The 57,671-nt window shown below is 72.3% G+C and carries 40 protein-coding genes (1 of these 40 only partly in view); 20 read left to right on the top strand and 20 right to left on the bottom strand.

Annotation, left to right across the window (positions count from 1 at the left end):
* A protein-coding gene (locus AC5R91_RS04890; RefSeq protein WP_495395917.1) for a hemerythrin domain-containing protein crosses the window boundary here: on the top strand, nt 1-275 show its end. The gene continues 307 nt to the left of window position 1, outside the view; the window shows 275 of its 582 coding nt (coding positions 308-582); its start codon lies off the left edge, out of view; the stop codon is at nt 273-275.
* A gap of 24 nt (nt 276-299) precedes the next feature.
* On the opposite strand, the gene AC5R91_RS04885 is transcribed toward AC5R91_RS04890, so the two are convergent.
* Nucleotides 300-1,424 (bottom strand): NAD-dependent epimerase/dehydratase family protein, encoded by a 1,125-nt coding sequence (locus AC5R91_RS04885; RefSeq protein WP_495395916.1) that lies wholly within the window; start codon nt 1,422-1,424, stop codon nt 300-302.
* A gap of 63 nt (nt 1,425-1,487) precedes the next feature.
* On the opposite strand from AC5R91_RS04885, the gene AC5R91_RS04880 reads away from it, so the two are divergent.
* The 4 genes from AC5R91_RS04880 (at nt 1,488) to AC5R91_RS04865 (ending at nt 6,968) form a co-directional block, all read left to right on the top strand.
* Nucleotides 1,488-2,864 (top strand): M20/M25/M40 family metallo-hydrolase, encoded by a 1,377-nt coding sequence (locus AC5R91_RS04880; RefSeq protein WP_495395915.1) that lies wholly within the window; start codon nt 1,488-1,490, stop codon nt 2,862-2,864.
* 221 nt (nt 2,865-3,085) lie between these two features.
* The gene (locus AC5R91_RS04875) at nt 3,086-3,850 is read left to right on the top strand and encodes an SDR family NAD(P)-dependent oxidoreductase (RefSeq protein WP_495395914.1); all 765 of its coding nucleotides are present in this window, start codon (nt 3,086-3,088) and stop codon (nt 3,848-3,850) included.
* A gap of 356 nt (nt 3,851-4,206) precedes the next feature.
* Complete coding sequence (locus AC5R91_RS04870) at nt 4,207-5,790, top strand: diguanylate cyclase domain-containing protein (RefSeq protein WP_495397893.1); 1,584 nt, start codon at nt 4,207-4,209, stop codon at nt 5,788-5,790.
* A gap of 539 nt (nt 5,791-6,329) precedes the next feature.
* Nucleotides 6,330-6,968, top strand: a complete 639-nt coding sequence (locus tag AC5R91_RS04865; RefSeq protein ID WP_495395913.1) for a DUF4232 domain-containing protein — start codon at nt 6,330-6,332, stop codon at nt 6,966-6,968.
* Nucleotides 6,969-7,028: 60 nt separating this feature from the next.
* On the opposite strand, the gene AC5R91_RS04860 is transcribed toward AC5R91_RS04865, so the two are convergent.
* Nucleotides 7,029-8,516, bottom strand: coding sequence for a DEAD/DEAH box helicase (locus AC5R91_RS04860; protein ID WP_495395912.1), 1,488 nt, complete (start codon nt 8,514-8,516; stop codon nt 7,029-7,031).
* The gene (locus tag AC5R91_RS04855; protein ID WP_495395911.1) at nt 8,465-9,460 is read right to left on the bottom strand and encodes a hypothetical protein; all 996 of its coding nucleotides are present in this window, start codon (nt 9,458-9,460) and stop codon (nt 8,465-8,467) included. The genes AC5R91_RS04860 and AC5R91_RS04855 overlap by 52 nt, the downstream gene beginning before the upstream one ends.
* 169 nt (nt 9,461-9,629) lie before the next feature.
* Between AC5R91_RS04855 and AC5R91_RS04850 the strand changes: the two genes are divergently transcribed.
* Nucleotides 9,630-10,520, top strand: a complete 891-nt coding sequence (locus AC5R91_RS04850) for a M48 family metalloprotease (protein ID WP_495395910.1) — start codon at nt 9,630-9,632, stop codon at nt 10,518-10,520.
* Here AC5R91_RS04850 and AC5R91_RS04845 read toward each other — a convergent pair.
* Entirely contained in the window at nt 10,445-10,726 is a 282-nt protein-coding gene (locus AC5R91_RS04845; RefSeq protein ID WP_495395909.1) for a hypothetical protein, read from the bottom strand. The genes AC5R91_RS04850 and AC5R91_RS04845 overlap by 76 nt on opposite strands.
* A gap of 144 nt (nt 10,727-10,870) precedes the next feature.
* Between AC5R91_RS04845 and AC5R91_RS04840 the strand changes: the two genes are divergently transcribed.
* Entirely contained in the window at nt 10,871-13,240 is a 2,370-nt protein-coding gene (locus AC5R91_RS04840; protein ID WP_495395908.1) for a DUF4062 domain-containing protein, read from the top strand.
* 165 nt (nt 13,241-13,405) lie between these two features.
* The gene (locus AC5R91_RS04835) at nt 13,406-14,971 is read left to right on the top strand and encodes an MFS transporter (protein WP_495395907.1); all 1,566 of its coding nucleotides are present in this window, start codon (nt 13,406-13,408) and stop codon (nt 14,969-14,971) included.
* A 160-nt stretch (nt 14,972-15,131) separates the two neighbouring features.
* Here AC5R91_RS04835 and AC5R91_RS04830 read toward each other — a convergent pair whose 3' ends face one another.
* Nucleotides 15,132-17,249: an NAD(+) synthase gene (locus AC5R91_RS04830; RefSeq protein WP_495395906.1), complete on the bottom strand. Its 2,118-nt coding sequence runs from the start codon at nt 17,247-17,249 to the stop codon at nt 15,132-15,134.
* A 419-nt stretch (nt 17,250-17,668) separates the two neighbouring features.
* Here AC5R91_RS04830 and nifJ point away from each other — a divergent pair, with 419 nt between their 5' ends.
* From nifJ to AC5R91_RS04815, 3 genes are all read left to right on the top strand, one after another.
* Nucleotides 17,669-21,196 carry a pyruvate:ferredoxin (flavodoxin) oxidoreductase gene (nifJ, locus tag AC5R91_RS04825; protein WP_495395905.1) on the top strand — a complete coding sequence of 1,176 codons (3,528 nt, stop codon included), beginning with the start codon at nt 17,669-17,671 and terminating at the stop codon, nt 21,194-21,196.
* Nucleotides 21,197-21,353: 157 nt separating this feature from the next.
* On the top strand, nt 21,354-21,923 hold the full coding sequence (locus AC5R91_RS04820; RefSeq protein ID WP_495395904.1) for a heme-binding beta-barrel domain-containing protein: 570 nt from the start codon (nt 21,354-21,356) through the stop codon (nt 21,921-21,923).
* Between the two features lie 242 nt (nt 21,924-22,165).
* Nucleotides 22,166-22,867, top strand: coding sequence for a hypothetical protein (locus AC5R91_RS04815; protein WP_495395903.1), 702 nt, complete (start codon nt 22,166-22,168; stop codon nt 22,865-22,867).
* Here the strand turns inward: AC5R91_RS04815 and AC5R91_RS04810 are convergent.
* The gene (locus tag AC5R91_RS04810; protein WP_495395902.1) at nt 22,830-23,276 is read right to left on the bottom strand and encodes a transposase; all 447 of its coding nucleotides are present in this window, start codon (nt 23,274-23,276) and stop codon (nt 22,830-22,832) included. The genes AC5R91_RS04815 and AC5R91_RS04810 overlap by 38 nt on opposite strands.
* Before the next feature lie 64 nt (nt 23,277-23,340).
* Nucleotides 23,341-24,615 (bottom strand): lytic transglycosylase domain-containing protein, encoded by a 1,275-nt coding sequence (locus AC5R91_RS04805; protein WP_495395901.1) that lies wholly within the window; start codon nt 24,613-24,615, stop codon nt 23,341-23,343.
* Nucleotides 24,616-25,956: 1,341 nt separating this feature from the next.
* Here AC5R91_RS04805 and AC5R91_RS04800 point away from each other — a divergent pair.
* The 4 genes from AC5R91_RS04800 to AC5R91_RS04785 all read left to right on the top strand — a co-directional run bounded on the left by AC5R91_RS04800 (nt 25,957) and on the right by AC5R91_RS04785 (nt 34,361).
* Nucleotides 25,957-32,073, top strand: a complete 6,117-nt coding sequence (locus AC5R91_RS04800) for a DNRLRE domain-containing protein (protein WP_495395899.1) — start codon at nt 25,957-25,959, stop codon at nt 32,071-32,073.
* Nucleotides 32,074-32,308: 235 nt separating this feature from the next.
* Entirely contained in the window at nt 32,309-32,899 is a 591-nt protein-coding gene (locus AC5R91_RS04795; RefSeq protein WP_495395898.1) for a hypothetical protein, read from the top strand.
* A gap of 403 nt (nt 32,900-33,302) precedes the next feature.
* Nucleotides 33,303-33,662, top strand: coding sequence for a DUF6980 family protein (locus AC5R91_RS04790; protein ID WP_495395897.1), 360 nt, complete (start codon nt 33,303-33,305; stop codon nt 33,660-33,662).
* On the top strand, nt 33,663-34,361 hold the full coding sequence (locus tag AC5R91_RS04785; RefSeq protein ID WP_495395896.1) for a HEAT repeat domain-containing protein: 699 nt from the start codon (nt 33,663-33,665) through the stop codon (nt 34,359-34,361). It begins immediately after the preceding gene.
* A 325-nt stretch (nt 34,362-34,686) separates the two neighbouring features.
* Here AC5R91_RS04785 and AC5R91_RS04780 read toward each other — a convergent pair whose 3' ends face one another.
* The 4 genes from AC5R91_RS04780 to AC5R91_RS04765 all read right to left on the bottom strand — a co-directional run bounded on the left by AC5R91_RS04780 (nt 34,687) and on the right by AC5R91_RS04765 (nt 39,161).
* Nucleotides 34,687-36,237 carry an FAD/NAD(P)-binding protein gene (locus AC5R91_RS04780; RefSeq protein WP_495395895.1) on the bottom strand — a complete coding sequence of 517 codons (1,551 nt, stop codon included), beginning with the start codon at nt 36,235-36,237 and terminating at the stop codon, nt 34,687-34,689.
* Nucleotides 36,238-36,469: 232 nt separating this feature from the next.
* Nucleotides 36,470-36,943: an NUDIX domain-containing protein gene (locus AC5R91_RS04775; RefSeq protein WP_495395894.1), complete on the bottom strand. Its 474-nt coding sequence runs from the start codon at nt 36,941-36,943 to the stop codon at nt 36,470-36,472.
* A 337-nt stretch (nt 36,944-37,280) separates the two neighbouring features.
* Nucleotides 37,281-38,174 (bottom strand): SIR2 family NAD-dependent protein deacylase, encoded by an 894-nt coding sequence (locus AC5R91_RS04770; protein WP_495395893.1) that lies wholly within the window; start codon nt 38,172-38,174, stop codon nt 37,281-37,283.
* A gap of 375 nt (nt 38,175-38,549) precedes the next feature.
* Nucleotides 38,550-39,161: a TetR/AcrR family transcriptional regulator gene (locus tag AC5R91_RS04765; RefSeq protein ID WP_495395892.1), complete on the bottom strand. Its 612-nt coding sequence runs from the start codon at nt 39,159-39,161 to the stop codon at nt 38,550-38,552.
* Between the two features lie 153 nt (nt 39,162-39,314).
* Between AC5R91_RS04765 and AC5R91_RS04760 the strand changes: the two genes are divergently transcribed.
* The 3 genes from AC5R91_RS04760 to AC5R91_RS04750 all read left to right on the top strand — a co-directional run bounded on the left by AC5R91_RS04760 (nt 39,315) and on the right by AC5R91_RS04750 (nt 44,966).
* Nucleotides 39,315-40,463: a cation diffusion facilitator family transporter gene (locus AC5R91_RS04760; RefSeq protein ID WP_495395891.1), complete on the top strand. Its 1,149-nt coding sequence runs from the start codon at nt 39,315-39,317 to the stop codon at nt 40,461-40,463.
* A 513-nt stretch (nt 40,464-40,976) separates the two neighbouring features.
* On the top strand, nt 40,977-43,820 hold the full coding sequence (locus AC5R91_RS04755; RefSeq protein WP_495395890.1) for an AAA family ATPase: 2,844 nt from the start codon (nt 40,977-40,979) through the stop codon (nt 43,818-43,820).
* A gap of 351 nt (nt 43,821-44,171) precedes the next feature.
* Nucleotides 44,172-44,966, top strand: a complete 795-nt coding sequence (locus tag AC5R91_RS04750; RefSeq protein WP_495395889.1) for an AfsR/SARP family transcriptional regulator — start codon at nt 44,172-44,174, stop codon at nt 44,964-44,966.
* On the opposite strand, the gene AC5R91_RS04745 is transcribed toward AC5R91_RS04750, so the two are convergent.
* From AC5R91_RS04745 to AC5R91_RS04705, 9 genes are all read right to left on the bottom strand, one after another.
* Complete coding sequence (locus AC5R91_RS04745) at nt 44,911-46,425, bottom strand: aldehyde dehydrogenase family protein (RefSeq protein WP_495395888.1); 1,515 nt, start codon at nt 46,423-46,425, stop codon at nt 44,911-44,913. The genes AC5R91_RS04750 and AC5R91_RS04745 overlap by 56 nt on opposite strands.
* Before the next feature lie 64 nt (nt 46,426-46,489).
* Nucleotides 46,490-47,584, bottom strand: coding sequence for an NAD(P)-dependent alcohol dehydrogenase (locus tag AC5R91_RS04740; protein WP_495395887.1), 1,095 nt, complete (start codon nt 47,582-47,584; stop codon nt 46,490-46,492).
* Between the two features lie 81 nt (nt 47,585-47,665).
* A complete protein-coding gene (locus AC5R91_RS04735) occupies nt 47,666-48,754 on the bottom strand; it encodes an alpha/beta hydrolase (RefSeq protein ID WP_495395886.1) in 1,089 nt (362 codons plus the stop codon).
* Nucleotides 48,755-48,887: 133 nt separating this feature from the next.
* On the bottom strand, nt 48,888-49,538 hold the full coding sequence (locus AC5R91_RS04730) for a TetR/AcrR family transcriptional regulator (RefSeq protein ID WP_495395885.1): 651 nt from the start codon (nt 49,536-49,538) through the stop codon (nt 48,888-48,890).
* 103 nt (nt 49,539-49,641) lie between these two features.
* Nucleotides 49,642-50,628: a TIGR03564 family F420-dependent LLM class oxidoreductase gene (locus tag AC5R91_RS04725; protein ID WP_495395884.1), complete on the bottom strand. Its 987-nt coding sequence runs from the start codon at nt 50,626-50,628 to the stop codon at nt 49,642-49,644.
* 73 nt (nt 50,629-50,701) lie between these two features.
* Nucleotides 50,702-51,538 (bottom strand): 2-oxo acid dehydrogenase subunit E2, encoded by an 837-nt coding sequence (locus tag AC5R91_RS04720; RefSeq protein ID WP_495395883.1) that lies wholly within the window; start codon nt 51,536-51,538, stop codon nt 50,702-50,704.
* Between the two features lie 130 nt (nt 51,539-51,668).
* Nucleotides 51,669-52,772 (bottom strand): ferritin-like domain-containing protein, encoded by a 1,104-nt coding sequence (locus AC5R91_RS04715; protein ID WP_495395882.1) that lies wholly within the window; start codon nt 52,770-52,772, stop codon nt 51,669-51,671.
* Between the two features lie 42 nt (nt 52,773-52,814).
* Nucleotides 52,815-53,687, bottom strand: coding sequence for an alpha/beta fold hydrolase (locus AC5R91_RS04710; protein WP_495395881.1), 873 nt, complete (start codon nt 53,685-53,687; stop codon nt 52,815-52,817).
* 94 nt (nt 53,688-53,781) lie between these two features.
* A complete protein-coding gene (locus tag AC5R91_RS04705; RefSeq protein ID WP_495395880.1) occupies nt 53,782-54,510 on the bottom strand; it encodes an AfsR/SARP family transcriptional regulator in 729 nt (242 codons plus the stop codon).
* A gap of 620 nt (nt 54,511-55,130) precedes the next feature.
* Between AC5R91_RS04705 and AC5R91_RS04700 the strand changes: the two genes are divergently transcribed.
* A complete protein-coding gene (locus AC5R91_RS04700; protein WP_495395879.1) occupies nt 55,131-55,898 on the top strand; it encodes an AfsR/SARP family transcriptional regulator in 768 nt (255 codons plus the stop codon).
* A 98-nt stretch (nt 55,899-55,996) separates the two neighbouring features.
* The gene (locus AC5R91_RS04695) at nt 55,997-57,580 is read left to right on the top strand and encodes an MFS transporter (RefSeq protein WP_495395878.1); all 1,584 of its coding nucleotides are present in this window, start codon (nt 55,997-55,999) and stop codon (nt 57,578-57,580) included.
* The last annotated feature ends 91 nt before the right edge of the window (nt 57,581-57,671 follow it).

Genomic DNA, 57,671 nt, shown 5'->3' with positions numbered 1-57,671 from the left:
ACGTCACCGGCCCGGACTTCGACCGGCAGATCGCGGCGCTCGAACAGGCGGTGTCCGATCACGCCGAGCGCGAGGAGCTCGAGGAGTTCCCGGCGGTGCGGGCGGCCACCAGCCAGGACGAACGGCGCAAACTCGGTCGGCAACTGCGCGCGGTCGAGAGCCTGGCGCCGACCCACCCCCACCCGAGCACGGTGGGCTTCCCCCTCGCCCAGTGGGGCGTAGGCCCGTTCGCGTCGCTGGTCGACCGGGCCCGCGACGCGGTGCGCCACAGGTAGGCCCTGCACCACAGGTAGACGGTCTCAGATGCGCCCGCCGCCGCGGCCGGACAGCGCGCGGCGGGCGCCGCGGGCGTGATCGAGCCAGCCGGCGGCGCCGCGCAGGACCGGGGTCTCGTCGCCCCGGCCCGTGCTGGCGCCGACGAGCCATTCGCGCAGGACCGTGCTCGTGGCCACGGCGGGGACCCAGCCGAGCTCCCGGCGGGCCCGCGCCGTGTCCATGATCGGAACGCCGCGGGCGAGGTCGATCCAGCCGGGGCTCACGGGTGCCAGCCGGGCCCGGTAGGCGGCGCCGACCGCGGCGCGCAGCAGCGCCGGTGGCAGCGGGACCCCGCGCCCGCCGAGCATGTCGGGCAGCGTCTCCGGCGTGGTCGGCGGGTCCACGGCGATGTTGTAGGCGCCGCGGGCCACCGGGCTGGTGGCGGCGGCCGCGAAGGCGGCGGCGGCGTCGCGGGAGTGCACCACCTGGAACGTCAGCCCGCGCACGACCGGGACGACCGGCAGCCGACCCTCGCCGGCGCCGAGGAGGCGCAGCAGGCCGGGCGGCGCCAGCGGGCCGAGGAAGTACCGGGCCTGCGACTGCGCCGCGGCGGCGGACAGCACGATCGCCGGGCGCAGCCGGGACACCCGGATCCCCGGATGATCGGCTTCGAGGCTGTCCAGCAGGTGCTCCACGGCGACCTTCTGGACGCTGTACGGCGACGTCTCGATCCCCGTGGTCGGCCAGTTCTCGTCGACCGGTCGGTGGGACTCCCGGGGGCGGTAGGCGCCGACCGACGACGCGTACACCAGCGCCGGCACCCCGGTGGCCAGCGCCGCCGCGAACACCCGTTCGCTGCCCGCGACGTTCGTGGCCGCCGTGAGGACCGTCGCCCGCTCGGGCTGGATCAGCCAGGCCAGGTGCACGACCGACGCGCAGCCGCGGAACGCCTTCTCCAGCTCGCCGAAGGCCCCGGGGCGCGCCACGTCGAGTGCCAGCCAGCGGACCTTGCCCCGCCGGGGACCGGAGGAGGGAGAACCGGGGGACGGGGGACCGGGCGGTGGGCGGCGGGCGATCGCGACGACCTCCTCGACCCGCCGGTCGGCCGCCAGTTCGCGGACCAGGTGAAAACCGATGTTGCCGGACGCTCCGACGATGGCGACTCGCATCCTGTTCCCGTGCCCCGCCCGTGGCCATCAACCCGTGCCGGAACCTGTCCGTACGATCGCGTCGTGGCCGACGCTCTCGCTCAGCTCGATGACTACCTCGCCGCCCGCCGTCCCGAGTTCACCGACCGGCTCACCCGCCTCGTCGGGATTGCCGGCGTCAGCGCCGATCCCGCCCACCAGCCCGACATCGGGCGCACGGCCGACCTCGCCGCGACGCTGCTGACGGACGCCGGCCTCGCCGCCCGGATCGTGCCCACGCCCGGCAATCCCGTCGTTCACGGCGAGTACCGCGCCGGCTCCGACTGCCCCACCGTCACGATCTACAACCACCTCGACGTCCAGCCCGCCGACCCGGCGCAGTGGGACACCGAGCCGTTCCGCCTGACCATCTCCGGGGACCGTTACGTCGGTCGCGGCAGCACCGACGACAAGGGCCCCGCACTCACCGCGCTGCAGGCCGCCCAGTATGCCATCGCCCACGAGCTGCCGGTCAACATCGCCTTCGTCTGGGAGCTGGAGGAGGAGATCGGCAGCCCCAACTTCGAGGCCTTCGTCCGCCAGGAGCTGCCGCGGCTGGCCACCGACTCCGTGCTCGTCTCCGACACGGTCTGGATCGCCGCCGGCCGGCCCGCCATCGACTACGGCCTGCGCGGCCTGGTCACGTTCGAGGTGAGCATCGAGACCGGTACCAACGACACCCACTCCGGCCTCACCGGCGGGCCGGCCCGCAACCCGCTGGCCGAACTCGCCCAGATCGTGGCGGAGTGCCTCGACCCGGCGACCGGGCGTGTGCTCATCCCCGGCTTCGCCGACGCCGCCGCGCCGGTGACCGACGAGGAGATCGACAGCTTCGTCGCGTCCGGCTTCGACGTCGCCACCTTCATGGCGATGCACGGCCTGACCTCGATGCGCACCACCGACGTCCGCTCCGTCCTCGCGCGGATCATGGGCGAACCGACGTTCGAGGTGCACGGCTTCACCGGCGGCTACACCGGCCCGGGCGTGAAGACCGTCATCCCGCCGCGCGCCGGCGTCAAGCTCAGCTCCCGCATCGTTCCCCATCAGGACCCGCATGCCGTGTTCGAGCTGGTCCGCGACTTCATCCAGCGTCGCCACCCGGACGCCCACGTCGAGCTCGAGGCTGCCCTGCCCGCCTACCTCGGCCCCCGCACCGGCCCGCACGCCGACGCCGCCCGCGCCGCCGTCGAGTACGCCTTCGGCGTGACCCCGGCGTTCGTCCGCGAGGGCGGCTCGATCGGTGCCGTGCTCACCATGGACCGCTACCTGAAGGCGCCCGTGATCCTGCTCGGCCTCAGCCTGCCCAGCCACGGCTACCACGCGCCGAACGAGCACTACGACTGGACCCAGGCCGCCGGCGGCACCAAGATGTTTGCCCACTACTTCGCCCACCTGGCCGCAGGCGGGGGCGCGGGCCGCTGATCCACCTGAACTGCTGACCCGCTGACCCGCTGACCCGCTGATCGGCCGCGTCCGGAAGGCGGTCCTCACGTGTTCCGGGAGTGTCCGACGCGTGCGGGCGTAACGGTGCGCGGAGTAGCGTCCAGGGGAAACGTCCGGGATGTGTCGCTGGCTGGCCGTGCGTCGGACCAGGCGGCCGCGTGACCGGACTACCGGTGTGGACGGACGCGGGAGGCGGCTTCATGGCAGCGGTCAGGCTTGACGCACGGCGCATCGTGATCACGGGCGGAGCCAGCGGCATGGGCGCGGGGCTCGTGCAGGCGCTGCCCGGTCTCGGCGCGGACGTCGTCTCCCTCGACATCACCGTCGATCCCGGCGAGCGGATCGCCGCGCAGGCCGGTGCCCGCTTCGTCCCCTGCGACGTCACGGACACCGACTCGGTCGACACCGCCTTCGCGAAGGCGGTCGCTCACCTCGGCGGCCTGGACGTCCTCATCCACGCCGCCGGCATCGCGCCCGCCGCGCCGGCCGCCGAGCTCACCGTCGACCACTGGAACAAGATCCTCACCGTCAACGCCACCGGCACGCTGCTCACCAACCAGGCCGCGTTCGCCCACCTGCGCGAGCACGGCGGCCAGATCATCAACTTCGCCTCCGCCGCCGGCGTGCTCGGCTACCCGAACAAGGCCGCCTACGCCGCCAGCAAGGGCGCCGTCGTCGCCTGGACCCGCACCGTCGCCGTCGAATGGGCCGGCCACGGCATCACCGTGAACGCGGTCGCCCCCGCGATCGTGACGCCGATGTACGAGCGGACCCGCGCCTCGATGACCGCCGAGCAGCTCGCCGCGCACGACGCCGACCTGGCGCGCAGCATCCCGATCGGCGGGAAGCTCGGCGACGTCCAGCGCGACTTCGTCCCCGTCCTCGCCTTCCTCGCCAGCGACGGCGCCCGCTTCATGACCGGCCAGATCTTCCCCGTCGACGGCGGCACCCTGATGATGCGCTGACGTCCCGACCCGTCGCCGACGCCGGCCGGCGGCCCGTACTCCCCGGCGTGGGCCGGCCCCTTCGGATTCGGGCGGGGTTTGCCGCCGCGGGCGACGGCAATATCGGGGAGAGCGCGGGCGATCGGGACAGGAACGTCGCCGGTGACAGGTCAGGCCCGCCCGACGGTGACGCGGTCGAGGCCTGCCCGCAGGGTCGGCCGTGGACCGCCGAGTGACCGGGACCGGTCGGCGAGGGGAGTGGTCGGACGGCGACAAGGTCGAGGACGCGAGCGGGTGCGGCAAGAAGTCCGCACCCCGACGGCGCTGTCACGGGGCGTGACGGCGGGTTGGGTGCCGCGTTCGCGTCCGGCGGGGAGATGGGCCGGCTGATGGCGGCCAAGGACTGGGAGGCCACGTCCCTCGGCCCGCCCGGGACGTGGAGCATCAGCCTGCGCACCTGTGTCGGGCTGTGCCTGGAGTCCCGCTTCTCGATGGTGATCACCTGGGGGCCGGAGCTGGCCTACCTCTACAACGACGCCACCATCCCGATCCTCGGCCGCAAGCATCCCGACGCCCTTGGCCGGCCGTTCCGCGAGGTCTGGCCCGAGATCTGGGACTTCATGCGGCCGCTGCTCGACCAGGTGATGTCCGGCGGCGGCGCCACCTGGTCGCAGGACCAGCGGCTGCTGATGTTCCGGCACGGCTACCTGGAGGAGACCTACTTCACGTTCTCCTTCGGCCCGGTGCGCGACGCCGAACGCGGCGGGCAGATCGTCGGCGCGCTGACGACCTCGCAGGAGACGACCCGGCAGATGATCGACACCCGCCGTCTCGCCTGCCTGCGCGATCTCGCCGCCGTCGCCTCCGGCAGCGACCAGCGCTCGGTGTGCACCCGCGCCGCCGCGGTCGCGGGGCGCTGGCGCGACGACCTGCCCTACTGCCTCATCGTGCTGCGCGACCAGCGGCGCCCCCGCTCGCCGCCGCGGCTGATGGGCTGGTCGGGCCTGGCCGGCGAGGGCGCGGCCGCGGACCTGTTCGCCGCGCTCGCGCCGGGCGGTCCCGTCCCCGAGGCGACCGAGGCACTGGCGTCGGGGCAGGCGCGGGTCGTGGACCGGCTGGTGTCGCGGTGTCGGGTGGTGCCCGCGGACGCCTCGCCGCCGTCGAGTTCGGCGCTGGCGGTGCCGTTCGCCAACGGCCGGGACGGCCATCCGATCGGCCTGCTGCTGTCCGGCGTGAGCGACCAGCTCGCGCTCGACGGCGACTACCGCGACTTCGTCGCCCTGGTCGCCGGTCAGATTTCGAGCGCCGTCGTGTCGGCGCGCGGCCACGAGGCGGCGCGGGCGCGGGCGACACGTGCCCGCCGCCGCGCGCTGCGCGACGGGCTCACCGGGCTGCCGAACCGGGTGTCGTTCCTCGACCGGCTCGGGCGGGCCCTCGCCCGGGCCGAGGAGGACGGGTGGCAGGAGCGGGTGGGCCTGCTCTTCGTCGATCTCGACGGCTTCAAGGCGGTCAACGACTCTGTGGGCCACCAGGCGGGCGACTGGGTGCTGCGCGACATGGCGGCGCGGTTGCGGCGGGCGGTCCGTCCCGGCGACACCGTCGCCCGCCTCGCCGGCGACGAGTTCGCCGTGCTCTGCGCGGGGATCACCTCGTCGGCGGCCGTCGTGGGCATCGCCGACCGCATCGTCGAGACCGCCGCCGTGCGCTCGCCCGACGGCGGCCCGCAGGTCACCTCCAGCGTCGGCGTCGCCGTCTCCGGCCCCGGGCTGACCGACCCCCGCGAGATCCTGCACGCCGCCGACATCGCCATGTACGCCGCCAAGCGCCAGGGCCGCCACCGCCGCGTCCTGTTCGACGAGTCCCTGCGTACCCAGCCGACCCGCCGCCGCCAAGCCGGGCCTGGCAGGCGAGCTCGCCCGGGGACCATCGCCGCGGTCCCGGTTCGGACCTCGGCAGGATGACCGGTCAGACCAGGGGAAGGTCAGGCGCAGCGGCCCGCGGCGGCCAGTGTGCAGCACCGACAGCGTCGAGAAGGCGAGCCGGCGGACCGTCGGGAGCCGGATAAAGATCGAGTTGAAGTCCTCGATCGCGGTGGTCAGCTCGTCCAGGTTCAGCGGGCCGGCCGTGCGCGAGGGGTTCACGGGCGAACCGTATCGATCTTCGATGCAAATTGGGGATCTTCACCGTCGGGTGGCCGGCGGGGTCGCTGGACATCCGGGCCGCCCCCCACGCCGGGTTTCAGCCTCTGGCTGGTGCTGACCCGGGACCAGATCGCGCCAGACCGCCGGCTGGAGGTCCTGCGCGACGACCGGTCGTCCTGTCCCGAGCCGTGATCGGGCGGGTGGCTGGCGTGTGTCGGTGGGATACGTTCGGTCCGGTGGGCGGGCTGCCGCGCCATCGTCAAGGTAGCGGCGGGCACGAGCCGGCCGGCCGGCGTCCACGGTGCTTATCACCTGGCCGTCGTCGACGAAGTTCGGACTGGCGAGTGCGGAGGTACGACATGCGTGGCGAATCCGGTGGGCGTCCGGGCCTGGTGGCCATCTCGCTGGCCGCCCTGCTGACCGCCGCCGGCTGTGGTGGCTCCACCGTCGCCACCGGCACGAGCCCGCTCCCGACGTCCGCGTCGGCGGTACCGGCGGCGGCGTCGGCGGCGGCGAAGGTGCGGCTGTCCTCGGCAACACCCTCATCGCCGGCGGTGGCCGCCGGGAGCGGCACGTCGCCGGTCCCGCGGTGCGAGGCGGGGGACCTGACCGTCGCGCTCGGTGCGGTGGACGCCGCGGCCGGCGGGCAGCATCAGCGTCCGCTGGTCGTGACGAACCGGTCGCCGCGGCGCTGCGCCGTGACCGGCTACCCCGGGGTGCGGTTCGTCGCCCGCGACGGATCGGCCTACGACGTCGTGCGATCGCCGCTCGTCCGACCCGGCCGGATCGACCTGCCGCCCGGCGCCAACGCCCGGGCCAACCTGACCTACCTGGCCACCGAGCCCGGCGACAGCGGCGCGTTCCTCCCCGCGCGCGTCCTCGTCACCCCGCCGGACACGTTCACCGCGGTCCCGCTGAGCTGGGACGGCGGTCCGGTCCTCGACCAGTCGGGCGCCACGCATCCGGGCACCTACATCACGGCCTTCACCGCCGGGTAGCCGCCGTCGGGAGCGCTGCGACCTGAGCTGAGACCTGAGCTGAGACCTGAGCGGAGCCGGCTAGCGCGGCGGGTGGTGGGGAAGCCGGGCGGCGAGGGTGTCGAAGTAGCGGTGGGCGGCCCAGGCCTGGCGGTCGCCGACGATGTAGATCCGGCGCTTGGCCCGGCTGACCGCGACGTTGAACAGGTTCGGTCTGCTCGCCGCCCACTGCTTCGCTCCGGGGCGGCCGGGGGCACCGCCGAGGATCATGATCACGATGTCGGCCTGCTTGCCCTGGGCGGTGTGGACGGTCCCCGCGACAAGACCACGGTGGCGTCGGACGTACGGCTGCAGGTGCCGGGCGATGTCGCGGAACGGCGCGATCACCATCACCTCGGACATGTCGAAGTGCAGATCGGCGAGAACCGCGAGGATCCGCTCGAGCTGCCTCCCCTCCGCGGGAATCCAGTGTCCCTGCGCCTCGTCCGCGCGGACGTCGATCCACTTGGATTCGGGCAGCGTGGGATGCTCGGCGGCGAAGGCGGCGGCGCTGCTCGTGGGCGTGCCGTCGATCATCAGCCGGTCATAGACGAGGTCGTTCACCAGGCCGAACATGGGGTCGTCGCAGCGGCGGTGCACGACGAGGGGGGAGCCCACCCAGACCCTGCCCTCGTCGTCCGGCAGCCACGTTCCCAGCGGGTTGAGCCGATCGGCCAGCCGCTGCGCGGAGGTGCGACTCGGTAGCCATTGTTCGTCGACGCCGTGGTCGACGCGCAGCACCTGCTCCACCCGGAACGGCAGCGTCGACACCGGTTCGAGCTGCAGCGGGTCACCGACGACGACCGCGCGCCGAGAGCGCCACAGGGCACCGGCGGCGATCTGCGGGCCGGCCTGCCCCGCCTCGTCGATGAGCAGCCAGCCGAGCGAATCCCGGCCCAGGTGCGAGAAGGTCCGGCCGAACGACGCGAACGTGGTCGACACGACCGGCACCACGAAGAACAGGCTGCGCCAGGCCTCGAGCGCCGCGGCGGCCGGGACGTCGCGCGCCGCCGCCCCGCCGACGACGTCCATCGCGGCCTGCAGGTTCTGGCGGAGCTGGCGGGGCACGTGGCGCAGGAACGCCTTGTGCAGGCGCAGCGCGGCGAAGAAGAGCTCGGTGCGCGCCCGGTTCCAGTCCGGATCGGTCCACGGCGCCGCGCGCTCGCGGCGGGGACGGTCCCGCCACCAGTCCGCCTCCGGCAGCGACGAGCCGAGGACGGCGCGGGCCCGGTCCAGACCCGCCGTGATCGGCTGTAGCTCCTGGTCGTGATGGCGGACCTGGCCGTCGAGGAAGGCTGCCGTGGCTTCGACTCGCTCGACCTCGCCGGCCAGGGAGTGCGACGCCGACTCGGCCTCGGCGACAGCTCGTTCCGCTCCGAGGATCTCCTCGGCCAGCTCCGCGTCGCGGCCGCGCCAGGTTCGGGCTGACGCGCGGGAGAACAGCGACTCGACGAGTCCGGGCCGGAAGCGGCGGTGGTTCAGGCGCAGCGCTGGCTGAGGGCCAGCGCATGCTCGGGCGGGCTTGGCCACCGGCCCGCGGGGACCCGGGTCGGCCGGGTGGCGTCGAGGACCACGTCGAGGCGGTCCCGGACGTCGAGGCGGCGGTCGACGGCGATGTCGGCGCTGGGCCGCAGGTAGTCGCGTAGTGCGGCCCCGAGCGGAGCCCGGGTGGCCTCGGTCGCCACCCGGCGCAGATCGTTCATGACGAAGCTGTTGAGGAAGTCGTGGGTCTCGGGCGCATTCGCCGCCTCGGCGGCGCGGGCGGTCGTGATCACGCTGGCGACCCGGATCTGCGCATGCGGGAACACCGCGTCCGCGGCGGCCTCCGCGCCGGCCTCCGCGGTGCCTTCGCCGGCCTCCACGGCGCTCACGCCGGTCGCCTCCGCGGCCGCGTCCCGACACTTCTCCAGGGTCGCGCGGTCGAGCGGCGCCCGCCGTGGGCGGCCCTGGTCGTCGCGCGGGTCGCCCATCTGGACCACGAACGGCGCCACCAGCCGGTTGAACGTGCGGCGGTGGTCGGCCTCGGCGTCGTCGAACTCCGCCAGCCAGCCACGCGCCGGCGAACCGGACCGCACCGCCTGGCCGGTGGCCCAGGCGCAGCAGGACAGGGTCAGGGTGTCCGGCAGCGGATGTCCCGTTCCGGAGACGGTGAAGGCCGCCAGCGCGCTGCTCGCCCCCGGACGTTCGTCGACGCTGTCCTCGTCCGAGCCGAACCGCCGAGCGAGCACCTCGTAGACCGCGTCGAGCCCGTAGACGCCGAGGTAGACGGTGTGCCGCCACGTCTGCCCGCGCCGCAGCCGCACACCCGCCAGCTCATGGCCGGGCTCCCAGGGCAACGGCTCGTCGGGCGAGAGCTCGTACACCCGCCGTTGCCGGTTGACGTTCTCGACGCCGGGCGGGCTGAACATCTCCACCGTGTGCCAGAACCGGAGGATCTCCGCGGGATCTTCGCGCCTGCCCGCAACGCCTGCCACCACCGGCTCCGCTCACTACTGAGGACGCACCAGACGCCATGACCAGGACGAGGGCTCACTGTACTGATATCAGTACATAACGCATCCGCGGGATTGTGCCGTCAAACCAGTCGATACGATCCTTTCCCGGCTGGATTCGGACGCCGGCGAGCTCGAGAAGGGAACCCCGGTGGCGATCCCCGGCGTGGAACCGGACCTGCCCGGACCGCTGACCCCGGTGCCCCGACGCCGGCAGAACCAGGACGGGTCGGGCGGCAACCAGGCCGCCAAGGCGAAGAACGGCATACCGAACTCGACCCGGAGAGCGTCCGCCGTGCTGACGTACGCCGCGCTCCCGGTGGCGACCGTCGGGTGGCTGCTCGCCGACGCCCACGGGATCCCCCCGCAGCTCGGCGTCGTGCTCGGGTACACCGTGTACCGCCTGGTCCTGGCCCTGCTGATCGTGCCCCTACTCGTCCGGGTGCGTTCGCGGCCGTGCCCCGAAGATCGCCGCGACCGGCTCGTCGCCGTCGGCGCCGCGATGGCGGTGCCCGTCCGCGACGTGCGGATGCTGCCCGCGCGGCGGGGCGATTTCCTCGGCGTCGGCGCCTTCAGCGTCGTGCCGAACCGGATCCACCTGGTGCTCGCCGAGAGCGTCACGGCGCTGAGCCCGGCGGAGCTCGACGCGGTCGTCGCCCATCAGCTCGGGCGCGCCAAGTCCCGCGCCTGCCACGCCGCGTTCCCGGTCGCCGTCGTGGTCTGGGCCGGCCTCGCCCTCATGTTCGAACAGCTCGCCGCGAACTGGCTGGCGTCCGCGCTGCTCACCGGGGTGGCGTTCCTGAACGGATCCAGCGCAGGGGGCTACTTCCGGATCATCGGCGACCGGCAGGCCGATCGGCACGCGGCGGCGGTGATCGGTGCCGGGCCCCTGGCCGACGCCCTGGAACGGCGCCAGGGCCTCAGCGGCATCCTCCCGCCGGGGTTCAGCCTCTGGCTGCTACTCACCTACCCGCAGCTCCTGCTGGACCGCCGGTTGGCGGCGCTGCGTGACGCGACCCCTTCGTCGGCGAGCAGCGCGTAATCGATCTCGTCGGTCCATTCACCGCGCAGCAGCACGTCGTCGACGAGCGTGCCGGAGGCTGCCTCGACGACGGTGAGACCGAGGTTCTGCCCCTCGCCGTCGAGCTCGGCGCGGGCCCGTCGGATGCGGTCGAGCACGCCGGAGCGGTCGAGCACGCCGTGCGGCACCCAGCGCACCACGTCGGGCCGCGACGTGTACGCCAGCATCGCGTCGGCATCGTCCGGTGTGCGGCCGGGTTGCGGACGGGATGCTGACGGAATTTCAGTACAGTCCGGTCAGGTACTTTCCAGGACGTGCGGGGGAGCGTGGTGCGCGCCGGGCTTCGGGTCTTTGTCAGCCATACGTCGGACATGAATACATACCCGGCCGACCGGGCCTTCGTGCGGGCGGCGGTGGACGCCGTGCGCCGCAGTGGGCACATCGCCATCTCCATGGAGGACTTCCCCGCGGTCAGCAGCCTGCCGGCGTCCTTCTGCCAGGAACAGGTCCGCGAATGCGACGTGTACATCGGGGTCATCGGCTTTCGGTACGGCTCGCTGGTGGCCGGCGGCCTGCACGCCGATGGCACCGCGGCGGCCGCCGCGTCCGCAACCGGTCAGCCGCAGGGAGATCCGTCCGGGAGATCCGGCCCGCCGGCGGGCCCGCCGCGTCGGACGGCCGTCTCCTACACGGAACTGGAGTTCCTCACGGCGGTCGAGAGCGGGATTCCCCGACTGTTGTTCCTGCTGCACGAGGACACCCCGATTCCGCGCAGTCTCACCGACCGCAATCCCGACCTGGTCGACGCTTTCCGGGCACGGCTTCGTTCCGCCGGTGTGACCGTCGGTACTTTCCGCACCGCCGACAGCCTGGAAGCGCAGGTCACGCGCGCGCTGACCCATCTTCGGCGCGGCAGTGAGGACGATCACCTGCGTTTCGTCGAGCCGATCGAGGCCGACGAGCCGGACGAAATGGTCGAACCGGAGCCCGTCGTCGACGTCAGCGAGGTTAAGCGGACTACGCTCGTCCCGCCGACAGTCCCGGTCTGGTGGCGGCGCCGCCCTCGTCAGGTGATCGGCGCGGCGGTGCTCGCCGTCGCCGTCGCCGCCGGGGCGGTCCTCGGCGCCGGGGTGGGGCGGTCGGGCTCGTCGCGCGCCTGCCAGCCGGCCGACCCCCTGACTGCGCTGCCGGCCGCGGAGACGTGGGTGGGATCCCACGACGGGCAGTGCATCGGGTTCAGCGACGGCGCATACACCTTCGACTCCACCTCACCCGACCTCGTCGCGCTGCTGACCACGATCGGTCACCAGAACGCCGCCGTCGCCGGCAAGGGCGGGGTGTACACGGTGGTGGTCGCCGCCCCGCTGACCGGGCTGCACTCCCGACCCGGCGGCGTGCAGGCCGACTCGCCGACGACCGTCGGCCAGGGGGGTCTCAACGAGCTGCGCGGGGCGCAGCTCGCGCAGGCGGCGATCAACGCCGCCGCGGACGCTCCCGGCTCCCGGGCCCGGATCCGGCTGCTGGTCGCCAACGTCGGCTGGCACTCGGGCGGCGCGCTCACCGTCGCCAGGCGCATCGACGCGGTGGCCCGCGCCGATGCGGGCCTCGCCGGGGTCCTGGGCCTGTTCCAGAGCACCGCGGCCGCCCGGCAGGCGGTGGCGACGCTCAGCGGCACCACCCACATCCCCATCGTGTCGTCCACCGCCTCCGACGACGGCTTCACCAGACCCGTCGGGCCGCCCGGGCACACCCGCCGCGCGTTCGACTGGTACTTCCGGGTCGGGCCGACCAACCGCCGGGAGGCGGCCGTCATCGCCCGGGCGATCCCGGAGATCATGAAGCGGGAGGGGCGCGGCGACGAGCCGATCCGGCCGTTGATCGTCTCCGCGGGCGTGGTCACCGACCCCAAGGCCCCCAACGCCGACCACTACAGCGACAACCTCGCCCAGGATGTCAGCGCCGAGCTGCGCCGGCTGCCCCACGCGGCCCCGGCCGTCCTCGTGCCCTTCCCCGACTCCGAGCAGGCGGCGGCGGCCAGCGCCGCGGACGGCGGCCCCACCGTGCCGGGCGTCCTCGGCCACACGCTGAGCGCGCGCTGCACCGGGCCGCAGCCGCCGAACCTGCTCGTCTACACCGGCCGGACCACGAGCGTGAGCACCCTGCTGGAGGCACTGACCGGCTCCGCCTGCGGCAAGGTGGACCCGCACCTGCCGATCATCTCCGGGGACGACGCGATGGAGCTGGAGACCGACCCGGGGGAGATCGCGTGGAGCGACCAGGACGGCCACACCTTCTACTTCGCCGACTTCGGCCTCGCTCAGCCCCGCGACGTCCCGCCGTCCTACCTGGAGCAGACCGGCACGGGCAGCGCGGTGCCCGGGCAGTGGGCGGAGCAGGTGCGCGGCACGCCGCAGCGGCTCGTCTCCGGGCACACGATCGTCGCCTTCGACGCGATGTCGGTCCTCGCCCGGGCCATCGGCGTCGCCGAGCGCACCACCCCGCCGCCGGGCCAGCTCCGCGCGAACATCAAGGCCGTCCTGGACGGCACCTGCGGCGACCGCGCCCTCGCCGGCGCGAACGGCTACGTCAGCTTCGACCGGTACGGCGACTCGACCAGCGCACCGGTGCTCATCCGCCGGTTCGACCCGACCGATGCCACGGTGACGACCGTCGCGTCCGGCACGACCGAGGAGAGCCTGCACCGCCCCGCCGCCGCGACCGCCGACTGCAGCGTCTTCTGAGCCGGCAGCGTCTTCTGCGCCGGCTCCGCCTTCTGCGCCGGGCCCGGTGCGCTGTCGCCTTGGGCGGCCGTCCCGGCGACGGCCGGTCGGGCAACTGGTTGCGTCCGGGCACAACCGCGGTTGACGATCGGAGGGTTTGGCCCGCGGGCCTGGAGGGGGAGCAGCGTGGTTGCGCAGGACCAGGGCCCGGGGCGGGCCTCACCGTCGCCCCCGTCGTTCGTGCCGGCCGAACCGGCCGCGGACCTCACCGACGACGCGCCCTTAGCCGGCCGGACGCACGCCGCCGGCGGCGTCGCCCGCGAGGGGGCGCAGTCGGCCGGCGCGCGCCGGGACCGGCAGCTCATCCTGCTGACGTGCCTCGCGGGGATGTTCGCGACGACGTTCACGGCGACCGTGCTGTCCGTGTCGATCCGCACGGTGGCCGGCGACCTGCACAGCAGCGTCGACGTCATCTCCTGGGCGGTGACCGGCTCGCTGCTCGCGCAGGCGGTCGCGATGCCGATCCTCGGCCGGGTCGGCGACATCCGCGGGCACCGGCGCACGTTCCTCGTCGGCTCCGTGCTGGCCGTGGTGTTCTCCGTGGCGACCGCGGTGGCCTGGGACCCGGTGTCGCTGATCGCCTTCCGCGCGCTGGCGCAGGTGGCCGGTGCCGCGACGATCCCCGCGTCGTTCGCGATGCTGTTCCACGCCTTCCCGCCGCACGAGCGGGTGCGGCCGTCGGCCTGGGCGTCGGGGGTGCTGTCGGGGGCGTCGGTCAGCGGGCTCGCGATCGGCGGGCTGGTCATCGACTCGATCGGGTGGCGGCCGCTGTTCCTCATGCAGGCCGGGATCGCCCTGATCCCGCTGGTCGCGGCGGTGAAGGTGCTGCCGGTCGACGCCGGCGACCGCAGCCTGACGCTGGACAAGACCGGCGCGCTGGTGCTCGGCGCGGCGACGTTCGCGCTGACCTTCGGGGTCAACCGGGCCGCGGGCTGGGGGCTGCGACCGATCGTGATCGGCCTGCTCGTGGCCGTCCCGCTGCTGCTGTGGCTGCTGGTCGTGGTCGAACGGCGCACCGCCATGCCGGTCATCCCGACCGTGCTGCTCGTCGAGCGGGACATCCGGGCCGCGGGGGCGAGCTCGTTCCTGCTCGGCGCCGCCCACATGGGCAACTTCCTGGTCACGCCCTTGCTGCTGGAGGGCGTGTTCGGGCTGTCGGTCGCGGCCACCTCCCTGGTGACGATGACCCGCACCCTGTCGATCGCGCTGGCCGCGCCGTCGGCGAGCCGGCTGGGGGCCTGGATCTCGCCGCGGGTGCTCGCGGGCGTGGCCGGCGGGGTCTACACGATCGCCCTGGCCGTGCTCGCCCTCGGCACGCAGTACGACCAGCTCCCCGTGGTCATCGCCGGTCTGATCGTCAGCGGCCTGGCGTTCGGGCACGCCCAGCCGCCGCTGCTGGTGATCACCGGCAACGCCGCCTCCGCGGACAGTTTCGGCCTGGCCACCTCGCTGCAGCAGACCGCCAACCAGATCGGCGCGGTGATCGGGATGAGCCTGCTGTCGGCGATCGTCGGCGACGCGCTGCGCGCCGTCCCGTTCACCGTCGCCTACCTGGCCGCCGCCGGCCTGTCCGCCGCCGCCGGCCTCGCCATCCTCTTCGCCCGCCGCGCACCCGGCGGCGTTGCCGATCTGCAGGGACCGGACCCGGAGGTCAGGCCGGAGCGAAGATCGGCGGAATCCTCGGCAGGTTGACCTCGACGTCGACGGCCCCGCCAGCGGACCGCTGCTGTTGCGCGGAACCGCGCCATGCCTGGGAGAGCGCCTCCCTGGTTCTTCCACAGGGTTCGGCGTCCGATTTATCCCTGTGGAGGAGACAGGGGGCGCCGTTCCCACGCACACTGCCTCGGGTGCGCTAGAGCCGCGGGCCGTGGCGGTCGAGTTCGGCGAGCCAGGCCGCGGCGCTCGCGTCCGACGGCGCCCGCCAGTCACCCCGCGGTGACAGCGTGCCGCCGAAGGAGACCTTGGGGCCGTTGGGCAGCGCCGAGCGCTTGAACTGCGAGGCCATGAAGCGGTGCAGGAACTCCCGCAGCCAGCGCACGATCGTCGCTGTGTCGTAGGCATGCCGTTCGCCGTCGGGGAAGCCGGCCGGCCAGCCGTCGGCCAGCGCGTCGCGCCAGGCGTGCCAGGCGAGGAAGGCGATCTTCGACGGCGCCAGCCCGTGGCGCAGGAGGTGGTACAGGAAGAAGTCGTGCAGCTCGTAGGGGCCGATGCGGTCCTGGGTGCTCTGCATCGCGCCGGTCTCGGCGTCGGCGGGGACCAGCTCGGGGGAGATCTCGGTGTCGAGGACCGCGGTCAGCAGCTTGCCGGTGTCCTCGTCGAACTGGTCGTGGCTCACCGCCCACCGGATGAGGTACTGGATCAGGGTCTTGGGCACGCCGGCGTTGACGGCGTAGTGGCTCATCTGGTCGCCGACGCCGTACGTGCACCAGCCGAGCGCCAGCTCGCTGAGGTCCCCGGTGCCGACGACGAACCCGCCGTGATGGTTGGCCAGCCGGAACAGGTAGTCGGTGCGCAGCCCGGCCTGCACGTTCTCGTACGTCACGTCGTAGTCGGCGGCGCCCTCGGCGGCGGGATGGCCCAGGTCGGCGAGCAACTGGCGGGCGGCGGGGCGGATGTCGATCTCCGCCGCCTCGACGCCGAGCGCGCGCATCAGCGCCCACGCGTTCGCCTTCGTCTCCGCCGAGGTCGCGAACCCCGGCAGGGTGTAGCCGAGGATCGTCGTGCGCGGCACCCCGAGCCGGTCGCAGGCCTTCGCCGCGACGATCAGCGCGTGCGTCGAGTCGAGGCCGCCGGAGATGCCGATGACCATCCGGCCCCCGCCGGTCGCCCGGAACCGCCGGGCCAGGCCGTGGACCTGGATGTTGAACGCCTCGTAGCAGTCGAGGTCGAGCCGTTCGCGGGTGTCGGGGACGAACGGGAAGCGCCGCTGGTGGCGGCGCAGGCCGACGTCGCGGCGGTGCGGGCGGTGGTCGAAGCGGACCGTGCGGAACCGCTGCTCCGGCCGGCCGGCCAGCGCGGCGCTGTCGTTGAACGTCCCCGTGCGCATCCGCTCCTGGCGCACCCGGGCGAGGTCGACGTCGGCGACGAGGAGCTGCGGGGTGTCGGCGAACCGTTCGGACTCGGCGAGCAGATCCCCGAGCTCGTGGATCGTGCCCTGCCCGTCCCAGGCCAGGTCGGTGGTGCTCTCGCCGGTCCCCGCCGCCGAGTAGACGTAGGCGGCGAGCGCGCGCGCCGACTGGGCGGCGGACAGGTGCGCGCGGTCGGCGGCCTTCCCGACGACGATGTTCGACGCCGACAGGTTCGCCAGCAGCGTCGCGCCGGCCATCGCCGCGTACGACGACGGCGGGACGGGCGCCCAGTAGTCCTCGCAGATCTCGACGCCGACGACGAGATCCGGCAGGTCCGTCGCCTCGAAGATCAGGTCCGTGCCGAACGGGACGGTCCGCCCCGCGACGGTGATCTCCTCGCCGGTGACGCCGGCGCCCGAGGCGAACCAGCGCTTCTCGTAGTACTCGCGGTAGTTCGGCAGGAACGTCTTGGGGACCACGCCGAGGATCCGTCCGCGCGAGATCGCCAGCGCGGTGTTGTAGAGCCGCCCGCGCCTGCGCAGCGGCGCCCCGACCAGCAGCAGCGGCCCGAGCTCGCGGCTGGCCCGGCACACCGTGTCCACCGCCTGCTCGACCGCGTCGAGCAGCGCGTCCTGCAGGTGCAGGTCGTCGATCGCGTACGACGACAGCCCGAGTTCGGGGAAGACGACGACGTCGACGCCGTCCGCGTCCGCCCGGCGCGCCAACGCGACCGTCGCCTCGGCGTTGCGCGCCGGGTCCGCGGTCACCACCAGCGGTGTGGCCGCCGCGACCCGTACCAGGCCGTGGCTGTGGATCGCGGCGAACTCCCGCCGCGGCTCGCCGGGCCGGGCCGGGCCGCCGAATCCCGCCTGGGCCGCCTCGCCGAACTCTGGCTCGGTCACGTCGCCTCGCATCCTTTCGTCGCAACCTGGTCGTCGCAACCTGGTCGTCGCGTCCTGGTCGTCGCGTCCTGGTCGTCGTCGGTGCACCCCGTCCGCATTGTCGCCCTCCCGCCAACGGGTGAGCACCTTCGATCCGCCCGTACCGCCGGTGGTGCCATCGGCGGTGCGGTTCGAGGCGGCCCGCGGCCGTGGGGCGGGCCCGCAGGCCGGCCCGCGCCCGGGCTCCCACCGCCGCTGGTCGCCGACCGCCCGGGTGGCGCCGCGTCCTGCGCAGCACCGATGCCGACGCCTGCCGACGCCTACCGGACGACAGGGCCCCTCGAAGGCGCTCAAACAGGGACTTCTACCGGTAACTTCCGTCTTCCGGGAAGGGAAGGAAGTCCCTCGCCGCTGCGTCATCCCGCGTCGACTCTGGGTGTATGGGTCAGAAGACGATCGATGGTAACGAGGCCGCCACCTCGGTGGCCTACCGGGCAAGTGAGGTGATCGCCATCTACCCGATCACCCCGGCGTCGGCGATGGGAGAGCTCGCCGACGCCTGGGCGACGAAGGGCCGGGCGAACATCTGGGGAGCGGTCCCCGAGGTGGTCCAGTTGCAGAGCGAGGGCGGCGCCGCCGGCGCCGTGCACGGGGCGTTGCAGGCCGGCGCCCTGTCGACCACGTTCACGGCCTCCCAGGGCCTGCTGCTGATGCTGCCCAACATGTTCAAGATCGCCGGCGAGCTCACGCCGATGGTCCTCCACGTCGCCGCCCGCACCATCGCCACGCACGCGCTGTCCATCTTCGGTGATCACAGTGACGTGATGGCCGCGCGCTCGACCGGCTTCGCCATGCTCGCCTCCTCCTCCCCCCAGGAGGCCCACGACCTGGCCGCGGTCGCGCACGCGGCCACGTTGGAATCCCGCATTCCGTTCCTGCACTTCTTCGACGGTTTCCGCACCTCGCACGAGCTCAACGAGGTCACCGAGATCGACGACGCCACGCTCGGCGCGCTGCTGTCCGCCGAGCGCATCGAGGCGCACCGGCTGCGCGCGCTGTCCCCGGACAGCCCGGTGATCCGCGGCACCACCCAGGACCCCGACACCTTCTTCCAGGCCCGGGAGGCGGCCAACGCCTACTACGCCGCCGTCCCCGGGATCGTGCAGCGGGCGATGGACCGGGTGTCCGCCGCCACCGGGCGGGCGTACCGGATCTTCGAGTACTCCGGTCACCCCGAGGCCGAGCGGGTCGTCGTCGTCATGGGCTCGGGCCGCTCGGCGGTGCGCGACGCCGTCATCCGACTGGTCGAGCGCGGCGAGCGGGTCGGGTTCGTCCAGGTCCGGCTCTACCGGCCCTTCGACGGCGCGGCGTTCCTCGCCTGCCTGCCGGCGACGGTCCGCTCGATCGCGGTCCTCGACCGGACGAAGGAGCCGGGTGCGCTCGGTGAGCCGCTGCGCCTGGACGTGCTCGCCGCGCTCGCCGAGCGGTCGCAGACCATGCCGCGGGTCATCGGCGCCCGCTACGGGCTGGCGTCGAAGGAGTTCACCCCGGCGATGGCGGCGGCCGTGTTCGACGAGCTGGCCCGCTCCCAGCCGCGCCGCGAGGTCACCGTCGGCATCCACGACGACGTCACGAACCTCTCCCTCGACGTCGACGACCATGGCCATCCGGAGCCCGACGACGTGCGGCGCGCGGTGTTCTACGGGCTCGGCAGCGACGGCACCGTCGGCGCCACCCGCGCCACCGCCGGCATCGCCGCCGACCACACCCCGCTGCACGCGCAGGCGTACTTCGTGTTCGACTCCAAGAAGTCGGGCTCGATGACGGTGTCGCACCTGCGCCTGTCGCCGCGCCCGGTCGACGCCCCCTGGCTCATCGACGACGCCCAGTACGTCGGCTGCCACCAGTTCTCGCTGCTCGAACGGGTCGACGTCCTCGCCGTCGCCGCCACCGGCGCCACCGTGCTGATCAACAGCCCGTACCCGGCGGACCAGGTGTGGGAGCACCTGCCGGCCAACGCGCAGCGCCACCTGCTCGACCGCGACGCGCGCCTGTTCGTCGTCGACGCCGACCGGGTGGCCCGCGACGCCGGCCTGCCCGGGATCGTCAGCCCCGTGCTGCAGACCTGCTTCCTGACCCTGTCCGGGCTGCTGGCGGCCGACACGGCGCTCGCGGCGGTCAAGAACGCCATCCGCATCGCCCAGGGCAAGCGCGGCGAGGCGGTGCTGCAGCGCAACTTCGCCGCCGTCGACGCCTCCCTCGGCGCGCTGGCCCAGGTCGACCTGACCGGCCGGACGGTGGGGGAGCGCACGGCCCGGCGCCTCGACGGCGACGCGCCGGTGTTCGTCAAGGAGGTCACGGCCCGCATCATGGCGGGGGAGGGGAACCTGCTGCCCGTCAGCGCGCTGCCGGTCGACGGCACCTTCCCCGTCGGCACGGCCCGCTACGAGAAGCGCGCCATCGCCCACGAGCTGCCCGTCTGGGACGCCGAGCTCTGCATCAACTGCGGCAAGTGCACGATCGTCTGCCCGCACGCCGCGATCCGGATGACCGCCTTCGACCCGGCGCTGCTCGCCGACGCGCCCGCGACGTTCAAGTCGCGCCAGCCCAAGGACAAGGATCTGGCCGGGCTGCGGGTGACCATCCAGGTGGCGCCGGACGACTGCACCGGCTGCAGCCTGTGCGTCAAGGTCTGCCCGGCGACCAGCAAGGAGAACCGGGAGCACAAGGCCCTCGAGATGGTCGACGCCGCGCCGCGGCTGGCCGAGGAGCGCGCCGGCTGGGCGTTCCACGAGACGCTGCCGGCGATCGACCCGACGCGCGTGTCGGCGGAGAACGTCCGCGGCTCGCAGTTGCGCCAGCCGCTGTTCGAGTTCTCCGGCGCCTGTTCCGGCTGCGGCGAGTCGCCGTACCTGAAGCTGCTCACCCAGCTCTTCGGCGACCGGATCCTCGTCGCGAACGCCACCGGCTGCTCGTCGATCTTCGGCGGCAACCTGCCGACGACGCCGTGGACGACGGGCGCCGACGGCCGCGGCCCGGCGTGGTCGAACTCCCTGTTCGAGGACAACGCCGAGTTCGGGCTCGGCATGCGCCTGGCGCTCGACAGCCGGGCGCGGGAGGCCCGCCGGCTGCTGAAGGCCGCCGCGGGGGTCGTCGGCGACGCGCTCGTCAAGGAGCTCCTCGACGCCGACCAGACGACCGAGGCCGGCATCCTCGCCCAGCGCGCCCGGGTCGCCGAGCTGCGCCGGCGCCTCGCCGGCACCGAGCACGACGCCCGGCTCGACCCGCTCGTCGACAACCTCGTCGACAAGAGCGTGTGGATCGTCGGCGGCGACGGGTGGGCCTACGACATCGGCTTCGGCGGCCTCGACCACGTGCTCGCGTCGGGCCGGAACGTCAACGTGCTCGTCCTGGACACCGAGGTGTACTCCAACACCGGCGGGCAGGCGTCGAAGTCGACGCCGCGCGGGGCGGTCGCGAAGTTCGCCGGCGGCGGCAAGCGGACCCGCAAGAAGGACCTCGGGCTCATCGCCGCCGCCTACGGCGACGTGTACGTCGCGCAGATCGCCCTCGGCGCCAACGACCAGCACACGGTGCGGGCGTTCAACGAGGCGGCGAGCTGGCCCGGCCCGTCGCTCATCGTCGCCTACAGCCACTGCATCGCCCACGGCATCGACATGACCGACGGCCTGTCGCACCAGAAGGCGGCGGTGAAGTCGGGCTACTGGCCGCTCTACCGGGTCGACCCGCGGGCCGAGCAGCCGTTCTCCCTGGACTCGCGGACGCCGTCGATGACCTACGCCGAGTTCGCCGCCACCGAGTCCCGGTTCACCCGGCTCCGCGCGGTCGCCCCCGACGCGGTCGCCGAGCTCGAGGACCTCGCCCAGCGCGACATCCGCACCCGCTGGGAGACCTACGAGCACGAGGCCGCCGCGGCCCCCCGCACCGGCGACGGCTCGCAGACCTGACCGACCGGCCCCCGCCGCCGACCGCTGCCCAGCCGGACGGCGGTGGGGGCCCGGGTGGGTCAGGGCTGGCGAGCTACGGGGGCTCGCCGCGTAGTGTCGGGATGTTCCGGCGGATTTGTGCCGGTTTCTGGTGTTTTCAGTCTAGGAGGGTTCGGCGTTGACGGAGAAGGTTGGTCCGGAGTGGGGGCCGCTGGCGGCCCTGGCCGGCGAGTGGGAGGGCGACCAGGGTGTCGACGTCGCCTTCGGCAACGTCGAGGGTTCGATGATCACCACCCCGTACCGTGAGCGGGTCACCCTGAAGCCGTTCGGTCCGGTGGACAACGGCTCGCAGCACCTCTACGGCCTCGACTACAAGATGGCCGCGTGGCGGTTCGGGGAGGAGAACCCCTTCCACACCGAGCTCGGCTACTGGCTGTGGGACGCCGAGCTCGGCCACGTCATGCGCAGCTTCCTGGTGCCCCGCGGGCAGACCCTGATCGCCGGCGGTGTGGTCGCGCCGGACGCGACCAGCTTCACCCTGCGCGCGGAGCTCGGCTCCACCACGTACGGCATCCTGTCCAACCCGTACCTGGCCCGCGCGGCGAACACGACCCTGTACGAGGTGGCCATCACCGTCAACCCCGACGGCAGCTTCGCCTACGACGAGACCACCACGATCGCCCACGCGCGGGTGGCCAGCGGCCCGGTCGCCCACACCGACCGCAACGTCCTGCGCCCCGTCGCCTGACGCCCGGCCTCTGGCCTCGCCGGCCCGTGGTCGCGGCCTGACACCGGTGGCCCGCAGTTGCGGTGCGTTCCGTACGGTCCGGCTCCTCGAGCCGTACACGGCGCACCGCAACCGAACCGGAACCGCGTCAGGTCACGTTTGTCCTGTCCAGGCCGCCCCTCGACCATGGTGCCGATAGTCTCCCGAAGTCCACCCGCGGCAGGTGCCTGTCGCGCTGATGGCTCGAGAGAGGCCAGGTCGTCATGCGACTGTCATCGTCGGACTCCCGGGCGGCCCTCTGGGTCGCCCGGGGCTTGTCGCTGGCCGGCGCCGTCCTGTGCGGTGTGCTCCTCTTCGGGTGCGGTGCGAGCGGTTCCACCGGGTCGTCCACGGTGTCCCCGGCCGGCTCGCCGGCCACGACCGGGACGGCCTCCGCCGCCGCGAGCGCCTCCGCCGCCGCGACCGTCAGGACCGCCGGGACCGCTTCCGGCGTCGCGGCGCGAACCGCATCCGCCGCGACCGGAGCCGGTGCGACGGTCCTGCCCGCCGGCGCGTCGTCCGGTGCCACCGCCGGGGCGCGCAACCTCCCGGTGGACGCTGTGCTGCGCGAGCAGCTCGTCGTGGCGTGGGTCGCCGGGCATCAGGGGCCGGACAGCGCGCTCGTCACGCGGTCGGATGTCGCGTCGACCGCGGCGGGCTCCGTCTACTACGCGCAGGAGACCGGCACCGGGACCTACTGGGCCGTCGCCGACTTCGCGCCGTCGGCGAGCGCCCTGGCGAAGGGCAGGAGACTCAACGGGGCGGCCGGGGACCCCCTCATCGCCTTCCAGGACGGTCCGTGGGTGTTCACCCACCCCAAGGGTGGATCATGGAAGCTGGCCGGCGACTCGGGCGGGCAGCTCTGCGCCTCCTCGGTGCCTCCCGCCGTCACCGCGGTGTGGAACCTGCCCCCGGCAGGTTGCTAGCGTCCCGCTCGCCCGCCGGCGGCTCAGGTCGCCGCGGCAGTACCACCGTCCGGCCCTCCTCGCCCCGCCGGCGCCCCTCGCCGTCGCGGCAGTCGGTGCCGGTCACCGCCCGGCCGGTCGCCGGGGGCGGCGCGGTGTTGCGCAGCAGGCCGAGGGCCCGGCGCAGTTCGGCGTTCTCCCGGGTGAGGCGGCGGATCTCGGCCTGATGGCGACGGAGGTCGGCACGGGCGAGAACATCGGCGGACTCGGCCTGGCGGACCCAGGTCCGCAGCGTCTCGGCGCTGATCACGAGCGTCGCGGCCACCGCCTGGATGGTCGCCCATTCGGAGGTGTGACCCGACCGGGCCCGGATGACCTGGGCCACGGCCTGTGCGCGGAAGACCGGAGGGTAACGCGTGGGGCGCGGCATGGCGTCTCGTTTCGGTGCGGCTCACCGCGGTGGCGGGGTCGGCTGGGCAGCGATGAGTTCGGCTTCAGGACGTGGCGGTCGGTGAGGCCGCCGACTGGGCGTCGCCCGCGGGGGTGAGGGAGACGACGAGCAGGGGACCGCTCGGCGAGGCGGCCGGGGCATCGGCCGAGGCCGGCACGGTTGCCGAGGGCCCTGCCTGGGAGCCGCTCGCCGACGGCGGCGGTGGCGGCGGCGTGGTCGTCGGCTTCGGCGCGACGCTGGATGTGGTGCCTGAGCGGGCCGGGGCCGGGGCCGATGGAACGGCGGACGGGCGCGCGGCCGGGGCGGCGCTGGTCTTCCCGGCCGACGCCGATGCCGATGCCGGCGCCGACGCCGGTGCGGTGGCGGGCGGCGCCGGTGTTGCGGTCGCCCTGGGCGGGCTGGCCTGTGCCGGGGCAGCGGCGGCAGGGGGCGCGGCGGTGGGCTGGGCCGAGGGCCTCGCGGGCGGCGCGACGTCGGCGCCGGGCAGGACCGGCGTGGTGGTGTAGCCGGCGGCCCAGGCGAGGACTGCGCGCAGGTAGCTCGACGACGGGTTGTAGCTGTAGACGGCGGCCCGCAGCGCGGCCGGATCGGCGAGGTCGCGGTCGTGGCGGCAGAGGTAGCCGGCGGCGGAGAGGGTCGCGTCGTCGACGTTGTTCGGGTCGGCCCGGCCGTCGCCCGACCCGTCGCGGCCCGCCCACGCCCAGGTGGTGGGGATGAACTGCATCGGCCCGACGGCCCGGTCGTAGCGGCGGTCGCCGTCGAGCCGCCCGCCGTCGGTGTCCCGGACCAGTGCGCGGCCGTCGTGTCCGTCCAGCGCCGGGCCGAGGATGCGGCTGATGATGGTGCCCTCGGCGGTGATCGTGCGGCCGACGCCGTGGCCGGACTCGATGCGGCCGATGCCGGCGAGCAGCTGCCAGCGCAGGTGACAGCCCGGCTGATCGACGGCGGTGCGAGCGGCCGCCTTCCGGTAGGCGGTCAACATCCGGGCGGGGATCCGGCGGTCGGCGGCGGTCAGCGTCAGCGCCCGGGCGGCCGAGGGCGGCGTCGCGGCTGGTGGGCTGGCGGTGGCGCCCGCGAGTGGCTGGCCGTCCGGCCCTGTCGGCGTCGGCGTCGGAGTCGGCGGGCTCGCGGTTGTCGCGGTGCCGGTGTCCGGGACGGCCGGCTGGAGCGGCGGAAGGTCGAGGTCGTAGTCCCGGGTGGGTGGGTGCGCGGCCGGCGGCGGGGCGGCGGCCCGGGCGGTGTCGGCGGCGCGGGGGGCGGCTCCGGGAACGAGGCACAGCGCGACGAGCAGGCCGACCATCGGCGCGGCGGCGAGCATGCCGGCGGTGCGGGACCGCCGGCCCGCCGGGCCCTCGTTACGGCCGCGGTCCGGTCCGCCCTGCCGTCCCCGCCCGCCCTGCCGTCCCCGCCCGCCCTGCCGGTCCGGCGCGGCCTGTCGTCTCCGCCCGCCCTGCCGGCCCGGTGCGGTCGGCCCGTCCCGTCGGGCGTGGCGTCTGGGGGCCGCGGGGGAGTGCAGCCCAGGTCGGAGGTCGGCCTGTCGGTCGGATCGCGGATCGGGACGTGGCTCGGCGTGCCCGTCCGCGGACCTTACGGGATACGGATGTGGCGGCGTCGGGCGGTGCCGGCCGGCCGCGGTGGCGCCGGCGCCGGCGCCGGCGCGGTGGCGTCCAGGGTGCTCGGGCGCACGGCTCATACCGATGGCCTCCCTCGGTGGGGCAGGTGGATGGAGCCGCGCGGACGGCGGCCGGCGCGCCGCCCCGGATTCGGTCGGCGCGACACCACGCCGCCTTTCCGGACCGCGTTCCCGGACCACAATTGAGCACAGAAAGACGGCCGTGATCAGCCGTCCCGTTCGACTTTCCGCTCCGGGCCACATGGTTCCACGGCAGCGATCCGTGGCCGGCGACCAGAAGCCCCAACAATGATCGACGATGTCGAACCCGGGTCGTTCCAGGCTCGGATCCGGAATAGGACTTTGGCATATGGCCGGGCAATCTGTCAGCCAGTCGGAGCGAGAAGTTCCCTACTGCCCCTAACGATCAATGATGCTCGACTCGCATCGAGTGATCGACTTTGGTCGCTGTCCGCATTCGGCGCGATCGTGGGTGACCGCTTCGATCGATCTCCATCAGGTCTCTGACCTTGGCGTTTCAGCCCGAAGGCCGGCACCGCCCGGCGCGAACCCCTCCGCTTACCGAGGGCGTTGATCTGCTCGCGTGGTGCGGGGTGGCGGCTCGTCGCCGGCCATCGATCGATAACCAGATGGCAGAGGGCGGCGGTGAGTTTCCGGCAAGTAACACACCACTGTGTGACCCAAGTTACCCCGATCGCGGAGCGTGCATCGGTGGAGCGCTGATCGTGCGGAAGTAACTCACTGACGGTTGCGGTCAAGGCGCACGGGAGAGTCGTCGGCGCCCTCCTCCATCACGCCGAGCAGTCGATCGCCGCGGTCTCCGCGGGTCGGTGATTACCCTGCGCAACACAACGGAAGACCAACGGCCCGAATCGCTTCTGTACCGAGATCTGTGCGCCTGTCATTTTCGGTGCTCAGTGCGGTTCCCGTTCCCCTCGGTGACCGCACTCACCACCGCCTCCGGACACCTTCGTTTCCGGCGAGATCGGAGTTGGCGTGAAGCGCGCTTTCATCAGGCGAACTCGCATGTCGTTCCACCGTTTCCTCGGCATGCTGCTGGTCGCCGTTCTGGCCGTGACGATCGTGGAGTTCACCCCGGCCGGACCGAATGCGGCGCAGGCCGCCGCGACCCCGTCCGGCGGCGCCCGACAGCCCGCACCGTCCGGTCCGGCCGAACGGCCCGACCTCGTCTCGGCGCAGCTTGCGGCGCATGCGGAGAAGCGGCGGATCGAGGTGACGGATGCCCGGACGGAGTCGACGTCGACGTTCGTGAACCCGGACGGGACGGTCACGGTCGACTCCTACTCGGGCATCCGTCGGGTCCGCCGCGGTGACGGCTGGGTGGACGTCGACGCGAAGCTGGTCCTGGCGGGCGGCAAGGTGACCCCGAAGGTCGCGAAGGCGGGGATCACCCTGTCCGCGGGCGGCAAGGCGGGCGGCGACGTCGCGACGCTGGTCGACGGGGGCCGGGAGGTGGCGTTCGGCTGGTCGGCGGCGCTGCCGGCCCCCGTGCTCGCCGGTTCCACGGCGACCTATCGCGACGCCGCGCCCGACACCGATCTGGTCGTCAAGGTCGTCCCGACGGGCTACGACGTGCGGATCGTCGCGCACACCCCGGCGGCGGCGCAGGCCGCGCTGCGGCTGCCGATGCGGCTGAAGGGCCTGACCGCCGAGCGGACCTCGGCGGGGGAGCTGCGGCTGTCCGCGGGTGGGAAGGTCGCGGCCCGTTCGCCGACGCCGCTGATGTGGGACGCCCACGTCGACCCGAAGGCGAAGCTGCCGGACCGCACCCATGGCATCGACAGCACGCTGGAGGGGACCGCCGCGGCGCCGACCCTCGCCCTCAAGCCGGACAAGGCATGGCTCACTGACCCCTCCCGCCAGTATCCGGTGACGATCGACCCGGCGGCGACCCTGGCGGACAACCTCGACACCGACGTCAACGACGCGAACCCGACGACGAACTACGACACCGGTGACATCCTGCGGGTCGGTAACTACCTGGGTGCGACGGTGAACCGGTCGTTCCTGCGCTTCGACGACTCGGCGATCAAGAACCGGCACGTCACCTCGGCAGTCCTGAGCCTGTGGCAGGACGGGTCGGCGACGTGCACCGCCGAGCCGACGATCGTGCAGGGCGCCGGCGGCATGGGCCCGGGCACGACGTGGAACACCCAGCCCAGCGCGGACGGGATCACCTGGGGCAGCTTCACCTCCAACAACGGCGGCTCCTGCACCGGCTCCGGCGGCACGAACATCGACATCACCGGCCTGGTCGACGCCTGGGCGCACAACGGCGCGCCCTCGCCGGAGGCGCTGACCATCCGGGCGTCCAGCGAGTCGGACGCGAACCAGTTCAAGTACTTCTACTCGGGCGACACGCCGCTGGCTCCCTTCATCTCCACGACCTACAACTCCTACCCGACGACGGTCGCCGGCCGCTCGACCTCCCCGTGCTCGGCGCAGTGCGGCGGCAGCCCCGTCACCGTCATCACCAACTCGACGACCCCGACGCTCAACGGCTTCACCACCGACGACGACGGCGGTACCGTCCGGCTCGACTTCGAGGTGTGGGACGCCGCCGGGGCCACCAAGATCACCGGTGGGTCGACGGACTACATCGGCGAGAACACCCAGGGAAGCTGGTCGGTTCCGGCCGGGCTGCTGACGAACGGCACCAGTTACGAGTGGCGGGCCCGCGCCTTCGACGGCGTGGACTACTCGGCGGCCTGGTCGTCGTGGATCCCGTTCACCATCGACACCACGGCCCCGGGGGCGCCGAGCGCCCTGACGTCGTCGGCCTGGCCGTCGGGCGGATGGTCGGGCACCACGTCCGGGACGGTGTTGTGGACCTCCCCGGGCGGGGACGCAGCGGGCTTCCTCTACGGCCTCGACGAGCCGTCCCCGTCGACCTCGACGACCGCGACCGCGAGCGCGACACTGACCCCCGCCGGGGGCCTGCACACCTTCTACGTCCGCGCGATCGACAAGGCGGGGAACCTCTCCCCGGTCGCGAGCTACGCGTTCGGCGTCGGCAACGGCGCGCTCGCCTCACCCGAGCCGCAGTCCCGCGCCCAGCGGTTCGTGACACTGCGCGGTGAAGCGCCGAGCAGCCAGGTCTCGGTCGCCTACCACTACCGCAAGGGCACCGACCCCGGCCTGCCCTGGCTGGACGTGCCGACCGGCGCCGTAACGATCCAGGGGACCACCTCCCATCCGACCTGGCCGGTGTCGCGCAACAGTTCCGGGCTGTTCGACAACCAGATCTGGAGCCTGCCGACCACCTTCGCCGGCAACGACGGCCCGGTGCAGGTCCAGGCATGCTTCGCGACCTCCGGCGGCACCATCTCGTGCACCGCGGCGACGACGTTCCAGTACACGATCAACGCGTTCGGCGACTCGAACGCCACCGAGAAGATCGGCCCCGGCACCCTGGCTCCGCTGACCGGCGACTTCTCGGTGTCCGCGACCGACGTCACGATGCCGACCTATACCGGCACGCTGTCCGTCGGCCGGACCCTGACCACCCTCACCCCGCCGGGGGCGACCTCGACGCCGGCGGGGGTGTTCGGCCCGGGCTGGACGTCGAACATTCCCGGGCCGGCGTCCGGCTCGGCGAACCGCGTCCTGACCGACAACACCGACTCGGGCGGCTACGTCACGCTGACCTCCGCGCAGGGCGCGCCGGCGGTCTACACGCGGGTCGGTTCCGGCAGCTATCCGTATCACTACGCGGGGGTCGCGGACACCGCGGCCGACGGTTCGTCGCTGACGAAGGATTCGGCGACGCAGTTCACGCTCACCGACGTCGACGGGACCAGGACGACCTGGAACTCGACGACCGTCGGCGGCGCGACGATCTGGGTGGACGACCGGGTGATGGAACCCGGCAACGCGAACACCTCGACGTTCACCGTCGACAGCCAGGGGCGCACCACGCGGATCCTCGCTCCGGTTCCGGCCGGGGTGACCTGCTCGGGCTCGCTCGGTGCCGGCTGCCGGGCGCTGACCATCAGCTACGCCACGTCCACGACCGCGACCGCCGATGGTGGAGATCCCGCCACCTGGGGTGATTACGCCGGGCGGATCAGTTCCATCTCGATGTCGCTCAACGGCGCGGCGCCGGTCGAGGTCGCCCGCTACAAGTTCGACACGACCGGGCGACTGCGCCAGGAGTACGACCCGCGGCTGGACTCCGCCGGCGGCGGCCATGTGGCGACCCTGTACTGGTACACCAGCGAGAACCGGGTCCTCGGCTACATCCCACCGGCCGAGGAGACCTGGAACTTCAACTACGACAGCTACGGCCGGCTGATCAGCCTGACCCGGGCTCGTCCGGGCGGTGCGGGCAACGCCACCCAGAGCGTCGTCTACGACATTCCGCTGTCGGGTGGTTCCGCGCCGGTCGACATGTCGCCGTCCGCGGTGGGCACCTGGGGCCAGCAGGATCTGCCGTCCTTCGCGACGGCCGTGTTTCCCGCCAGCCGCGTTCCGGCGTCGCCGCCGGGCGCCTCCGACTGGCCTTTCGCGGACCTGGCCTACATGGATGCCAACGGCCGGGAGGTGAACTCGGCCTCCTACGGCGCCGGCGCCTGGCAGGTCACGACGACCGAGCACGACCTGCGTGGCAACACCGTCCGCGAGCTGACCGCGGAGAATCGCAACCAGGCGCTGTCGCCCACGGCAGACACCGATCCGACCGTCGCGGCCCTCACCGACTCCGCCGCCCGCGCCCAGTTGCTCGACACCGACACCACCTGGTCCGCCGACGGGGTGGTGCCCGTCGACGCCTACGGGCCGAAGCACCGCTACGTCACGAACGGCGGTGTCCGCACGTCGGCGCGGCTGCACACCCACACCGACTATGACCAGGGCGCGCCGGGCGGCAGCGTCATCTACCACCTGCCGACCACGGTGACGGCGTCCGCCTACGACGGCAGCAGCGACACCGACCCCCGCAAGGTGATCAACGGCTACGAGGCGAAGACCGGCGCGGACGGGGCCACGTCCGGCTGGACACTGCGCAGGCCGACGACGGTGACCACGTGGATGGGCGGCGGGTCCGCCCCGGACGTCGTCCGCACCTCCTACTACAACCTCGCCGGCCAGCCGGTGGAGGTTCGCCAGCCGAAGGCGAACGGCGCCGGCACCGACGCGTTCACCACCGTCACCTCGTATTTCACCCCGACCGGTTCGGGCGGTTGCGTCAACGCGTCCTGGGCGGGCCTGACCTGCTCGGAGGGTCCCGCGGCCCAACCGAGCTCGGGCACTCCGCTGCCGGTCACGACCTACACCTACAACAACCTCAACGAACCGCTGACCGCCGTCGAGACCGTCGGTTCCACGACCAGGACGACGACCACCGCCTACGATGCGGCCGGCCGCAAGACCTCCGCGGCCCTCGCGGTGAGCCCCGCGGGAGATGGCGGCACCGCGGTGCCGACCGCGACATTCGGTTACAGCACCTCGACCGGACTGCCGACCACCACGACCGCGAACAGCGTCACCCTGACCACCGGTTACGACACCTGGGGGCAGGTCACCTCGCAGACCGACGCCGACGGCAACACCGCGACCACCACCTACGACATCGACGGCGCGGCGGCAACGGTCAACGACGGCAAGGGCACCTACACCTACACCTACGACAGCTCCACCGAGCACCGCGGCCTGGTCACGAGCCTGAATGTCGGGGCGGGTTCGGCGCCGTCGACGTTCACCGCCACGTACAACGGCGACGGCGCTCTCGCGACCGAGACCTATCCGAGCGGTCTGGTCGCGACCAGGAAGTACGACAACACCGCCAGCCCCACCGCCCTGACGTACGCCAAGGCCGGGACGACCTGGCTGGGCTACAGCGAGATCGACAACATCAACGGCCAGGGCCGCATCGTCGGAACCCCGAACCAGGGCCTCGAATATCTCTACGACCCCTCCGGCCGGCTCACCCTGGCCCGCGACGTCCGCGCCGCCGGCAGCACCCAGACGTGCACCTCACGCCGCTACGTCTACGACGCCGACTCCAACCGCACCCAGGAGATCTCCTACCCCGACGCCGGCACCAACGCGCCCGGCGCGGCCTGCAGCACCTCCACCACCCCCACCTACACCCTCACCCACAGCTACGACCAGGCCGACCGGCAGACCGACACCGGCTACGCCTACGACACGTTCGGCCGCACCACGACCGTCCCCGCCGCCGACGCCGGCGGAACCGCGCTGACCGTCGGCTACAACGCCGACGACATGGTCGCCTCCGAAACCCAGGGCTCGACCACCCGCACCTACGCCCTCGACCCGGCGCGGCGCATCCGCTCCTGGACCCAGGGTTCCACCACCTCGACGAACCACTACACAGACGACTCCGACGACAGCCCCGCCTGGATCGGGGTCACCGGCGGCACCTGGACCCGCAACATCCACGGCATCGGCTCCGACCTGGCCGCCATCCAGGACAACGCCGGCACCGTCACCCTCCAACTCGCCGACATCCACGGCAACATCGTCGCCACCGCTGACGACTCCACCTCGGCGACCTCGACGAGTTCGTTCCAGGAGACCAACGAGTTCGGCAAGCCCTACAACCCCGCCACCGCCTATCCCCGCTACGGCTGGCTCGGCGCGAAGGAACGCTCCCACGACACCCTCTCCGGTGTCATCCTCATGGGAGCCCGCCTCTACAACCCCACCACCGGCCGCTTCCTCCAAACCGACCCCGTCCCCGGCGGCTCCGACAACCCCTACGACTACGCCCACCAGGACCCCTACAACACTTTCGACCTCAACGGTCACTGCTCATGCAATGACAAGAAGATCATAATAATAGGAAGGAGGTGGGATGTAGCGCGCTACCGGAATCTACCCGGATACGAAGTGCTCAATGAGCCGAACAGCAGGTTCAGCTGGGCCCTCAATGTGTTCTGGTTGACCAGGGCGGTTTATCGCGGCGACGAGATCCGCGCCGTGTCCCAACCGAACTGGTGGGGGCACGACGGCTCCTACTTTCAGAAAGAGATAGACCTACTCGAAGACTATGGGTACAAAAAATGGCCCTACCAGCACGCCGGACTATGGGGCTACTGGAAGGCCAAGCGGGTATGGTACTGGAGAATTTGCACTCCGTGGTGCAACGGGCTAAAGTGAAATTATCGCGACGGCACTGACGATCTGAAGTCCACCTCTTGGACGTGGCGGCACACGCGGCGCGGCCACCGTCTCGCTCATCCCATCCGGACCGGTATGAGCGAGACGGTGGTCGCGCTCATACCGGTCCGGATCCGCAGTGGCGGCTGCCGAGTGACTATTGCCGCTGGAATTCTCGGCACAGCTTCCGGTGGCGTAGAGAGAACAGGGCTGACATGCAAGACGTGGAGATCAGATGGTCGAAATAGATCGCCCAGATATATCATGTCTCGCTACCCGAGATATCAAAGGATACATCCGTGCTGGTATTCCCATTGAGCGTGACATGGCCATCTGGCGTATGCTCGAGTATGTGGAGAAGTCCCACCAGATCGTGTGGCTGACGCAGAAAATCTCTCCTTTCGGTGAGGCGACCATACTCCGCGTCTTCGCGGTACGGATGGCTGCACTTGCGGTTCGCCGCGCAGACTCCCGGTCGTTGAGGATGGGACTTCTTGCCGCTGGCCTTGCGAGCCAGAGGAGCATCGATGCCCGAGACGACCTGGGCGCTCTTGCACCTCTGTGGAGAACGGCCAGGATTCTTCGACTCGATCCGGCAGAAGAGTTCAGGGCGGCTAGCGCGATATTTCCGACTCCGGCGCCAATATTTGCGGACTGGATCGCACGGCCCCCAGCGATTCAGGGCCTGTCATCAATGGGCTATCTTGAGTCGGCGGATGAGGACGGCTTCCGCTATCTCCTCGTGAACGAAGTCCAGCGAGCTCGTGCGTACGAGCAGCTCAATCCGATCCTGAAGTTCCTGCTGTCTCGACGGCGGTCACGGTAATCACCACGATGCCGGCGCCCCGTCCTCGTCCAGGCCGTGGTGAAACGCGCTACGTCAGAAGCCTTTGCTCCGTCAATTCGCCTGGGGATCACGATCCTGTCGCAGGCTTGACCGCGAGCGTGACATGGCCATCCGGCGTGTGCTCGTAAAATTGAAGCAGTCCCACCAGATCGTGTGGCTGACGCCACAAAATCTCTCCTTTCGGTGAGGCGACCATACTCCGCACCTTTGCGGTACGGATGGCTGCACTTGCGGTTCGCCGCGCAGACTCCCAGTCGTTGAGGATGGGACTTCTTGCCGCTGAGCCAGAAGAGTATCGAGTCCCGAGATTACCTGGGCGCTCTTGCATCTCTGCGGAGAACTGTGAGAGATCCCCGCGAGCGGGCGTGTATAAAATGAGGTCATGGACAGGTCGAGTATAAAAAGTTCGCCGATCGGCCGTGGTGGCCCACATTGTTGTGCCGACATGCATGGACAGGCCACCTTCATCTGCGAGGATGGTCATGTGGAGCCGCAGGGCTGCCCGGACGTCCTCGTTGGCTTCACGCCGAAGTATCAGGAGTACGGGATTTGGGTTCATGATGGCGGTTCATCCTGGGTAGGTATCGCATACTGCCCGTGGTGCGGCGCACGGCTGCCAGACTCTGTTCGCGACAGGTGGTTCGACGCTCTCGAGCGGATCGGACTTGATCCTGATGACGCTGCACTGCCGCCGGAGTACGAGGATGAACGGTGGTTGATTGGACACGGCGAGTCGATGTAAGTGGAGTCCGTCGACGTTGCGAGTGAAGGCGAAGGTGGCGGTGGCTTGGCACGGCTCGAACCTGAGCACCTGCGTCACCTGTCGGACGATGAGTTCGCGCGGCGCGTTCAGGAGATTGGTGACATTGCGGCGCAGGGATGTCGGCGGGCCTGCGATCTGCTCTATCGCGCACTGCTGGCAGAGCGAGTTGCGGTACGTCAGACCGCGATCCTCTCCTCCTTGGCGGCGACGGAGTTCAGGGACGTTCCCCTGGCACCGATCGCGAGGCTGCTGAAGTCGCGGGCATGGATGGTCCCGGAGGAGGCAGCCTCGCTCCTCGTGGCCTGGGGTGGGGAGGCGGAGAAGGTACTCATCGACGGTCTGGCAGACGCCCGCGGGGGCAGTTTGGAACTGTATCTTTTTGCTCTGGCAAATGGATCGGGGCCGATCGACCTCAGCCTGTTCACTCCCTATGTCGACCATAAATCTTTGGGTGTCCGTCTGGCAAGTATTGACGCACTGTCTAAGCGCGGAGACGCATCGTGTACGGAGAGGCTAGTCGACGCCCTGGCGGTGAGGAGTGAGGATACTCAGCAGGCGGCGCTGTTCGCGCTTATCGCGGTCGGGGACGCGCGTGCCTGTGACGCGGTGCTGCGCCGGCTGGAACTGGACTCCACTCGGGACCGCGGCTACTTCTTCAGCTTCATCAGCTTGAACTGACCTTCCTCGCCCAGCACGTCCGGGACCATCCCGAGGTCCTGGCGGCAGCCCGGCGCATCACGGTCAGGAACTGGAAGCGGCGCACGGATCCCGAGCAGAAGTGGATCGCCCGGTACCTGCCCCAGGTGTCCCCGGAAAGCCCGGATCACCTGCCACCTCCTTCCAGTGAGGTGGTCGAGGAGATCCGGCGGCTTGCCCTGGAGACCGCTCGCGCCGACTGAGATCCTGCCGATCTGCGGTCATGACGAGACGGCGGAACAGGACGAGACGGCGGAACAGGACGAGGAGAACGAGCCTGGGTGGATCGTGCGGGATGGAATGCGGCTCAGATCGGTTGCAGGACGTCGCGCCCGGCGCGGCGGAAGGGGCGGCGTGCCCTGTGCACGCTGTCCGCTCGGATCGAGGTGACGATGTCGACGGCCCGGTCCACCAGGGACTGGATGCCGAAGGTGAAGAAGAGGCTGCCCATCGCGAGATCCCCGAGCGCGTACAGCCGCCGGTCCGGGCGGGCATTCACCGTCAGGCGGCTGGTGGCCCGCTCGAGATAGAACCCGCCGCGCGGATGTCGCTCGGCCAGGCCGGCGTCCACCAGCGAGGCCAGCATCGGCGCGGCGAGGTCGCTGACGCCGCCGAGGCGGCCGTTGACGGCGTTGACGACTACGGCGGCCCGATGCTCGCCTCGGGCGGTGCTCGCCACGAAGCCGCCCGCGCCCGGCTCGATGCGCCGGAGTCCTCCGATCAGCTCGAGCTGCCCGGATTCCAGCAGGTGCAGCAGCGTGGCGGCGCTGGCGGGCGGCATCGGACAGCACAGGCTCATGAAGGCGCGGTGGTGCTCGGTCAGCAGGCGGTCCTTGTCGTGCTCGGGCAGCAGCGGCCAGACATCCGGTCCGACGTCGGGCATGATCTGCTGTAGCAGGCGCAGCGGGCCGCCCGGTGCGTTGACCTCGGCGAGCTGCCGGCGCAGCCGGTGCGCGGGTTCCTCCCGGCGCGCGGCGCCGATCTCCGTCCGTACGGCGTCGACGTCCTCGCCCGCCGCCGTGAGCTCGTCGCCGATCATGGTGATCAGGTCGGCCAGGGGCAGTGCTACACCCGAGGCGGCCATTGCCCGCAACCGCGCCGCGGTGACGTGGCGCGGCGTGAACCTGGCGGGCCGTTGCCGCACGGCGGGCAGGACCGCCTGCCGGGAATGCAGCTGAATCCTGCCGGTGTGTCCGCGGGCGGCCAGGGCGAGTGTCACGTCGACCGCGGTCAGCCCGCTGCCGATCACGGCCAGGTCATCGTCGCGGGGGATCGTGGCCAGCATTTCGGCGGCCGGGTAGGGATCGCGCACGAACCCGGCGGAACCGGCCAACCCGTACGGGTCGGCGGGTCTTCCCGCACCGGTGGCGAGGACCGCGTAGTCGACCTCGTGATCCTCACCGTCCGCTGCGCGCAGGGCCAGGCCGTGGCGGGTTGACACGGCGCGGTGAACCATTCGCCGCTTGAGCTCGACGCGCCAGCCTCGCTCGGCCAACGTCATCAACGCCACCCTGGCGGACTGCTCCAGGTAGTCGCCGAACACTGCCCGCGGGATGAACGGCGCACCGGAGATGGGATCGAGAAACGATGTCCCGGTGTCGACGAAGAGCCTACGGGCGGCGAGCCATTCGGCGAGATGACCGACGTCGCCCGCCCGTACCGACATGTCCTGCGGTATCGCGTTGACCCGCATCGTGTCCAGGTCCGGCTGATAGGGGCGACCGCGCCACAGGTGTCGCCCGCCGTCGAATACCGTCAGTTTCCCGGCGGGCAGGTCCTGCTGTTGTGCCAGCGCGTCGAGAAGGCAGACCGCGGACGCGCCGCCACCGATCACGCCGATCTTAGGAGTGGCTGACATCGTCTACCTCAACTGTTGGCTCTCCGGTAGCCGAGGTGGTGGTCCAACGTGTCGGCCGCCATCCCCATCCTCGCCTCGAAGCCGGCATCCGTCACCTCGGGGACGCCGACGGCCTCGCCGAGCCGGACCGGACCGACGGCCCATCCGTTCTTCGACCTCGCGCCGGACCGTGCTCGGCAGTTCGGCCCAGACGATCCGGGTCACGGTGCTCCCTTCGTTCTACCTGATGTCGCTAACCGATGTACGGCGACGACGTAGGCGACAGGAAGTGATCGACCCTCAGGCGCATGGACGGGTGCAGGTTCAACGCGTCGAGGTCCTCCGCAGCGACGAAGCGGGCATCCCTGGCTTCGCTGCCGTCCGCCAGCAGTGTCCCGCCGATGATCCGCCCTTCGAATCCGATGGCGAACTGCTGTCGGATTTCGCCATCGTCGTAGGCGATCACATGTCGAGGGTCGGTATAGGTCCCCAGGATGGCGACGATCTCGACGATGAGCCCGGTCTCTTCTCCGACCTCTCGCGCCGCCGCCTCGGGCAGGGACTCGCCCACCTCCATCTGTCCGCCCGGGAGCGCCCACCGACCATTGTCCGACCGGCGGATGAGCAGCACCCGACCCTGCTCGTCGGGAACGACGACCGTTGCGGCCGGAACAATCGAATTCGGTTTCGGTGCGGCCGGATCGTCGTAGAAGTCCCTTCTACCCACGGCGCGCCACGCTCCCCTCTACCGGCACGGAACCGGAGTACACTCGGTCGAAGCTATTCATGTAGTGATCGAAAAGCCGTCCGCCCGAGCTATAAAGCGTCGTGCTGTGTAGGTGAATGTGAACCCCTGGCATTCCGATGGCGTCTTGCAGGTGGGTCAGGGAAAGGCGAATGCGTGCAGCGACTCCACCGAAACACCCTCTTCGGCTCCCCGTGCGGCCACTGTCCGAGTCGGGATCGCCAAGTAGTACCCGGACGCGGGTGCCATTCTAGGCCACGTGACCGACGATGACGCGAAATCGGCAAGCGTCCGCCGTACGGCTGATCTCGGCGCCGGCTCAGGGCAGCCGAGCGGCGAGGGCGGTCAGGGCCGCCAGGGCGCCGAGGGGGATGGAGACGCCGGTGCCGGGGCGGATCTCGGGCTGGGCGGGGTTGATGCGGATCGGGTGGTCGGAGAGGGACTCGGCGGTGCGGCGCACGGTCGGCACGGCGGTGCCCGCGCCGATCTCGACGACCACCAGCGGGCCGTCGCCGCCCGGAGCGGTCACCTCGTCCAGCCAAGACGAGCAGGAGCGCAGCGCGGCGTCGGTCCGCTGGCTCACCCAGGATCCGTCGCCGAACATGAGGATGTTCGGCCGGGCCAGGTCGCCGCACGACGGGCAGCGGGGCAGCGGCTTGCCCGCGCGCATCGTCTCCGGATCGACGTCCACCTCGACGCCGTCGGCCGGCCAGATCTCCCCGCCGCACGGGCCGACGCACTGGAGGTGGTGGATGGAGCCGTGCACCTCCGCCACCGCGTCGATGCCGGCGCGCTGGAACTGGCCGTCGACGTTGGACGTGAACACGTGCATCCCGCCGGGCAGCCGCGCGCCCCACCGGCGCAGCACGGCGAAGCCCTCGTGCGGCCTGGTCGACCGGTACAGGCCGAGGCGGTGGCCGTAGAAGCCCCAGGCCAGCGTCGGATCGTCGCGGAAGTGGACCGGGTCGGCCAGCTCCACGAACGACAGGCCGAGTCGTTCGTACGGCGGGTAGGCCCGCCAGAAGCCGGCGTCGCCGCGGAAGTCGGGCAACCCCGAGTCCACGCCCATGCCGGCGCCCGCACAGATCAGCAGCGCGCCCGCGCCCGCAAGCAGCGCGGCGGCGGCGTCCAGCGCGGCCTCGATCTCGGCGGTGCGCCGTCCCGCCGCGGCGGTCACGGGTGGGCGGCGGCCGGCATGGCTGGCGTGGGTCATCGCAGCAATTATGAGCGGCCTGTACCCGACCCTGGTGACCAAGGTGTTCCGCGGAACCGCGCCGGTTGCGGTGCGTCCAGGCAGACATGCGTGACGTCCGAGGCGATGGCCTCGTCGGACTGGCCGTCGGCCAGGTCGGGGAACGTCGTACGGAACGCGGCGACGAACGCGGCCACCCCGGGCCGCTGCCGGAACGTCTCGAACGGGCCCGCCGTGACGGGCGCACCCACGGGAGGTGCGACCTTCCCGGCCTCGGCCCCGTCCTCGGTCGAGCTACATCCGGCGAGAGCCACCAGCGCGACCCCGCACACAACGGCGCTACCAAGCCACACGACGTCCCCTCGCGACCATCCGGACAACAGACGGTAGGACATGTCAGCTTGCCGCGGAGGTCTGCTGGCCGCCGGGGGCCGGGGGCGGCAGCGCGCGGGGGGCCGGGCGCAGCCCGTCGACGAGCAGCGCGAGGTAGCGGCGGCGGTCGAGGCCCGCCGGGTCGTCGGGGCGCACCGTGGCCAGGGCCATCACGACGACCGCGGACAGGTCCCGGCGCTCCAGTTCGGGGCGCACCACGCCGGCGTCGCGGGCGCGGCCGAGCAGCCGTTCCATCGACTCCAGGTAGCGGTGCACCCCCTCGACGTGGAAGGCGTCGGTCTCGCGGGCGAGGGCGAGGATCACCTGCCGGCCGGCCAGCGCCGCCACCGTGGCCTCCAACGCGCCGACGAGGTCGTGCCACGGGTCGTCGGTCTCCCGGGTCAGCCGGGGCACGATCTCGGTGCTGACGAGGTGGTCGAACACGGCGCGCAGGAGCTGGTCGCGGTTGCGGAACCGGCGGTAGACGGTGGCGACCCCCACGCCGGCGCGGCGGGCCACCTCCTCCAGCGTCACCGCCCGCCCGACGTCCTCGAAGGCCTGGTCGGCCGCGGCGATGATCCGCTCGTAGTTGCGCGCCGCGTCGACCCGCAGGCCCCGTCCGCCCGATGCTTCCACCGGGGCACGCTAACAGCGCGCGACCCGTTCCCGCGTCGGGCGGACGGCGTCCGGCCGGTCACCTGAGCGACACCACGGCCGCCGGCGGCGATTCGTGCGACACATCCGGCCTTGTCGGGTTAGAACATGGTCATCGGGGCTAAGGACCAAGGCATGCCCGCTGACACGGATGACGCGCCCGCCGCCTCGCCTGTCCCGGCCCCGAAACCGCCGGACTCGGCTTCTGTCTCGGCGTCGGCCTCACCGCCGGCAGCCGAGGAGTGCGAGCCGGCGACCGAGAGCCTGACGACGCCACCCGCCCCGGCCGAGCTGCCGCCGGAGGCGCGCGACGCGATCCCACTGCAGCAGGACGGCGGCGCCGGCAAGAGCGAGAGCGGCCTCACCGTCGCCGTCGCCTTCGTGGCCAACCTGGTCATCGCGATCGCGAAGACGGGGGCGGCCCTGCTCACCGGCTCCGCCTCGATGGTCGCCGAGGCCGCCCACTCCTGGGCCGACACCGGCAACGAGGTCTTCCTGGTGATGGCGAACCGCCGCTCGCGCCGCCCACCGGAGCCGGGTCATCCGCTCGGGTTCGGCCGCGAGGCGTACGTCTGGGCGCTGTTCGCGGCCATGGGGCTGTTCGTCGCCGGGGGCGCGGTCTCGATCACCCACGGGGTGCAGGAGCTGTTCGCGGGCGAGTCCGGCGGGGACTACCTGATCGGCTACATCGTGCTGGCGGTGTCGTTCCTGCTCGAGGGGACCTCGTTCCTGCAGTCGGTGCGCCAGGCCAGGCCCGAGGCCGCGTCGATGAACCGGGACGTCATCGAGCACGTGGTGGAGACGTCCGACCCGACGCTGCGCGCGGTCTTCGCCGAGGACTCGGCGGCGCTCGCCGGCGTGGTGATCGCGGCGCTCGGGCTGGCGCTGCACCAGATCACCGGCGTGGCGGCCTTCGACGCGCTCGGATCGATCCTGGTCGGGGTGCTGCTCGGGGTGGTCGCCATCGTGCTCATCAGCCGCAACCGGCGGTTCCTCATCGGACAGGAGGCCGACCCGCAGGTGCGGACGGCGACGCTGCGGGCCCTGCTGGCGCTGCCCGAGGTCGACCGGGTCACCCGGCTGCGCCTGGAGGTCGTCGGCCCGAGGATGATCACCGTGGTCGGGGATGTGGACCTGATCGGCGACGACATCGAGCCCAACGTCGCGAGGCGGCTGCGCGGGGTGGAGGCCAAGCTGTCCGCCTCGCCCGCCGTCGTCGACGCCGTGCTCAGCCTCTCCGCCCCCGACGAGCCCTCCCTCGCCCCAGACGCCCCGCCCGCCTAATTGCGCACCGGCGCGGCGTGCCCGGTTTAGCTCGCCGCCCAGGCGTCTTTCCGCTCGATGAACGCGATCCAGAACGGTGGATTGGCCGCCCTCATTGCGCCGGCGGACCAATCGAGAGGCGACTCTATTTCTCTCCACGCGGCCTAATCTGTTCTAGTGAGAATGGTCACAGGTCGGCGAGGTCGAGTAATGCTGGTTCCGCCGCGCCGGACCCCTGGCCGGGTCGGTTGACCGGGAGTACCGACTCCGTCCCCGGTGAGCGGCGTTACCGTCCGTCGCTGGCGAGCAATCGATCGGCATCTCGCTGACGAGTCCGTTTCGGCCGGCTACCATCTTCGGATGAGAGGAGCTGTGAGTAACCAGCTTCGATTCTTCTGTGAGGGATCGGGGTTGGTATGGCAGTCTCCGTAACCACGTGATCGCTCTGTGCCCCGCGGTCGCCGGAAGACAGTCCACCCGTCCCGCTCGCGGTGCGTTCTGAACGTGACGAGGGTATTGGAGGTTTCTGTTTCGATGGCTGCTTCAGCACTGGCTCTGGCGGAGAGAGGCGAGGAGCTCGCGGCCCTTCGGACGATGCTTGCGGAAACGGTGGAGTCGCGCGGCCGGTTCGCCGCGCTGACGGGACCCGCCTCCTGCGGCCGGACGGCCCTGTGCCTGGCCTTTGCCGAGGAGGCGAGGCAGCGGGGGGCGTGGGTCCTCACCGCGCTTGGCACCAAGGCGGAACGGCAGCTCTCCCTCGGCGTACTCCGCCAGCTCGCGCACAGCCAGCTCGTGCACAGCCAGCTCGTGCACAGCCAGCTCGCGCGCGGTCAGCTCACTGGCGGCCCGGCCGGGCAGGAGCAGGCGGCGGCGGCCCTGCTGGCCGAGGCGGTGTCCCGCCTCGGCCAGCAGGTGCGCGATGGCATGCTGCCGATCGGCGCGCTCGAACAGCTGTGCCAGACGCTGCTGTCGATCGCCGAGCACCGCCCGCTCGTGCTGGTCGTCGATGACACCCACCGCGCCGACGTCTGCTCGGTCCAGTTCCTGCTCTACCTGGCCCAGCGGCTGAAGAGCAGCCGGGTGATGCTCGTCCTGACCGCGTCGGGGCGTTCGTTCCACTGCCGGGCCGACCTGCTGCGCCAACCGCACTGCCAGATCGTGACCGTCGGGCCCCTCGGGCTCGTCGGCGTCACGCAGGTCGCCTCCCGTCGGCTCGGCGGCGGGGTCGGCCCCGATCTGGCGGCGTGGCTGTACGAGCTCAGCGGCGGCAGCCCCCTGCTGGTGCACGGCCTGATCGACGACGTGGCCAGGGCCAGGGCGGCGGCGGGGGCCGGCGAGGCGGCGCGCCCGGTGGCGGGGGAGCGCTTCGCTCAGGCGATCCTCGCGGTGCTGCACCGGATGGACGCCGACGCCCTCGAGGTCGCCCGCGGTCTCGCCGTGTTCGACGACTCCGACGAGGTCGACGTCCTGGACCCGATGGTTCTGTTGCCGCAGCTGCTCGACCTGGACCAGGCGAGCGTGAGCCGGTCGGTGCAGGCGCTGCGCGACTCCGGCGTGCTGCGCGGCTGGCGCTTTCGCCATCCGGTGGCACGGATCGCCGTGCTCGACGAGGTGAACGCAGCGATGCGTGCCCGGCTGCACCGGCGAGCGGCGGTGCTGCGCTACGAGCGCGACGAGGCGACGCCGCGGGTGGCGCGTCACCTCGTCGAGGCCCATCTCACCCGCGACGCGTGGGCGACGCGGGTGCTGCGCGCCGCCGCGGATCGGGCCCTGCTCGACGACGACGTCGAGCTCGCGGTCCGCTGCCTGCGCGCCGCCCATCACGCCGCCTGCGACGAGCGGGAACGGCAGGAGATCGCCTTGCGTCGGGCCCAGGTGGCGTGGCGGGCCGATCCGGCGGCGGCCATGCGCCATCTGCTGCCGTTGACCTCCGCCAAGGGCAGCGCGCTGTCGACCTGCCATCGGCTGGCACTGGTCGGCCTGTTGGTCTGGCACGGCCGGTTCGACGAGGCCGCGGCGGCGGTCGACGGCCTCCCCGACCAGGGCGAGCGATCCGGCGCCTGCAACGGCGTCCGCTGGCTCGGACCATGGCTTCGATCATGGTCCCCGCCGTTGCACCGACGGCTTGGCCCCGGCCTGCCTGCCCTGTCCGGCACCGTCGTCGTCGACGAGCTGACCCGCAGCGCCTCGGCGCTGGCCGGCGTGCTGTCCGGCGGCCCCGACGAGCGGGCCGTCAGCAGCGCCGAGCGCACGTTGGAGACCATCCGACTCGACGACTCGACGATCGACGCGGTGCATGCGGCGCTGTCCGTGCTGATGTACGCCGACCACCCGCAGCGGGCTGCCCTGCTGTGCGACACCCTGTTGCAGGAGGCCCGTGACCGCGGGGTGTCCGCCTGGACGGGGCTGCTGGCGGCGCTGCGCTCGGAGATCTCCCTGCGGCTCGGGGACCTCACGGACGCGGTGCACCACGCGCAGGACGCGCTGACCCACATCGCCGCGCCGAGCTGGGGAGTGGTGATCGGGCTGCCGCTCGCCGGCCTGGTCGCCGCCGCCTCGGCGGCCGGCCTGCACGCCGAGGCCGACGGCGGGCTGCGCACGCCGGTGCCGGCGACGATGTTCGAGACCAGGTTCGGGCTGGCTTACCTGCGCGCCCGTGGCCACCACTACCTGGCCATCGGCCGGCCCTACGCCGCGCTCGACGACTTCCTCGCCTGCGGGGAGATGATGCGGTCCTGGGGCATCGACGTCCCCACGCTGGTGCCGTGGCGCAGCGACGCCGCGCTGGCGCACCTCGCCACGGGCGACCGGGACGAGGCCCGCCGGCTCGTCGACGAGCAGCTGGGTCGGCCGGGCGCCGGACAGGGCCGCACCGGTGGGCTGACCCTGCGCGTGCTCGCAGCCACCCTTGCGCCGCGCCGCCGGGCCGACGTCCTGGCCACCGCCGTCGACCGGCTCGCGGTCAGCGGTGACCGCCACGAGCTGGCCGGGGCACTGGCGGACCTCAGCAAGGCGCAGCATGAACTCGGCGAGCACGACCGGGCGCGGGCGACGGCGCGGCGGGCGCGTCTGCTGGCCCGCGAGGGCCGCGCCTCCACGCCCGGGCTCGTCACCGACCACGGATCCGCGGCTGGCGACCCCCGGCTGGCGGTCCCCCGGACCCTGGTGGCCGACTTCCGGCTCAGCACCGCCGAGCGGCGGGTCGCCGCGCTCGCCGCCGAGGGCAGCACGAACCGGGAGATCGCCGGGCTGCTGCACATCACGGTCAGTACCGTCGAGCAGCACCTCACGCAGGTCTATCGCAAGCTTCAGGTGCACCGGCGGGCCGAGCTGTCCGAGGCGATGGGTCGGCCGGTCGACGCCCGCAGCGGAGCGTGACCGCAGGCACCGCCGGCGCTGTCGCCTTGATGACACCTCCGCGGCATATGATTCCCCGCGAATGCGCGCGGGCTGTGCGTCGGGTGCGGGGAACCTGCCCGTGGGGTTCCGTGCTGGGCCCGGTAACGGCCGCGGCGGACGATCCGGGCGCAGGTGACCCCTGCACTTCGCCACCGGCGATAGGGGGCGCTACCCCTTTTCCGGCGGTAAAAGCATTCGTGCCTTTAGGGGTTGGCCCTTTGCCGGTGACTGCCTAGCCTCGAAGTTGTCCGAGGCTGAAATCGAGCCTGGTCATTGTCGGGCCCCGGCCCCGCCACGTCCGGTTGCGACCCCTCGACGGCAGGTGATTTGGTGAGGTACGAGGTTCTGGGTCCCCTTCGCATGGTGGACGGCGACAACTACTTCTCGGTCAACGCCAGGAAGACGGCCGTGGCGCTCGCGGTCCTGCTCATGCGTCCCGACCAGATCGTTTCCGTCGATCGACTGATCACGGAGATCTGGGATCAACGGACGCCCCGGCAGACCAATGCCGCCGTCCACGTCTACATCTTCCAGCTCCGCAAGCTCCTCGCCGCCGCCAACGCGACGAGCACCATCGACACGGCGCCGCCGGGCTATCGCCTCGCGTTCGGCTCCGACGAGCTGGACCTGCACACCTTCCAGCAGCTTGTCGACCTCGGCCGCGATCGGGGGCGCCAGAACCGGGACGCCGAAGCGGTGGAACTCCTCGAGGCGGCCCTCGCGCTGTGGCGCGGACCCGCCCTCGACGGACTGCGCGGCGGTGCGGTCGTCGACGGGTTCGCGATCTGGCTGGAGGAATGTCGGCTCGAATGCGTGGAGATCATGGTCGAGTCGAAGCTGCGGCTCGGCCGGAACCGCGAGGTGATCCGGCCGCTGCGCCGCCTCGCCGCGGAACATCCACTGCGCGAGACGCTCTGCCGTCAGCTCATGCTGGCGCTGTACCGCAGCGGCCGGCGCGTCGACGCCCTGCGTCAGTTCGAGGTGACGCGGCGGACGCTGGTCGACGAGCTCGGCCTGGAACCCGGGCGGGCCCTGCGCGAGCTGCACCGGGCGATCCAGGCCGACGACGTCATGCCCGCTGCCGCGGCCGCCGGGGCGGCGCGACGAGGACCTGAGGCTCGCTGAAACTGTCGAGGCCCCAATGGCCGTTCTCGACGCCCAGGCCGCTGAACTTGTGGCCGCCGAAGGGCAGGTCCGGGCGCAGCCCGGCGCCGTGCGCGTTGACGCAGACCTGGCCGCAGTCCAGCCGGGCGGCCACCGCCGCGGCTCGCTCCGGGTCCGCGGACCACACCGAGGCGGTCAGTCCGAACGGCGTGCCGTCCGCCGCCGCGACCGCCTGGTCCAGGTCGTCGTAGGCGATGACGGGCAAAGCCGGGCCGAACTGCTCCTCGTCGACGAGCCGGACGCCGTCGGCCAGCCCGGTCAGTACGGTCGGGGCATAGAAGTAGCCCGGCCGGTCCAGCGGCGCGCCACCGGTGACCACCGTCGCCCCGTGCGCCACGGCGTCGTCGACCAGCTCGGCGACCCGGGCGCGCTGACGGTCCATGGTCAAAGGGCCCAGCTGTGTACCCGGCTCGGACCCGGGCCCGACGACCGCCGTGCGGGCCCGTGCCGCCAGCGCCTCGACCAGCTCGTCGTGCCGGGCTCGATGCACGTACACGCGCTTGACCGCCAGGCAGAACTGCCCGTTGTTGCGGAACGCCGCCCAGAACAGGCTGTCGGCGATCGCCGCGGGATCGGCGTCGGCCAGCACGATCGCCGGGTCGTTGCCGCCGAGTTCGAGGCTCACCCGCCGGAAGTCCTCGACGCCGGCGCGCAGCACCTGGCGGCCCGTCGCGGTCGAGCCGGTGAAGCTGACGCGGCGCGGCACCGGATGGCCGGCGGTGCGCGCGCCGAGCGGCTCGGGCCCACTGACCACGTTGAGCACGCCCGGGGGCAGGATCGGGCGCAGCAGCTCGCCGAGCGCGAGCGTCGTCAGCGGCGTGAACGGCGACGGCTTGAGCACGACGGTGTTGCCGGCCCGCAGCGCCGGGGCGAGCTTCCACAGCGCCAGCGCCACCGGGAAGTTCCACGGCGTGATGGCGGCGACGACGCCGAGCGGGCGGCGCACCACCTCCGCGAAAGCATGCTCGTCGTCCTGTACCACCTGCCGCCCGCGGTCCAGCCCGGCGAAGTAGCGCAGCCATGCCGCGCCTCCGGCGACCTCGGCCCGCGCCTCCGCGAGCGGCTTGCCCTGCTCGGCGGTGAGGATCGCGGCGAGATCCGCCACCGCGGCGGTGACCGCCTCGGCCGCGGCGGCGAGCGCGTCGCGGCGGGCGGCCTCGTCGCGTCGCCAGGCTCCGAACGCCTCCTGGGCGGCGTCCATCGCCGCGTCGAGGTCGCGCGGACTGGCGGCCGGAGCCGCGGCGAGGATCTCGCCGGTGGCCGGGTTGACGATGTCGAACCGGCTCTCCCCGGGCACCGCCGCACCGCCGATCGTCATCGTCGCGGCCCGCCCGCCCGGCCCGCCCGGCCCGTCCAGTCCGCCAGGGCTGCCGGGCAGGGCGGCTCGGCTCGGGTCGTCCGCCGCGGTCGTCGTGATCATGCATGCTCCTCGGGTCCGGGTCGGGTCCGGGTCGGGTCCGGGTGGGGTCGGGTCGGGTCCAGGCTCAGGCGCTGGGCAGCAGCACCGGCTTGACGACGTCGCCGGAGTCGAAGTCGCGTTCGGCCGCGGCGATGTCGGACAGCGGGTAGCTGCGCAGCAACCGGTCGAAGGGGAAGCGACCCTGCTGCCACAGCGCGATCAGCCGGGGGACCAGCCGGGCCGGGTCCGCGTCGCCCTCCATCAGATACCGCAGCGTCCGGCCGGTCACCATCGCCGCGACGGGCACGACGAGCTCCCCGCCCCCGGTGCCGACCAGGCCGCACAGCCCCCGGGCGCGCACCGTGCCCAGCGCCGCGACGGCGACCTGGGGCACGCCCGTGGTGTCGAGGGCGAAGTGGGCGCCGCCGCCGGTCCAGCCGGCGACGCGCGCGGACAGGTCCGGGTCGGCGCCTTCCACGGTGTGGGTGGCGCCGAGCTCGGTGGCGAGTTCCCGTCGTTTCGGGTGTGGCTCGACGGCGACGATGGTGCTCGCCCCGGCGATCCGGGCGGCCATCACCGCGGCGAGGCCCACGGTGCCGCAGCCGAAGACCACCACGCTGTCGCCGGCCGAGACGTTCGCCGGGCCGAACACCGCGCCCGCACCGGTCAGCAGCCCGCACCCGAGCGGCGCGAGCTGGTCGAGAGGCAGCGACCGGTCGACGGTCACGGCGTTGCGTTCCGTCACGATCGCGTGGGTCGCGAACGACGACTGGCCGAACCAGCGCCCGCCCACCGGGGCCCCGTGCGCGTCGGCGAGGCTGGTACTGCCGTCGACGCGCAGCCCGGACAGGTTGCGGAAGATGAACTCGTCGCAGTAGGAGGGCGTGCCGGCCCGGCAGTGCCCGCACCCTCCGCACGAGTCGAAACTGATCACCACGTGGTCGCCGGGCCGGACGCGCGTGACGCCGGGGCCGACCTCCTCGACCACGCCCGCGCCCTCGTGTCCCGGCACGAGCGGGACCGGCACGAGCTCGCCGTGGCGGGGCATGAAGTCGGTGCGGCACATCCCGGCGCCCACGACCCGGACCAGGATCTCCCCGAAGCCGGGGCCCGACAGGTCCAGTTCCTCGATGCGCAGCGGTCCGCCGCGGTCACGGAGCACGGCAGCGTGGATCTTCATCCCTACCAGCCTCCCCGGCCCGATGACGGGCCATGATCACATGGTGGTGGTGCCGGTGTCGGTGCGGAGCCGACCGGCGGATCAGGCGGTGCCGGCGGCGAACCGGCGTCGCGCGCGGGCCTTCCCCAGCCGCCAGCGCAGCTCCGCCTGCTGACGCCGGTCGGCGCGCATCATCCGCAGCAGGGACAGCACGAGCCACAGGCCGCTCTCGGCGACGTGACCTGGCGAGCCGTGCACGTCGTCGTTGGTCCGGACGCGCACGCGCCGCAGGTCCCGGCGCAGCCGCCGCACGTCACCGGGCGGGATGATCTCGTCGCGGCGACTGACCAGGGTGTGGACGGGAATCGTGATCGAGCGCAGCCGCTCGGGCCCAAGCGCCCAGTCCCGCATCGCCGCGAGCGGGTCGGCCTCGCCGGTGAGATGCGCGAGGGTGTCGACGGTGACGGCGGGCAGGCGGCGCTGCCAGTCCCGGTCGGTGAAGAAGTCGCTCACCGGCGCCCCGGCAAGCACGAGCCCGCGCAGCCGGGCCTCCCCGGGCGCCGCGCTCAGCGCCAGATGGCCGCTGAAGCTCAGCGCGATCGCGTACGTGCGGCTGACGTCCACGCCGCGGTCGGCGAGGGCGTCGAGCAGGTCGGGCAGCAGACGGGCGCTGCGGGCGGTGTAACGGGCGGTGTTCTCCCCGACCCCGGGCAGCTCGGTCACCACCCCGGCCATGCCCAGCGCGCGGGCGCGCAGCAGCAGCGGCGCCCACTGTTCCTTGATGCTGATGATGCCACCCGAGACGATCAGCAGCGGTCGTGGCTCGCCGGGCTTGAGCCCGACGGTCCAACAGCCGAGCCGACCCTGCGGCAGGTCGAGGTCCACCCGGCGCAGTGGGGTGTCGCGCCGGGCCCAGCGATCGAACACGCGTACGGCACGGTCCAGCGCGTCCTGGCGGGCCGGCCCGTCGACGAACGGGAAGCGGGCCATGTTGTAGTGCCGCGCCGCGTCGAGCAGGCGGCCGCCGGTCTCCAGCGCCTCGCCCGCGACGCACCAGGTCCGCACCCACGAGCCCGGGCCGTCGTCGTCGTGCGCGATCGCCGCCAGCAGCGGCTCGTACTGCGCCGGGGCGATGCCCTGAGCGCGGGCGTGCACGACGACGTACTGCCTGAGCTCGGCGACGTCGTTCACGGTCGTACCTCCTCACCTGTGGCCTGACCTGTGGCCTGGAGGTACGGTCTTGCATCTGGCTGAAGCCGGCCTTACGCCCGGCTGGCTGAGCTGGCTGAGCTGGCCGTGCTGGCCGGACGACGGGCGCGGTCGGTCAGCGGCCCGGCCTGGCGAGCGGTACGACGATCTGCTCGACCACCGAGGCGACGAACTCGTCGGGCACGATGGGCTCGCGGACCAGCGAGTACTGCACGAGCATGGCCGGCCCGCTGGCCGCGACGAGTTCGCTGACGGCCTCGGGCCGAACCTCGCCGCGATCGGCAGCCCGGCGCAGCACGTCCAGGATGAGCTCGATGCACGGCTCGACCACGTGGTCGATGATCGTCTGGCGGATGAGAGGACGGTCGCAGCCCGCCTCGGCCGACACGAGCTGGAACGCGGTGCCCCGGGTCGAGGTGAAGGCGGCCTGCACGCACCGCAGCAGCGCGTGGACGTCGGCGCGCACGTCCCCGGTCAGCGGCACGTCGGCGGGCGCGGGCAGCGTGTGCCGCAGCGCCTCGGCGACCATCTCCTCCTTGGAGGCCCAGCGACGGTAGAGGACCGCCTTGCTGGTCTGGGCGGCGGCCGCGACCCGGTCCATCGTCAGGTTGGCGTACCCGCCGGTGCGAAGCTGGTCGAACACCGCATCGTAGATCGCGCGGCGAAGGGCGTCGCCGCGGCGCCGCGTCGCCACCGCGACCGGGGCAGAGCGCACCTCGACCGGGCGGACGGCGCCAGGGCTCACGGCGCCAGGGCTCACGGTCACGGTCACTCGCCTCCCGTCCGTCGGCCCCGCTCGCCAGCCGGGCCTGCGGCGGCGCGACGGGCGGATCGCTGTTCCCTCGCGAGACTACCCGCGCCGCATGCGGTCAGCGCGGGCCCGGCGTGGCGGTGGTCGGGCTGGCGCCGGACCGGGCGCGCCGGGCCAGGTCGCCGGCCAGCCGCCAGGTGCGCACCCGTTCCGAGTCGGTGCGCAGGGCGACGGGGCTGATGCGCACGTCGGTCGCGCCGGCGTCCAGGTACCGCGCGATGCCTGCGGCGACGGTGTCCTCGTCGCCGATCAGGGCGAGTTGCCCGGGGCTGACCCCTTCCCGGTCCAGCACGGCGCGGTAGGAGGGGATGGTGGCGTAGAACGCCAGCGCCCGCTCCGCCTGCGCGCGGGCCGCGTCGACATCGTCGGTGACCACGGCGGGCACGCCGGCGCCGATGGTGGGAGCGGGCCGGCCCGCCGCCCGCGCCGCCGCCGTGACGGCCGGGACGATGAACTCGCCCAGGGCGCGGGGGCCGGCGAGATAGGGCAGGGTGCCGTCGGCGAGCTCACCGACGGCGCGCAGGGTCTGGGGGGCCATCGCCGCGACGAGCAGCGGGATCGGGGCGGTGATGGTGCGCTCGCTGCCGGGGGACGCCGCGCCGAGGCGGGCGGTCACGGTGGGACCCTCCACGTCGGCGTCCCCCGTTGTCAGGGCGCTGCGCAGCACCCGCAGGCAGTCCCGCAGATGGCGGATCGGCCGGTCGAACGGGACGCCGTAGATGCGCTCCACCATCGCCTGGTTGCCGAGGCCCACGCCGAGCGCGAAGCGCCCGCCGGCGGCGAGCTGCGCGGTGCGGGCCGCGGAGGCGAGGACGAGCGGGTGGCGCGGGTACACCGGCACCGCCGCGGTACCGATCCGCACGCCCGCGACCTCGCGGCCGAGGACGGTCGCCACCGCGATCGCGTCGAGGTCGAGGCCCTGGGAGAGCCAGACCGAGTCGACGCCCAGCTCGGCGGCCTCGCGGGCGTGGTCGACGAGGACGCTGAGCAGATCCCGGGAGCTACCGGGCGCCACCCGGGTCGGCAGGGAGACCCCGATGCTCACCGGCGCCCCTCCCGGCCCGCGCCGGTGAGCATCGCTGGCCCCCGGCCACCCGCCGTGCCCCACCGCGGCTGGTTCACACCGACCGGTCCAGGGCGACGGCCTGCGGCTCCCGCTCGGCCGATGCCGCGGGGTCCGCGTCGCCCGCGGCCTCCCGCTCGGCCGGGAACGATTCCAGGACGGCTCTGATCTCGTCCAGCACGTCGGCAGCCTCCGCTCCGTCGATCACCCGATGGTCGAACGCGAGATTCAACCGCATGATCGGAGCGATCGCGATGCTGCCGGCCCGTACGACCGGGCGATCGACCACCCGGCCGAGTCCCAGGGTGATCGTAGTGCCACCGACCGAATGAAATCCGTCGATCGGCCGATGCCCCAGCGACGTCACCGCGAAGGTTCCCATGACGAACGCCCGCTTCGGCAGGGGCCGGGCCGCCTGGCGGAACCGGCGCAGGCTCGACGGCCAGCGCCGACGGTGCAGGGCCCGGACCCCGGCGAACTCCCGCAGCCGCTCCGGATCGCCGTCGCGGAGGTGGACGATCTGGCGCTGCACGTCGGCCAGCGACGTCTCCTGCAGGTTGCGCAGCACCGCCGAGAGCACCACGCGCTGCCCGCCGAGGGTCTTGTCCAGGGTGATCTTGCCGTTGACGAACCGGTGGCGCAGCACCCGCGGTCGCAGCCGCCCGCGAATCGCGGAGTTGGCCTCGGGGTGGCGGGCGAGCACCCGCGCCGCCGCCCACAGCACGTAGCTGACCACCGAGTAGTGCGCGCCCGCGCGCCGCGCGGCAGCCCGATGCGCGGACACCGCCGTCATGTCGATCTCCGTGTCGAGGAAGACGGGGGAGAACGCGCGGACCTCGTCGAGGAAGAACAGGGTGTGGCGACGTTCGCGGGCGATCGGCTCTCCGTCCATCCGCGTCCTTTCCTGGTCCGGTCGGCTCCGGGTCTCGGGCGGTTCTGGGTCTCGGGCGGTTCTGGGTCTCGGGCGGTTCTGGGTCTCGGGCGGTTCCGGGGCTCGGATGGGGCTCCCGGTCCGGGGTGGCTCAGGAGTCGGCGGCGTGGGCGATCACCTCGTCGACCTCCGCGCGCCGCGCCGCCTCCTCGGCGGACAGGCCGGCGTCGAGGGTGTCCGCCACCTGCTCGTCCTGCCGCATGAGGGCCTCGAGGTCCTGGCGGGCCAGGTCGATGACACCCAGGTCGGTGTAGACGTTCTGAATCCGTTCGCTCCACAGCCCGATGTCGCGCACGCAGGGGACCAGCCGGCTGAACAGCAGGCTGCGGAAGGCGGTGGTGTGGGGGGAGGCCGCCAGCAGCTCCCGGGACTGCTGGGCCGGGATGCCGAAGTTCTCCCAGACCTCGGTGCCCTGGATCCGGTCGCGCATGAGGTAGCAGCCCTCGATCACGAAGTCCTCGCGCTCGCGCCGCTCCGCCTCGGTGATCTGCTGGTAGTAGTCGCGCAGCGCGAGCCGTCCGAACGCGACGTGGCGCGCCTCGTCCTGCATGACGTAGGCGAGCAGCTGCTTGGCCAGCGGCTTGGTCGTCAGGTCGCGGATCAGTCCGAACGCCGCCAGCGCGAGCCCCTCGACCAGCACCTGCATGCCGAGGTAGGGCATGTCCCAGCGCGAGTCGGCGAGCGTGGCCTCCAGCAGCTTCCAGAGCTGGTCGTTGATGGGATAGACCAGCCCCAGCTTCTCGTGCAGGAAGCGGGAGAACACCTCGACGTGGCGTGCCTCGTCCATCACCTGGGTAGCCCCGTAGAACTTGGCGTCCAGGTCGGGCACGGACTCGACCACCCGCGAGGCGCACACGACCGCGCCCTGCTCGCCGTGCAGGAACTGGGAGAACTGCCAGGACGCGACGTGCCGGCGGACCTCGCGGTGCTCGCGCTCGCTCATCTTCCGCCACACGTCCGAGTCATGGATGGCGATAGAGGCGTCCGGCATGCCGAGCGCGTCGTAGGGGTCGACCTCGGTGTCCCAGGCGATGCGCGTCACCGAGTCCCACTGCTTGTCCTTGCCCTTCTGGTACAGGGCGAGCAGCCGCGCGCGGCCGTCGTCGTAGTCCCAGGCGAACCGCGCGGCACCCGTCGCCGGGATGGTGGAACTCCAGTCCTCGACCGCCGTGGTGTACAGCCCGCGAGTCGACACGTCCTACCTCCTCGATCGGTTGATCACGATGATTCCCCGGCCTCAGTGCTCGCGGCGTTCGTCCGCCGTCGACTCGAGCCCCGCGAGGAACTCGACGATCGTCGCGGTGAAGGCGTCGTTGCGGTCGCCCGCCACCATGTGCCGGGCCCCGCTGACGTCGACGTGTCCCGCGTGCGGGATCAGCTCCAGCAGCTCGGCCGCGCCGCGCGGGCTGACGACGTCGCTGAGCATGCCCCGCACGAGCAGCGTCGGCACGCGCACGCCGACCGCCGCGCGGGCGGCCCGGTCGGTGCGCACCTCCTCGGCGGGGCCCCCGGTGATGAACGCGGGGTCCCAGTGCCACCGGTAGCGGCCGTCGGGGCCCTGGTGGACGTTCTTGGCCAGGCCGCTGAGGTCACGGGGGCGGCGCCGGCCAGGCAGGTAGGCGGCGATGGCGTCGGCGACCTCGTCCAGGCTGGCGAACCCGTCCGGGTTCGCGGTCATGAACGCCCGGATGCGGTCGGTGCCGCTGCTCTCGATGCGCGGGGCGACGTCGACCAGCACCAGCGCGCGGGCGAGGCCGCCGCCACCCTCGCCCTCGCCGACCGCCAGCAGCGACGTCATGCCGCCCAGCGACGCCCCGACCAGCACCGGCGGCTGGTCGATCGTGGCGCGCACCGCGCGCAGGTCCGCCACGTAGGCGTTGAGCGAGTAGTCCCCGGCGGGGTCCCACTCGCTCTCGCCGTGGCCGCGCCCGTCGAGCGCGATCGCCCGGTAGCCGCGCGCCGCGAGCGCGGCGGCGGTGCCGCCCCAGGCGTGACGGGTCTGACCGCCGCCGTGCAGCAGCAGGACGGGGCGGCCGGGCCCGCCCCAGTCGTCGCCGACCAGGCGCAGGCCGGTGGAACCGGTCCACTGCGTACGCACGGGTACGGGCATGGCGGTGGAGGGTCGTCCGGGTGAAGTCATCGGATTGCGTCCTCTCCGGCGGTGACGAGCGGTCACGCCGCGGTGGCGAGCGGTGGCAGGCGGGTCAGCAGAGCGCCATCCGGGCGCCGGTGGCACCGCTGTCGGCGGCGAGCTGGCAACTGATCACGGCCTGGGCCCGCTGGGAGATCTGGACGGCGTCGGCCTGCCGGTCGTCGCGGTGCAGGGCGACGGCGAGCTGGCGGTAGTAGGACTCCCGCAGCGGATGCTCGGAGACGAGCTCGTAGAGCAGGCTCAGCAGCTCGCGGTGGCGGCCCAGCCGGAGCTTCGCCTCGATCATCACCTCGAGACACTCCAGTCGGGCCTCCTCCATCCATGTGACGAAGTTGTCGACGATCGGGCCGCCCCGCAGGCCGCCCAGCGCCGGTCCGCGCCACAGCGCGAGGCCGGTCTCGAGCACCGCGGCGGCCTCCTCGTACCGCCCCGCCCGCAGCCTGGCCCGTCCGATCCGGGCGGCGTGCCGGAAGGCGTCGGCGTCGATCTCGTCGTCGCCGAGGTGGAGCAGGTAGCCGGGGGAGCGGGTGACGATCGGGCTGCGGGCGCCGGCCGGCCGACGCAGGAACTTGCGCAACTGGGAGACGTAGACGTGGACCCCGGCGGCCGCCCGCCGGGGGGGCGAGCCCTGCCACAGCTCCCCGAGCAGCTGATCCATGGACACGGTCTGCCCGGCCCGGACCAGCAGGGTGGCGAGCAGGATCTCCACCTTCGTCGCGGTCAGCGAGAATTCGTCGAGGCCATCCCGGATCCGCATCTCTCCCATGATCTCGTAAATCATCGCCAGAGCGACTCCTTCGACTCAGGGCACGATCGACCGGGCGCACGACGGCCGGGCCACGCCGAGGGCGGGCCCACCGGCCACGCGGTCGGCGGGAAAACGTCCGGTCCGCCGGCGGGCGACCGCCCGGATCCGCCTGGCTGGTCACTCTGGTTGCGCCGTCTAAAGTTAGACTTGGCAGATCCTGAAGAAGGGTATGCCGGTACGCGGGTCGACGGGCGGTTACCGGTCGCCGTTGCGCTGGTCGTGAAATTCGTCACAAAGTCGGCCGCGGGTCGTGAAGAACCGCCCTGGACCTGGCCGTGCCGGTCGATGTGGCGTCATGTGTGGCGGGAAGGCGGCGCTGCCCGCACGTGGTCCGTGGATGCCGCTCATTGTCGCGGTCTCGCGTATCGGCTCGTGGTCGGGCCGGAGGTGATTACGATGGATGGTGGGGCCACGGAGTTCAGTGCACGTCGAGGTCGTCCGTAGTGGAGGTTCCCCATCCGTCGGTCCCACATTCCACCACGGCATCGTGGTTCGGGAAATGGTTCTCGCGTGTATCCGGGCCCGGCCCGGCGGGCGCACCCGGCAAGATCCACGGGGTCGATCCCCGAGTACGACGAGCATCTGGGGGTGTCATGAGGTACGAGACGCTGGGTTGCCTCCGCGTGGTGGACGGCGACCGGGCATTTTCTCTCAACGCCCGGAAGACGGCGGTGACGCTGTCCGTCCTGCTTATTCGCAGTGGCCAGATAGTGCCGATGGAAAGGCTGGTCTCGGAGATCTGGGGAGACGATCCTCCGGCCCAGGCGAACGCTGCGGTGCATGTCTACGTATCGCACCTGAGGAAATTTCTCGGCAATGCGAACGCGGTTGGCGGGATTGTTACCCGATCGCCCGGATACCGGTTGTTGCTGAGGGACGACGAGCTGGACGTCGAGCAATTCCAGCGGCAGATGGAGGAGGGTCGAGAACACGCGGACCGGGGGGATCGCGAGGCGGCCGTCGACCTTCTTGAGTCGGCGCTCGCAGTGTGGCGGGGGCCGGCTCTCGACGGCTTGCGGGGATCCTCGGTCCTCGAGGGATATGTGGGGCGGCTGGAGGAGACCAGGCTTGAATGCACCGAGATGCTGATGAATGTGAAACTCGCCCTCGGCCGGCACCGGGAGGTGGTCGGCGCGCTTTATGCGCTCGCCGCCGAGCACCCGACCCGGGAGAAGTTCCACCAACAACTCATGCTCGCGCTGTACCGGTCGGAACGCCAGGCGGACGCGCTGCGCGTCTTCCATTCCGTGCGGCGGCATCTCCTCGATGCGGTCGGGCTGGAACCGGGGCGGGTGCTGCGTGGGCTTTACCACGCGATCCTCACGGAGGACACCGGGCTGGATCCGGCCGGCACGGCCTGAGCGGCTGCTGGCGCGCCGCCGGCCGAGGCGGTGGTGGTCTGCTAGCCTGCCGTTAGGGTACGAGAACGTTCCCTAGCGGATTTGACCGGGAGGCATCCATGTCCTCGTCGCCCCAGGGCGAGATCGTCGGCGAACAGCCGCCCGAGGAGGCGAGGCGCGCCCGCATCGCGCTGATCACGATCGTGAGCTGCCAGCTCATGCTCGTCCTCGACATCACGATCGTGAACGTCGCCCTGCCGAAGGTCCAGGAGACCCTCCACTTCTCCTCCACCAACCTGGCGTGGGTACTGAACGCCTACACGCTGGCCTACGGCGGCCTGCTCCTGCTCGGCGGCCGGACCGGGGACATTCTCGGGCGGCGCAACACGCTGCTGGGCGGCATCGCCCTGTTCACCCTCTCCTCGCTGCTCGGTGGGCTGTCGACCGAGTCGTGGATGCTGGTCGCCGCCAGGGTCGGCCAGGGCGCCGGGGCCGCCTGCGCGTCGCCGAACGCGCTGGCGCTCATCACCGCCAACTTCCCCGAGGGGCCGGCTCGCACCCGGGCGATGGGCGCCTGGGCGGCGGTGTCCGGCGTCGGCGGCTCGATCGGGCTGATCGTCGGCGGCATGCTCACCACCTGGCTGTCCTGGCGGTGGGTGATGTTCATCAACGTGCCGTTCGGCCTGTTCATCGTGCTTCTGGCGCCCCGATACCTGCGGACGCCCCCGCGCAACGAGGGACGCTTCGACGCCGCGGGGGCGCTGGCCTCCGTCGTCGGGCTGGCGTCCCTGGTCTACGGGTTCATCCGCGCGTCGTCGGACGGCTGGAGCGACGGCCAGACCATCAGCGCGTTCGTGCTCGCCGTCGTCGCGCTGGCGGTGTTCGCGGTCATCGAGACCCGCGCCGTGCAGCCGGTCGTCCCCCTGCGGCTGGTCGCCGAGGCCAGCCGGGCCCGGACCTACCTGCTCATGCTCCTGCTCACCGGCAGCATGCTGAGCATGTTCTTCTTCGGCACCCAGGTGCTGCAGGAGATCCTCGACTTCAGCGCGCTGCGCGCCGGGCTCGCCTTCCTCCCCCTGTCCCTGGGGATCCTGGTGTCGGCGTCGCGGGCGTCGAAGCTGCTGCCCAAGGTCGGTCCCAAGCCGCTCATGCTCGTCGGCTCGGCGCTCAGCATCGGGGCCATGGCGTGGCTGGCACAGGTCTCGGTGAGCAGCAGCTACCTGTCGGTCGTGTTCGGGCCGCTGCTGATGTTCGGAGCGGGGCTGGGTCTGCTGTTCGTCCCGCTGAGCGTGAGTCTCGTCGCGGGCGTGGCCCCGGAGCAGTCGGGTGCGGCCGCGAGCATGATGGTCACCACCCAGCAGGTCGGCGGTTCGCTGGGCCTGGCGGTGCTCGTGACCGTCTTCGGCAGCGCCGGCCGGCACGCCCGCGACGACGCCCCCGCCGGCCTCGCCCCGCCCGAACTGGCGAAGTACGTGCTGGCCCACGGCGTGGCCGAGGCGTTCACGGTCGGGGCGATCTTCGTCGCCGTCATCTTCCTCGTCGTGCTGCTCACCCGTCCGGTTCCGGTCGGGGACGCGGCGCCCGCAACCACGGCCGGCCCGGACCCCGCCGGTCGGGGCGTCGCCGCCCAGCGCGGCGCGTCGTCGGCGGCCGGGCAGGACCCCGCCCAGGGCAGGCCGGACGACGCTCCGGTGGGGACCTGATCTCGGTCGCCACAGCGGCACGCACGCAGCCGGCCGGGACGCGGTGGTATCCGCGTCCCGGCCGGTGGCGTGGGGCCGTCAGCCCGCGAGC

This window comes from Frankia sp. BMG5.60 (assembly GCF_059428125.1).
This window is presented reverse-complemented; position numbering and strand designations above follow the sequence as displayed.

Bases quoted from the DNA above. Each gene is read 5' to 3' on its own strand.
- AC5R91_RS04745 (WP_495395888.1), bottom strand. From the start codon at position 46,425: ATGATCACGACGACCGCGGCGGACGACCCGAGCCGAGCCGCCCTGCCC.
- AC5R91_RS04870 (WP_495397893.1), top strand. From the start codon at position 4,207: ATGGGCCGGCTGATGGCGGCCAAGGACTGGGAGGCCACGTCCCTCGGC.
- AC5R91_RS04780 (WP_495395895.1), bottom strand. From the start codon at position 36,237: ATGTCAGCCACTCCTAAGATCGGCGTGATCGGTGGCGGCGCGTCCGCG.
- AC5R91_RS04815 (WP_495395903.1), top strand. From the start codon at position 22,166: ATGCGACTGTCATCGTCGGACTCCCGGGCGGCCCTCTGGGTCGCCCGG.
- AC5R91_RS04875 (WP_495395914.1), top strand. From the start codon at position 3,086: ATGGCAGCGGTCAGGCTTGACGCACGGCGCATCGTGATCACGGGCGGA.
- AC5R91_RS04770 (WP_495395893.1), bottom strand. From the start codon at position 38,174: ATGACCCACGCCAGCCATGCCGGCCGCCGCCCACCCGTGACCGCCGCG.
- AC5R91_RS04740 (WP_495395887.1), bottom strand. From the start codon at position 47,584: ATGAAGATCCACGCTGCCGTGCTCCGTGACCGCGGCGGACCGCTGCGC.
- AC5R91_RS04840 (WP_495395908.1), top strand. From the start codon at position 10,871: ATGAATACATACCCGGCCGACCGGGCCTTCGTGCGGGCGGCGGTGGAC.
- AC5R91_RS04865 (WP_495395913.1), top strand. From the start codon at position 6,330: ATGCGTGGCGAATCCGGTGGGCGTCCGGGCCTGGTGGCCATCTCGCTG.
- AC5R91_RS04790 (WP_495395897.1), top strand. From the start codon at position 33,303: ATGGACAGGTCGAGTATAAAAAGTTCGCCGATCGGCCGTGGTGGCCCA.
- AC5R91_RS04720 (WP_495395883.1), bottom strand. From the start codon at position 51,538: ATGGACGGAGAGCCGATCGCCCGCGAACGTCGCCACACCCTGTTCTTC.
- AC5R91_RS04755 (WP_495395890.1), top strand. From the start codon at position 40,977: ATGGCTGCTTCAGCACTGGCTCTGGCGGAGAGAGGCGAGGAGCTCGCG.
- nifJ (WP_495395905.1), top strand. From the start codon at position 17,669: ATGGGTCAGAAGACGATCGATGGTAACGAGGCCGCCACCTCGGTGGCC.
- AC5R91_RS04795 (WP_495395898.1), top strand. From the start codon at position 32,309: ATGGTCGAAATAGATCGCCCAGATATATCATGTCTCGCTACCCGAGAT.
- AC5R91_RS04805 (WP_495395901.1), bottom strand. From the start codon at position 24,615: ATGCTCGCCGCCGCGCCGATGGTCGGCCTGCTCGTCGCGCTGTGCCTC.
- AC5R91_RS04705 (WP_495395880.1), bottom strand. From the start codon at position 54,510: ATGATTTACGAGATCATGGGAGAGATGCGGATCCGGGATGGCCTCGAC.
- AC5R91_RS04810 (WP_495395902.1), bottom strand. From the start codon at position 23,276: ATGCCGCGCCCCACGCGTTACCCTCCGGTCTTCCGCGCACAGGCCGTG.
- AC5R91_RS04845 (WP_495395909.1), bottom strand. From the start codon at position 10,726: ATGCTGGCGTACACGTCGCGGCCCGACGTGGTGCGCTGGGTGCCGCAC.
- AC5R91_RS04760 (WP_495395891.1), top strand. From the start codon at position 39,315: ATGCCCGCTGACACGGATGACGCGCCCGCCGCCTCGCCTGTCCCGGCC.
- AC5R91_RS04710 (WP_495395881.1), bottom strand. From the start codon at position 53,687: ATGCCCGTACCCGTGCGTACGCAGTGGACCGGTTCCACCGGCCTGCGC.
- AC5R91_RS04700 (WP_495395879.1), top strand. From the start codon at position 55,131: ATGAGGTACGAGACGCTGGGTTGCCTCCGCGTGGTGGACGGCGACCGG.
- AC5R91_RS04885 (WP_495395916.1), bottom strand. From the start codon at position 1,424: ATGCGAGTCGCCATCGTCGGAGCGTCCGGCAACATCGGTTTTCACCTG.
- AC5R91_RS04695 (WP_495395878.1), top strand. From the start codon at position 55,997: ATGTCCTCGTCGCCCCAGGGCGAGATCGTCGGCGAACAGCCGCCCGAG.
- AC5R91_RS04800 (WP_495395899.1), top strand. From the start codon at position 25,957: ATGTCGTTCCACCGTTTCCTCGGCATGCTGCTGGTCGCCGTTCTGGCC.